Source organism: Microcoleus sp. B9-D4, assembly GCF_036705105.1.
GTDB lineage: Bacteria > Cyanobacteriota > Cyanobacteriia > Cyanobacteriales > Microcoleaceae > Microcoleus.
On sequence record NZ_JAUBTS010000040.1, the window covers coordinates 1 to 57,671 of the forward strand.

Genomic DNA, 57,671 nt, shown 5'->3' on the forward strand with positions numbered 1-57,671 from the left:
TAATAATTTATAACTCTGCAATTATACATTGTTGGGCTAATTTTAGCAATCTTTTCCTATCATTCAACACTTCTGCCCAATTACCAATGAAAAAGATAGACAAACTTATTTTGGCGTCCTCAATTATCAAAGCAAATAATTCCATATTCAGAGCCATCCATCTGGTGATGGAAAATCACCACTTAAATTCATAAAAGACTTACAAAATAAATATAAAAATCGCAAGATTATCTTGATTTGGGAGGGAGCTAGTTATCATAAATAGGGAGATTTTAGAGACTTTTTATTAGAACTAAATGGTGACAAATAACCTGAGAATTGGTCAATTACTTGTATTTTATTTGCTCCCCATGCTCCCCAACAGAATCCCGTTGAAGATATTTGGTTACAAGCTAAAAAATTTTTAAGAAAGTATTGGTATTTATGTAGGTCTTTTAAGATTGTCAAATTTTTATTTGACTTTTTTACTAAGGAACATAAATTTGATTTCCCCAAAATACGTCAATATACTTACACAAAGAAAATTATTTAGGATTGCTCTAGATATAGAAATTCATTTAGGATTGCTATAGCATTTGACGGTTCTCCTAATTTCAGGCTGCAAGCGGGTTATTTCAATGATAGGGGATCGACTTTGGTTGCGGGCGATCGACCTATGCTGAAATCATCACATCAAAACTTCGATCGTCACATCAAAAGTCGATCGCTACAACCTTGAATTTAGGCAAAACGTTCAACTATTTTTCGAGGATTACCACGAAATCCTCAATCATCACATCAAAAGTTCGAGCCAGCTTGTGAACTGCTGCAAAGTCAACCATTGCCATCCCCTGAGAACGGGCATAATTGCTAATCGTACTGTAGCCCACGCCCGATCGCTCCGCAACTTCCTTGAGCGTCCATCCCTTCTCGGCAGCCAACTCTCGAACCCGCAACCTTACTAAGCCTTTGCTCATATTCACTATTTACAAAATTTTGGATTTAGTATAATATATCAAAAAGCGATCGCCCCGGTCATTGGATTTTAGATTTTAGATTTTAGATTGACTCTAAAGATGAATCTGGGAGCTTGAACGTTGGTCGAAAATTTTGCGCCTCTCATGGCAGAAGTCGGGGCTTGTCTCCGTTTTGCGGGGGAGTCAACGAAACTAAAGACGATCGCCCGTTATAATTAATCCCGACCGATAATTTCTGTCGATCGCACTTAGCAGAGATAGATTTAGCTACCACCACCAGATGCAACTACAATGAGATCAGAGAATCAGTTAAGATCGTCAGAGATCGGCGAATCAAAAATTATTCACAAATCGTCGATCGTCAATCCGCGATCGAGATTTGTCACCGAAGAAACAGTGGCACTCCTGTTCAACATATCACCCGAACAGATATACCGGATCGATTGCTGCCACAACGTGGTGTATGTTCATGCCAAAGGCCTCAGTCGATTTGTCAGCTACGCCGATTTTCCGCCAATCCTAGAAGTAAAACCGCCCTGTGTTCAAGATTTTGTCGCATGGTACAAACGCTGGAAACGGACACAAGCACCTGAATTTTGGACTAAATTCTATACGTACAACTTCAAAGCGGCTGTTTCAGTGGACAGCTTGCTTGAGTGGGGTAAATTAGTCGCTACAGTGAAATCGGTAATTTCTGCCTCAGCGCTGCAACAGCTACGAGATGTTTACGCTCAAGAAAAAGCATTGATGGAGAATTTTTAAAGCAGGCGGGGCGGGTAAACCCGCAATTGTTGGCCACCAGCAAGATAAATGTAAGGTGCGCCGAAGCGCACCCTACGGGATAGAGGTTTTGATCAAAAATCTTCTTTACCTTCCAATCCCCACATATTGGAAACCAGCCTCTTCTAAAGCCTTCTTGTCTAAGAAATTGCGGCCATCAATCATCACCGGATGATTCATCAACTTCGCCATTTTATCGTAATCTAAATTGCGAAACTGTTCCCAGTCAGTCACCAATACCAAAGCATCGCAACCGTCTGCCAACCTTTCCGGGTCAGTTTCTACCAAAACCCCCGACAAACCGTGACGCATCCCAGTTTGAGAAACAATTGGATCGTAAGCTTTAACTTTCGCTCCCAACCGATTCAAATTCTCGATTAAATTCAGCGAAGGAGCATCTCGCAAATCGTCAGTATCCGGCTTGAATGTTAAACCCAAAAGTCCGACTGTTTTACCTTTGAGAATCTTCAAAACGTGCTGCAACTTTTCAATAGCAATCAACCGCTGGCGTTCGTTAACTTCCACCGCCGCTTTCAGCAAATGCGCCTCGTAGCCGTAATCGTCAGCAGTGTGAACTAAAGCTGAGACATCTTTGGGGAAACAAGAACCGCCCCAACCAATGCCAGCTTGCAGAAACTTGTTGCCAATCCGTGAATCTAAACCGATACCTCGGGCAACTTGAGTAACATCTGCGCCGACACGATCGCAAATGTTAGCAACTTCATTAATAAAGCTAATCTTCGTAGCCAAAAAAGCATTAGCTGCGTACTTAATCATCTCCGCTGAACTGATATCAGTCATCACCACAGGAACTTCCGGCAAAGACTGATTTTCTGCAAACTTGCGATCGACAATCGGCCGATATAACTGTAGCATCATATCCATAGCCCGCCGAGAGTTGCTACCGAGAACAATGCGATCGGGATTAAAAGTATCGAAAACAGCACAGCCCTCCCGCAAAAACTCCGGGTTGCTAACCACATCAAATTGAACACCTGTTTTTGCTGCTACTTCCTCACCAGTAGCGCCATCACCGCTGTGAGGTTTTTGACGTTCCGCCAAACCGTCTAGTACAATTCTTCGCACCCAATCTCCCGAACCGATGGGCACTGTCGATTTGTTTACGATTACTTTGTAATCGCCGTCGAGGTGAGCTCCAATTCCACGAGCAACCGCTTCCACGTAGCGAGTATCGCTTTCCCCTGTAGGCAAAGGAGGCGTCCCCACGGCAATAAACAAAATATCCCCGTGAGACACTCCTGCTGCTAAATCCGAAGTAAATTCTAGATTGCCAGATGCAGATGCAGAGGACATTAATTCAGACAGTCCGGGTTCAAAAATAGGCGACTGTCCCGACTTCATTAATTTAACTTTTTCTTCGTTGTTGTCTACGCAAATCACGTGGTGGCCGATGTGGGCCAAACAAGTGCCTGTGACTAAGCCAACATATCCTGTACCGATGACACAAACCTGCATAGAAATCTCCTCAAAGCTAGTAAAAAAATCAGATGGGATGTTGAAAGAAGAAGGAAGAAGGGAGAAGGCTTTAGTTATCTAGGAGAGAAGGAAAAAACAGCTTGTAGGGGTAGTGTCCCCCGTGCCTACCCCTAGAGGGCAACCACGGGGGGTTTGCCCCTACCAATCTCTGGGCCAACCACGGGGGGTTTGCCCCTACCAATCCCCAGTTTCTACTTTTGGTTTCCCTCAATGCGATCGCGAAAATCCTTTATAGTCAACTCTAAACCTTGATCCAGCGGCACAGTTGGCTCCCACCCCAACCAAGTTTTAGCACGAGTAATATCCGGTTGTCGCTGTTTTGGATCGTCTTCCGGCAGCGGTTTAAAGATAATTTCTGCCCCTGGATTAATCGTGTTTTGAATTTTTTGTGCCAGTTCCAATATAGTGTATTCGCCGGGATTCCCCAAATTCATCGGCCCGATTTGGTCGCTATTCATCAAACCAATAAATCCTTCCACCAAATCAGAAACGTAGCAAAAACTCCGTGTTTGGGAACCGTCGCCGTATACAGTCAGCGGTTCGTTTCGCAAAGCTTGAGCAATAAAATTGCTCACTACTCTGCCGTCATTTTCCAACATCCGCGGGCCATAGGTATTGAAGATTCGCACAACTCGAATGTCTACACCATTTTGACGGTGGTAATCAAAAGATAAGGTTTCAGCTACTCGCTTGCCTTCGTCGTAACAGCTCCGAATTCCTATACAATTAACGTTGCCGCGATAATCTTCTGTTTGCGGATGTACGTCAGGATCTCCGTACACTTCGGAAGTGGAAGCGAGAAAGAATCTTGCTTTTACCCGTTTGGCCAATCCCAACATATTCATCGTGCCGATGACGTTTGTTTTAATGGTCTTGACAGGGTTGTACTGATAGTGTATGGGGGAAGCGGGACAAGCTAGATGGTAAATCTGATCTACCTCTAACCGAATCGGTTCCGTGATGTCGTGGCGGATCAGCTCAAAATACGGGTTGTCCAGCCATTTGAGGATATTGCGTTTAGTCCCGGTGTAAAAATTATCCAGGCAGACTACCTCATGTCCTTGGGCCATTAAGCGATCGATTAGGTGGGAACCGAGGAAACCTGCACCGCCTGTGACTAAAATTCTCATTGTGGAAACTGCCGTTCTGTTTAGGGGTAGGACTGGAGTACAAAAATTCAGTCGCTAGAATGAAACTTACTAATAGAATAACAAAATTGCGATCGACAATGTAAAGACTTATGCGTCACCTTTATTAAATCTTTAATTAACTTAGCATTTGCCAATACTTTGAACAAAGTGCTATAATTCGCAAATGTCAGCTAGCAATTTTTAGTGAAGCTTCAATATTTTCGCAAAAATACTGTTGACAATAATTCACTTTTGAGTTAATAGGTATTAATTGTTTGTTTGTTGTGATTGGTGAGGCGATCGCTTCTGTCTTGAGTTATCTAAGAAAAGGCTGATTCCCTAGGTATGGCTACGCTTCACGGGCTTGTTTGAGAATAGGTTAATCCAGTTTATGTAAACAGGGCTGACGCGCGTCAATCGATTTTAGATTTTAGATTTTAGATTAAAGAATTGACTTGCGCGAGATAAATGCGGGGGCTCTTCTGATTTTAGATTTTAGATTTTGGATTGATTCCACGGATAAATCACGTGGCGGGTACCACCTTTGAAATTCGCTTGTCAGAGGCTAGAAACCTGGTTTATTCGTAGATAAAGTTGAGCAAGCAAATATTTTTCCGAGAAACCCGGTTTATTTGGCCTTAGTCGCGATCGACTAACTGCGACGACGGGAATTAGAATTATACAGTATCGCTATCCGATCGCGGTGGAATCTCAGCAGCAGTTAAAGTCACGATTATTTTTAAGAAGACTTTGGGTATTCCTGAAGTATAAATGTCTGTTGACTACCTTTAAGATTCTGTTTCATCACCCGAAGCAGACGATTATCCATTGGCTGTGTATCTTGGGTGAAAAATTCATGAAGTACCTGCACTTTGCCTGCATAGTCTCGATCGGCTTTACAAATTACAATTCCTGCATGATTTGAGGTTGTAGAATGGAGATTGATGAAATCTTGACGATTTTCTGTAATGACTACTCGCCCTGCATTTGTCGCGTACATCAAGACTTCATCATCGGGAATTTTTTGATTGGCTTGTCCAGCTTCATAGGATGTCAAAACATCATAGCCACGCGCTCGCAGTAAATCAACCATTGCGATCGGAAAGTTTTCATTCGAGTAAAACTTTAGCATTTTTAGTTACTCATTTTCAGCAAGCCACAGCTCGATTTCTTCTCGGTTGTGTTGGTAATAGTTCGCAACCGCTTGCAAATCTTGAAGGGTGAGTCCTGGATAATTATAGAGAAGTTCGGATTCAGTTGCGCCCTGTTGTTGGTAGGCGATAATCGTCCAGACGGGAATGCGGGTATCGCGAATTCGCGCTGCACCGCCACAAATTCCTGGAGTTTTGTGAATGGGATTCTGAAGGGTTTGGATGAATTGTAGGGTTTGTGCTAGCAAGTCATCAGGCAGTGTTTCAATGGTTTGGAGAAGTTGTTCTTTGATGGTCATAATCGATCGCCAAAATCTCAAAGAGTTGCGGGCTTTTTAGTGAGTTCTAGAAGTTGCCAAAGCAGTTCGGGCAAGCGATTTTGCAGAGGTTCTAGACGTTGAGCCAGTTCGTCTGGAATTTGAAGGGTAATTGTTGCCATGTTTTTTAGTGACTGACGCTCTCATTGAATCCTAGCACAAGAGAAGTGCGATCGCCCCGCGCGATCGGGTAAAGGTGCGATCGCCCTTCCTGATTTTAGTCGCTACACCCTACCAATCTGTTGATTTGTGGCAAAATTTTAGTTACCGTTGTTATCGTTGATGTCTAGATTTTGTATTGGCAGTTCTGAATCTAGTGATGTAGGTATTTGGAGCTTGACAACAATTACTATTTGATTTTTTTCAATACTTATATTACTTATATTAACTATGCTCTTTTCTGGTAACAAATTACTGACTGGCAAGTTAGCAGACGACGGAGTTTTATATCCAGCATCCTCCAGCCATTCTGTAATATTTCTCCAATTTTCTATTTTTTCAATGCCTTTACCCACAAAGGCTTTAACGTATTTATAAATAGAGGCACACAGGTCAGTTTCAACACCCTTGGGATTCTTTTTCAGCTTTTCGGCGATTTCAGCGGGACTGAAGCCACAAAGCAACCCCCGCAGATGCAGCTTTTCTACGGGGGTGAGAGGCTTTCCCTTAACGGCGGCCAAGTCCGAGTACAGAGTTTTTAAGTCCCAGCGGCTTTCTGCCTCGACGAAGCGATCGTTTGTGGATGCCATAGATGGGTGTCTCTAAATTTCCTGATGGAATTCTAACATAACTCCTGATGAGTGTCAGGTTATTACCAGACTCAGCTAGCGTATGATAAGTGTAGGCTAAAGCGCAAAGGGTGCAAGTTACAAGTCAAAAACTTGGTGGGAGGGCTTTTGAGCTATTACTGACTACAGTTAGCGATCGGACAGGGGAGTAGGGCTGAACTTTGGTAAATTTCTCGCTTTGACTCTGGTTTCGGCCACTGCCGGTAATTTTTTTAATTTATTTTCTGGGTTTTGCATAATTTTATGGATTAGCCCCTGATATATAAACAGGAGGCTGCAACAGGCCTTGTTGGAAAGAAGTTCGTGTTTGTGAGTGCGATCGGCGAAAGCTTTGCTATGCAAGACTTTTGCTTGTGTAATCCCTACCTGATTTTTGCATAAAAGTTAGGGCGATCGTCCGATAGACAAATACAGGCTAGCAAGTCATTTTTTCAGATACATCTAGATCCAACAAAAGGAAAAACAATGCGCTTAATATTCTTAGGCCCTCCAGGGGCAGGAAAAGGAACACAAGCCAGTATTTTGGGGAAGAATCTAGGAACACTCCACATATCAACCGGCGAGTTATTGAGGCAAGAACGCAAAGATAAAACGAAACGCGGTGTCGAGGCGCAGTCATACATAGATCGAGGTGCATTAGTTCCCGATCGGGTAGTCATGGAAATAGTACATGAACAACTGACTAAGCCAGAAGCTAAGAAGGGGTGGATTTTAGATGGGTTTCCTCGAAACGTTTCTCAAGCCGATGCGCTAGATGAATTATTAATCGGAGTATCTCAACAATCTTATGACTGTGTGATTAGTTTTGAGGTGCCGGAGTCGGTTTTAGTCGAACGACTCAAAGAACGGGCTATCAAGGAGGGACGCACGGACGATACGCCAGAAGTGTTGCGTAACCGTTTACAAAGTTATCACGAAGAAACAGCCCCTTTGATTAAGTTCTATGGCGATCGAAAAAAGTTAGAAATAATCAATGGTTTTATGTCGATGGAAGCAGTCACAGGTGCGCTGAAAGAAGTTGTAGATGATCTGAAAAAAAACATTTAGAACTTCCGCAATAGCTTGCTTTCCGTTTCCCCCTTTTCAAGGGGGGCAATGAAGGAGGTAAGCTTGAGATTTTAAACGCAGATTCCTGACAGTTAACCTTACTTTTGTACGAATAACAATTAAAAAAATATGTCCCATAACTACAATGATAAACCCAACGAAGAGCCTAGTCTCAATTTTGAGCTTTATGCACAAGAGCTAGGTAAAATAGCTGTAAAAGCAACAACCGGTAATGAAGGAGCATTTACAGTAGGAATCTTTGGCTCATGGGGAAGTGGAAAAACCACTCTCATGCGTTGTATCGAAAGAAAATTTGAAAACCATACTGAAAATTTCGGAGTAGAAGAGTTTGAGTCTCACTTGCATAATTTTGATAAAAATAACTTTAAAACTATTTGGTTTAATCCTTGGAAGTATGATGATACACACGGCATCAGAAACGCCCTCATTCAAACAATATTGCGGGAAATGGCCGAAGATTCTCAAAGAGCTATAGTTAAAGAAAAATGTAATAATTTAGCGAGTCGTTATAACGCTAGTCAGTGTATTTTGCAAGTAGGAGAACACTTACTAGGAGCAGCCCTTCAATCACAGATGTACGGTGTCAATCCACTTGAAATTTTCAAGGCTCTGAGAAATTTAGGTGGAAGAGCCAAGGAAAATCAAGAACAAAATCAGGTAAATGATTTAGAGTTAGATACTGACCCCTATTTATTCATTAACAGTTTTGAAGCCCAGTTTCGAGAGGTAGTTAAGGAATATGTCGGAGAAAATGGCCGGTTGGTAATCTTTATCGATGACCTAGATCGGTGCTTGCCAGAAAATGCCCTGACTGTTTTAGAATCTCTGAAACTTTACCTTGACAATGCTAATTGTGTTTTCTTTATAGGGCTGGACAAGAGAGTTATTGAACAAGCAGTTAAACAACGATACAAAGATTTGAATGTAACTGGCAAAGAGTACATAGAAAAAATGATTCAGCTTAATTTCTTTTTGCCCGAAAAGAATTCAAAGCAAGTGACGCAAGTTTTGCAGAATGAACTAAACGAGTTAGTGGCTGGCAAGCCCTATCCCATAGATGCTACAATGTGGACAATGACTTTGGCAGCAACGAAAGGAAATTTTCGCAAGACTAAACAGTTTGTTATTGCCTGGGCGCTAATTAGAAGTCTAGCTATCTCACTTAATGTAGCAGATGAAAAAATGATTCCTAAACTTGCCAAGGTTCTTTTAATTCAAATGAATTTTCCCGAACTTTATGATGCCTTGCTCAACAAAAGTTATCATTTAATTGGGCATCTAAAAGAAATAATAGATGCTCGGAGGCAGAGCACTGAAGCTGCAAAAGAAGCGCTGAGTAAATATCCAGAATGTAAAAGGTTTGTAGCAGACAGTCATTTGATCGGCTTTCTGAAAGGGAACGAGCAAGACATTGCTGATTATGCAGATATCAGCGACCCCCAAGATTTAAAAAAACTTTTAGAGATTTTGTCTGAAACAGGAAGGAATGCTTAACACAATTAAATCTTTAATACAAGAGTTTTTGGAAAAATTAGAAAGTTTTCTAAAGACTCCTAGCGATATCAAACAGTGCTCGGAAGAAACAATTACCTTAGAATATCCTACAAATCGGTCACCTATTTTTGAAAGGCTAAACAGGCTAAAAATGTTGCACAATCCTGATTTATTAACCACTAGCTTTGAAGACGCCAAAGTTATCAGTGATGACTTTTGTAGCATTAAGATTTCGGAGACATTGGCACAGGCAATCTCTTTGGTAACATTACTGAATCCAAGCGATATTATCGTTACGGATGATGAGGAGAAATTTTTAGGAATTGTGAGTAGTTTATCAGTTTCCCTTGAATTTACGCCTCAATTACAAAATGTGCCTTTTAAATACAGACATAAAACGACCAAAATAGGTCAAGCCACTGAGTTGATTTTGAGTCAAGGAAAAAAAACAATCGGTGAAGTCTTTAGCCTAGATAAGAATTACTGTTTTTTTCAAAAAAAGAAACAAATTGATTATGTTTTTGATGAGTTTGGCAAACTTTATAGAACACCAGATGACCAGACTTTTATACCTATTTTGAATGAAGATAAAACCATTGTAGGTGTAGTTACTTGGCAAGGAGTTTTAGAGTATCTTAGAAATGACCGCTTGTTGGAGGAATCAACAGTAGAAAATCTTTTCGAGAAGATGTCCTCAACAAAAACCTCTCTGGATCAGCTATATACATTGCTGCCAGAGGATACGTTAGAATCGGCGCTCTATGCAATCAACTATTTGCCCATAGAACAAATCCTAATATGTGATGTGGATAAAAAATTTTTAGGATTGCTGAATAGAGAGCAAATTAGTATTTTAGCGCATCCGATGTACTACCACTTAATGAATACACCTTTAGGAGACATTATGCAGCCACTAAGTAGCTTACATCTCGTTCAACCTACCGATAATCTCAAGGACGTTATTAGGAATTTTCTGGAATCAGACACAGAAGTTTCTGTTCTTATGGATAGTTCCGATAGCCAAATTCCCAAAATGGTTATAACGCCAAGAACTATCCTACAGTTTATCAAATAACTGTTCTTAAAGTATCTAACTAAAAAATCACAGGAGATTAAAACAATGCCCGAAATACCCTTTACTCAACTTTTGCAAACACCGCTCAATCAAATCTTAAAAGGTCTTGGAGATTCCAAAAAAGTAAAAACTGTAAAAACCACTGATACGATTGCTCATCTAACTGGTAAGATGGAGTGCTTTAAAATCAGAACGATGCCAGTTTTGGATGCGAAGACTGGAAAGCTGGTAGGAGTAGTGAGTCTGGTTGATGTTGCCAAAGTTCTAACACCTCGAAACACTAAATTACCGATAGAGTATCTGATTGAGAAAGGCTTCGACATGACTCAGCTTCATGATGCTAATAAAGAAATGGGTAAAAAAACTGTCGGAGAAGTTTTTGACTTTGATCTTAAACCTGCGTTTATTGTATGGACTGAAGTTTTAGAAGAAGCCATTAAACAATTGATTCGTAGGGATGAAAATTCTAGACGCAATAGAACGTTGGTTATTTTGGATGCTGGGGATCGAGTTGTAGGAACTTTTTCCTATGTGGATGCTCTCAGAATCATACGCGATGGGATAGGGATCAACGCATTTTTGCTCAACTATACAGCCCATGATGTATTGACTGCAAAAGTAATCACCCTGACTCAAATTGAGTGCCTACAAGATGCAATGTTTACTTTCGGCGGTTTGTTTACACACATACCTATCACCACAGTAAAAGATGGAAACATAGTAACAGGTATTGTAGATGATATTGCTGTTGCCACGCTAGAACATCACCTTCTTTATGAGGATTTGTGTGATTATCCTCTGGGTCAAATGATGACCAAAGTATCCGATAAAAACACAGTGGAGCCAAATTGCCCAATAAAAACCTTAATAGGTAAATTTGTAGATGGGCATGAAAGGCCAACCGCCATTTTAGTTGGAGACCATCAAGGCGAACAATTTACAATGGCAGGTATCATCAGCTATGTGGATATATTCAGAAAACTGTTAGAGTTCGTAGAGGAAATGATCGCTCAACAACCGGGAAATAATTAAGTAGAGTAAAGTACGATCGCCCTTAATGCCCAAAAGCGCGATCGCTCTTAATCTCACTTCCCTTAATTACAAAACAAACTCGGCTCTACATGAAAAAAACTCCCCAGAATCAATGCCAACTCTTTACCAATATCTCGATCGCCATTAACCACTTCATACACTCTTTTTTCAGAGCCAATGACTCCTACCAAATCAGCAGGTTGTAACTCTCTTTGTTCCATCAAAAACAGCAGTATTGAATGAGGCGTTGCTGTGGTTCCTGGTGCGTAATATTCCTGCTCAAATTTTTCAATCAATGCAATCAGCAATTCATATAACTCATTTTCTTCAGGAGTGCGATCGCGCTGGTGCATCAACTCTTCCACAATAGCGAGAGCTTTCTCATTATCCGCTTCATTTCTAATTATTTCCGGCTGGTACTGAGACAATAACTCTTTGTACTTATCTGGATTAAAAGTAAGGGTCATTTTTCCATTTCTCTTTATCCTACTCAGCATGGGTGAGAATATATTTGATATAAATTAATTTGGTTTTATAATCAATACTAACTATTAATCGATAATTATTACCCAGGTGGAACAGGCATCTTGCCTGTTCCCAACAAAATCCCTACATACAGATTACGAATCTCGATCGAGCTTCAGCACAGCCATAAAAGCCTCCTGCGGCACATCCACAGTACCCACAGACTTCATCCGCTTCTTACCCTTCGCCTGCTTTTGCAGCAACTTTTTCTTCCGCGAAATATCACCGCCGTAACACTTCGCCAACACATCCTTCCGCAAAGCCGGAATGTGTTCCGAAGCAATCACCTTCGCGCCAATTGTCGCTTGAATAGGAACCTTAAATTGATGGCGAGGAATCAACTCCTTGAGTTTTTCTGTCAACCCGCGGCCCACATTATAAGCCTTATCGCGGTGTACGATCATCGCCAAAGCATCAACCGGATCGCCATTAATTAAAATGTCCATTTTCACCAACGGATTTTCGCGATAACCGATGAGGTGATACTCCATGCTCGCATAACCGCGCGATCGCGATTTCATCTGGTCAAAAAAGTCCGTCACCACCTCCGCCAAAGGCAACTCGTAAACCAGCGTAGTTCGGCCTTGACTCAGATACTTCATATCCATAAAAATGCCCCGCCGACTTTGAGACAGTTCCATCAGCGCGCCCACATAAGTTTCTGGCGACAGCATTTCTACCCGCACATAAGGTTCCTCAATTTTCTCCCGATACTGAGGATCGGGCAAGTGGCTGGGATTGTCAATTGTTAACACTTCTCCTTTAATTGTTGTGATTTGATAAACCACAGAAGGAGCCGTAACAATCAAATCCAAATTGTATTCTCTCTCCAGTCTTTCTTGCACAATTTCCATGTGCAGCAAACCCAAGAAACCGCAGCGGAAACCAAATCCCATCGCACTCGAAGTTTCTGGTTCGTAAGAAAGCGCCGCATCGTTGAGTTCGAGTTTTTCTAAAGCTTCCCGCAAATCGGGAAATTGGTCAGCATCGATCGGGAACAAGCCGCAAAAAACCATCGGCTTTGCCTCTGTATAACCCGGCCAAGGCTCCGGTGCCGGCTTTTTGACCAAAGTAATCGTATCGCCAACGCGAGCATCAGCTACGGCTTTAATTGCCGCGCCCAGATAACCAACTTCCCCCGCGTGCAGTTCGTCTACTTGAACTTGAGTCGGTGAAAGGATGCCTAATTCATCGATGACATATTCCTTACCCGAAACCATCAACAAAACTCGATCGCCCTTTTTGACACTTCCGTCCATCACCCGGAAATACACAATTACCCCGCGATAAGGATCGTAATAACTATCAAAAATTAGCGCCCGCAGCGGTTTGTCAACAGTATCCTGCGGCGGCGGCACCAATTCGACGATCGACTCCAAAATCTCATCTATACCAATTCCTTCCTTAGCCGAAGCCTCAATCGCCCCGCTACAGTCCAGACCGATAATTTCTTCAATTTCCCCTTTTACCCGTTCCGGTTCTGCCCCCGGCAGGTCAATTTTATTTAAAACTGGAATAATTTCCAGATTGTGTCCCAAGGCAAGGTAGACATTTGCGAGGGTTTGTGCTTCTACGCCTTGAGATGCGTCTACCACCAGCAGCGCCCCTTCGCAAGCAGCGAGCGATCGCGACACCTCGTAAGAAAAGTCCACGTGTCCGGGAGTGTCGATCAGATTCAGCACGTACTCCTGACCGTCCTTGGCAGTATAATTCATCCGAGCCGCTTGCAGCTTGATCGTAATGCCGCGTTCGCGTTCGAGATCCATATTGTCTAAAAACTGCTCCTTCATCTCCCGTGCCTGCACAGTCCCAGTCGCCTGCAACAGGCGATCGGCCAAGGTCGATTTTCCGTGGTCGATGTGAGCAATAATCGAAAAATTACGAATGCGAGATACAGGGACGTTAGTCATGTTTTTTATCGAAGAGCTAATCGGCAAAGGATACTTTTTGTTGTATGATTACACAAGCAAGAGTAGAGTGCTTACTTCAACCTCTTACTGGGATTGAGATGAAACCACAACTGAGGCAAACCTCAAGAGTATCAGTTATTAGCCTTTCAAGTGTCCGATCGAGCCCGGACACCCAAAAGGAACAAACTTTTCTCTCTCTCATTGTACAGAAAGCGGTTAAGCGGTTGAGGAAAGGTTGGGTGCAAATCAGGGACTGCCAATATCTAGTCCAGTCGGTTGTCATCAAAAGAATTGAAACTTAAGAATTAAAACTAGGATTTTTTAACTATGAGCGAATCAAGAATACCATCCCACAGTTCGTCAGAAAAAGTCGAACTGTCCATCCATATCGATCCTGAACTGCTAGACCAAATTAAGCACTTGACGAATGACCCCAGCAAAGTCATTGAAACAGCAATCAAGCAGTGGCTCAGAGGCGAGCGCCGCGAAGACGAGCTGGCTCTGAGTTTACGCCGCAACCCCCCAGTCCCGCCCCGTGGTGAGTGGAACGACTGAGGTACTCTCGCCCCAGACGGCGCGCGCAAATCTGCAGGCTGTAAAGTTTCTGGCAATGAAATTTCGATCGCGCGGGCGATATCCTGCAGATTTCGCGGCGAAAGCTACAAGTGGTGGGCGAGTGAACTCGGCTAAATCACAACCTCGGAACTATTCGAGGTGGTGGTTCGCAGCCTCATATTTTGGCGTAATTTTCACATTTGATAGTTAATCGGTGCAGATTCCTAATTTCTCAATCTTAATTTTTATCTTTAAATTACCCAAAACGGCTGAGAACGAATAGTTTTTAGTTTTGAGTTGAGTTCAGAATTAAATAATAAATGTTTTCTGAGTTCATTAATCACTCAATACTCAATAATAGAAGCCTAAAATTTGTGCTAATTGTGAGTTTTGAGCGATTAATGTTTTAATTAAAAAGCCAACAACTTTTTAATTGATTAATAACTCAAAAATTAACAGTAGAAGCATCAAACAATGGGGAGTATTGAGATATTTATTCAAAACTCAAGACTCCAAAATCCGAACTACTTTCATCCCCTACTCTGATGGACTCTAACACAGATTTTCGGCGATCGAGCCTCGCCTCTACAGTTTTTTTTCAAGAGTTAGGGGCAGAATTAGTATTTACCCAAGACGCAAGGGGTAGATATCTATCTTTTTACTGGCAAAAAGCCGAACAGTACAACCTTACAGCAGAACAAATTGTCGTTAGCGAAGCCCTCGAAGAGGATCGCCCCCTCAGCGAAACCCTGCAACCCATCCCCCCCGCGCCTTATCTCGATATCCTGCGGCGGGCGCTCGAAACCCTCGTACCGCAACGGTTCAGCTATCCATTTTCCCACGCCGGACAATATTTTCTCTTCGATTTGACACTCACTCCGGCGATCGACTCAAACGGCAAAGCTACAAAAGTCTTAGTTATGGGAAGGCTGCTGTCTGACAAACCCACAGACAGACGGCCAGACTCCCCAGAATTCATGCTCTATCGAGCTTTGCCATCCCCCTTGGACGGCCGTCAACAAATGTCGCTTCCAGCGAGCCGCATCCCCGGTCGCTCGCTCCCTCCCTACTCGGAAATCGACCGTAAAATCATCTCCCAAATCGCTCAAAACCTGCACAAAACCCTCGATTTAGCCACCATTTGGCAGCAAACTGTTAACAGTTTGGGTCAAGTTTTAAACGCGAGTCGCTGCATCATCTGTTCCTACAAAAAAGACAGCGAAAATCTCGAAAAATCCCCCTTCCTTGCCTCCGAAAATCAGCAAAATTCGACCGCCGCAGCAGCCGAATTACAACAGTCAATAGCTAGCTACCCCTCGCCCCCGCTTTCCCCAACTCAAATCGAAAATCTCCAATCGAAAACTTTTAAAGTAGTAGCTGAATACCGCCAAGAAGCTTACTCTTCTATGCTGGGAGTAGAACTGCGCGCAGCCGAACAGCCAGGGTGGATTCAAACTTTAGCCACCTTAAAACCAGTAGCAGTCGATTACGCCTCCCCCGCCACCGATCCCTTCCACCGCCATTCCGTGCTCGTAGCAGCTACCTCCTATGAAGACCAACCCAATGCACTGATATGTTTGCACCGCTGCGGCAGTTCCCCGAAATGGAGTCCTGTCGAACTCGAATTCGCCCGCGAGTTAGTCGCTCAAGTCGGCAGTGCGATCGCCCACGCTACACTTTACCAAGAATTAGAACAGGCTCGCGCCGAAGCCGTGGCTCTTTCCCAACTTAAAAGTCAATTTCTTGCTAATACTTCTCATGAACTCCGCACCCCCCTCAACGGCATCCTAGGCTTCCTAAAACTGCTTATGGACGGCATGGCAGATGACCCCGAAGAAGCGCACCAATTTATCGAAGAAGCTTACCGATCAGCAGTACATTTGTTCAATGTGATTAACGATATTTTGGATGTCGCTAAAATCGAAGCTGGCAAAATGGAGTTAGACCTCGCTCCCGTCAAACTCGGTGAACTGTTGCAACAAGTTGAGGATTTTACACGGGTTCAAGTCGAGCAAAAGCGATTGCAATTTCAAATCCAAAAACCCCCTGTGGAGGACGAGATTATTTTGTATGGCAACTACCAACGCCTGCTTCAAGTAATCTTGAACCTCACGGGCAATGCCATTAAATTTACCGGGGAAGGGGGAATTCGCATCAGTGCCGAGGTTATTAAGAAAAAGGTGACTGTTCACAACCAGCAGTTCCCCGGAATGGTAAAAATTCGAGTTGCTGATACTGGCATTGGGGTTTCTCTCGACAAGCAAGATAAATTATTTGAGTCGTTTTTTCAGGTGGACGGCGATCGTACCAGGCAATACGGCGGCACCGGTTTGGGATTGGCTATTTCTCAAAAACTGGTAGAAGCAATGGGGGGTACAGTAAATTTTTACAGTATGGGGGAAGGACTCGGCTCGACGGTTACTTTTACTGTGCCGCTTTATCAAGAACCACTATTTAAAAATTAATCATCCGTAATTGATCATTAGTCCTTTGTCATCGGGACGTTGAAAGAATCAGGAATCAGGAATCAGCACAAATTAAGAAGCAAGAGGGAATCAGGAAGCCGAAAAAAAAACTGTTATAGCGGTTCTCAAATTTCGTGAGGTACTCGCCAGCTTTCTTACCAATTACTAATTACCAAACTGTAACTTACCCACTTAAAAATTGCTATATTCCTGTATCCGTGACTTTCGTTTCGTGAATAAAAGTCATCGATAATTGGTAATTATCCTACAAACACAGTTCGATCGCCCACCAGCGTATCAATTTTGACAATCAAGCATCCAGGATACCCGCCACGTGATTCATCCGTCCAGAAATAAAAAACCTGTATCCGATGAAACTTGCCGAACGTATTTATCTCGCGCAAGTCAATGCTTCAATTCTAAAATCTAAAATCTAAAATCTAAAATCTAAAATCGATTGACTTTTATCCGTCGCCAAGCTCCCTTTTTGGGAGTTTTGGGATCATATTGATCACCCACGCTACTTCTGATCCCCACCCAGAATTGGCATAAATCAAATCCGGGGGATACGGATAACAGCTCATCTTTAATCTGTCGGCTGGAAGCTCACACCTCCGAGTAAACCCCCATAAACCGCCAACTTTACAAGAACTTCATGCCTACTTTTAGCACTGATTCAGCTTTTCAATCCCCTACTGTCAAGGATTTTTAAGAAAACAGGATGCTCTCTCTTCTATGTGAAAATCATAAAGATCTTGTAAAGACACCGCAAATACTTAGTAATGTTTGACGGTCTGTGGCAATATTTAAGTAGAATTACGTAATCCATAAGTCTGACAGAGGCTGGCTGGCAAATTCAGTAACTCCCAGCCCTGTTGCCGGAGTGGTAAACTTTTGCCAGTCTAGTAGAAAAAGGGTTGCTATGAATCAGCAAATATCAGCTCAATCGCAAAAGCTTTTACTCCAAATTGGCAGAAATATTCGTCGCACCTTGGATCTCAATACCATCTGGCAGCAAACAGTTAACAGTCTGGGAGAAACACTAGGCGTCAGCCGCTGTATCCTTTGTCCCTATGAAAGTTCTAGCCTGCAAGTTAAAGTAGCTGCTGAATACTGCCAAGAACCATTTTTACCGATGCTGGGAATGGAAATCTCGCTCACAGCAGCACCTCATTTCCTTCAAGCTCTAGCCACCCTCGAACCGGTGGTAGTAGAGTCCTTTGCAGCCAATGACTCTTTTGGGCCGCAGTCGCTGCTAGTGGTGGCTACCGCTTACCAAGAGCAACCTAACGGCATAATTAGCTTGCATCAGTGCAAAGGTCGATCGTCCGGGAAGGGTAATACCGATCAACCTTGGACTCAATGCCAGATCGAATTCGCACAAGAACTTGCCGAGCAAGTAGGAAGTGCGATCGCCCTTGCCACCCTCTACCAAGAGCGCACCAAGCGAGTACAAGGACTATCCCAGCTCAAAAAGCAATTTTTGTTGAAAGCGTCCCACGAACTCCGCACTCCCCTAAATCACATCATCGGCTATCTACAACTAACCATAGACGACCAAGCTGACGATCCCATAGAGGAGAGAGATTTTATCCAAGAAGCTCACCGTTCGGCTATCCATCTTTCTCAGGTAATTTCCAATATCTTAGATTACATTGAGTTAAGTGAAGCTTGCCAAACTCACGCAGAGTTAGCCACTTTCAGGAGTCAGGAAAAATCTGGGCATCAGTAAACCTTCTAGTGGCGTATTTAACAAGTCTAATATTTACCGTGCTAACAATTTTTACCCAGGAAAAAGCTGACACTTTATCGATAGATTCCCTCAATAAATTCCATAGCTGGTTCATCAATTATTTTTAGGGAATTATAGTTTTACCCAGTACAACATATAGCGGTTCTCAAGCGTGGTGAAGTATGGGAGCGATCCCTATGCCCTATGCCCTATGCCCTATGCCCTATGCCCTATGCCCTATGCCCTATGACCACCTCATGTTACTGAGAAAAGCTATAGCAACTACTACCCGTAGTAGCTCGGTGTATTCATCATATTATGTCCGCTCGAACGACTCCCATTAAATAGGTTATTTGACCGGAAAGGATATTGCAAGCATAAGATTACACTTTTGCACTTTTAATGCTCTTAACTTGTGCTTGATAGAATTACCCGCCGCCCTTCTTTTTCATAGTTTTTGGAGGGCTGACATAGCGCGCCCAAAAAGGTTCCTCCATATCTTTCATCGCTGCTAGTTTTTGGCGCTCTTCCTCTATGCGCTTGCGTTCTGAAAGATTAGAAAATATGTTGATACTGCCGACAGTCTGGCCACCCGCATCTCGCACCCGTGCGGCCCAAAGCCAAACATCGATCGAACTACCGTCTTTTTTCAACAAAGATATTTCCAAACCGTTTTGCGGTTTGCCATTAGACGCAGACTTTAGCAGCCCGTAAAAATCTTGCTTTTGGCCTTCAGGAATATTCGGTAAAGGTTTCCCTAAAACCTCAGCCGCAGTCCAGCCAAAAAGTTGTTCGGCGGCGCGGTTCCAAACAACGGTATTGCCGTCATTGCTGGTACAGTTAATCGCCAGCGGCGCCGATGCTATCTGGGCTTGCAAAACTTGGTTAACGAGTTGCAGTTTCAATTCTACTTGCTTGCGATCGGTAATTTCCTGACAAGCGCCCCACAAACGGACAACCCGTTCAGCAGTTTTGTCCCACACCACTTGCCAGTAGTCCCGCACCCAGCGCACCTCGCCTTTTTGATTAATAATGCGATACTCATTAGCTCCAGTGCGGCTGAAAGTACAGCCTTCTAACTGTTTAATTAACATTTCCCTGTCGTCGGGATGAACGAGTTCCGAGTTCCACCAACCAAACGATTCTAATTCTTCAGGAACGCAACCGGTGCAGCGCTCAAAAGCTTCTGTCGCCCACTCGCAGGCGAACTTGCCGTCGGGCAGTCCCTTAAAAGAATAGGCAAAATCCGAAGTAATTTGCGACATAACTCTGTAGTGCAGTTCCGACTCTCTGACTGCGATTTCGGCTTGCTTGCGTTCCCCTATTTCCCGCGAATAAATTATAATTCCCTGCACACTAGAATCGTAAAGCAAACTGTTACCTACCGACTCCATGTAGATCCAAGAACCGTCAGCGTGGCGTTTCCGATATTCGATTGCCCCCCCAATTCCTGGAGATTCTAACAACTTACCAAAATACGTCTGCCAAGCCAGCAAATCGTCTGGATGGATTAACTCGCCGTGAAATTTGCCAATTCTTTCTTCTGGGTTGTAACCCAAAAGCCGCTGTAGGGATCCGCTGTGGTATCGAACTCGCCCGTCCGAGCCAACAATGCTAATTAGATCGGGAGAATTACGAAGCATAGCTTGCAGTTTGGCTTCACTTTTAGTTAATGCTTGATTGTCCCTGCGATGCTGGCTGATTTGTTTTTCCAACTGCTCCCGTAGCTGTCTGATTTGCCCTACTTGCTGGGCTACAGTCCGTTCCAAGAGGCGATTATTTTTTTCAATTTCAACCAGCTTTGCCGCGTTATTTGTGGCGCTTTCAAACAAGCGGCTGCCTGCCATTTCCTGTAGAGAATTTGATAAATCTTCCAAAGTCTTTGTGAAAATTGCCTGTTGCGAGTGTGGCAATTCCCTAGCTTGTTCCTGCAAGGTTTCTAAGTGTTTGTAGACAGTTTCTAGCATTTTATTAAGGGGGGAATCTAATAGTTGCCTGCGGGTGCAACCCCTAAAAAGCGGACACAAGTTTTTTCAACATAACCCATAACTAAGACTGGTGTGTGGCGATCGACCCATCGCGCTCTCAATAACCAGGCATTTTGGGACTTTCTCTTCAAATCATAGCAACCGATAGAGAAATTGACACTCCCTTGCCTAAAGGCGCAGGGATTCTTGGATCATCCAGTCGAACTTATCTCTGTTTGGCTACCATCAGCGAGTAGAGATCGGTCTGTCCCCCAGCGTAAATTTCGGTGTGCCCCACCGTATTTAAATTGATTCCTGCCTGCTTCAATCCCTTTGCCAAAATGTTTTTTCCGGCATTATGGTCGCGATCTAACACCACACCACAACCACAAATATGGGTTCGAGTTGACAGAGTTTTTTTAACCAGGTTGCCACAGTGTGAACATTCCTGAGATGTGTACTGAGGAGCAACAGCAATAACTGTTTTGCCGTACACTTTTCCAAAGTATTCCAACCATTGAGCAAACTGTGACCACGCAGCATCGCTAATTGATTTAGCGAGTTTATGGTTCTTAACCATGTTCCGCACCTGAAGGTCTTCGTAGGCTACAAAATCGTTATATTTCACCGCGCACAACGCCGTCTTAATGGCGAAGTCTTTACGCTGTCTACTGACCTTCAGGTGTTTTCTTCCTAACTTGTTGATCGCTTTTTTTCGATTTTTAGAACCTTTCTTTTTCCGAGAAACTCGCTTCTGCGATCTCTTCAGAGCTTTTTCGCTTTTGCGGAGATACCGAGGATTAGGAACTGTTTCGCCATCGCTATCAGTATAAAAATGGTTTAATCCGACATCTATTCCAATGGCTTTACCAGTGGAAATAGCTTCCTCTTTCCGTTCCACATTGATACAAAATTGAGCGTAGTATCCGTCTGCACGACGCACGACTCTGATTCGTTTAATCTCGTTTGGCGCGTAGAAATACAAATCCCGACTACCAACCAACTTGAACTTCCCAGCAGCGAAGCCGTCTTTAAATGTTAAACATCTTTTGTCGGCAGAAAGTGACCAACCCGATTGTTTGTACTCAACGGAACGAGTGTGCTTTTTGAACTGCGGGAATCCCTTTTTCCCTGGTTTCTTTGCTTTGCAATTAGCAAAAAAACGCCCTATAGCAAAAATGGCACGCTCCGCCGAAGCTTGACGTGCCGTCGAGTTAAGCTGGCCTGCCCATTCAAACTCTTTCGCCATAATGGCACACTGTTTGTATAGGTCTACCAGCTTAATTCCTTGATTGTCTATCCAATGTCTAAGAGTTTTGTTTCGGACAAATTGAGCCGTCCGAATCATTTCGTCCATGATCCGATATTGCTCCGCTTTGCCTTTCAACTTAAACTCTAATACTATCATGGGAATAGTTTATCATTATTTTTACTGCAACTTTTACCCACAAAATCTACCTATTTAACAATTATTTACAAATTGTAGAAATTAAAGCCGTCCTAGAAGGACGGGGCTTTATACCCACTTTTGCGGTAAATTCTTGTTGCGCCCTAATTGCCAGCCCAGCCGCACCCCCAAGAAGTGCTCGCCAAAAGTGCGGGTAACTCCCCTATCCAGTGAATGTGGGGCTTATCGGGGTTAAGCTAAACTAGATGGGTGTCAAGAGAAAGAGGGATTTATGACAGAGCAAGCCAACGCTCGCGATTTGTTTCGCGCTGCTTACGAACACCGCTATACCTGGGATGCCAATTTTCCCGGTTACAGTGCCGATATTGAACTCAAACAGGGCGACGAAGTATATACGGGTCATGTTTGGATCAAACCCGACATGAGCGTGGAAGTCACCGGCATTGAAGACGAGGAAGTGCAGCAAAGCGTTTACACCCAAATGCGCGATATTGTTACCCACCGCAAGCGCTCGACATTTGAAAAATCTCACGGCAAAAATAGCTTCACCCTGGGCGAGAAGGACAGCACCGACGCTGTGGACATCTTGGTACAAGGCGACTCAATGGGATCGAATTATAAAATCCGAGGTCTCTCAATTTGTCAAGTCAGCCGGGTGATGGGCCGCATGGCTTTCGTAATTGACACGCACAAAAGCTTAGAGACACCCGAAGGTTCTTTGGCTACCCACTACGATGCCGTTTTCCGCAACCCCCAAACAGACGAAATTATCAAAGAACTCGAATTTGAAGATACCTTTGAGAAGATAGGCGACTATTATGTCATGACAAAGCAAGTAGTTCGATCGAAAGAAAAAGGTCAATTGACAACAACCGAGTTCAACTACTCCAACGTCAAACTGCTAGAACCAGCAGTAGTGTAGCGCGATCAAAAACCCGATTTCTTAAATAAAACGGGTTTTTTTGGATAACGTATCAGAATCAACTTGATTTGGCGGCAAGTAACGCTACGATCGAACGAGAGAGCTAATTGGGAGCGAGCATCAGCGTGACAGAAACCGGGTTTCCTGGCGCGGGCTCACCTGAGTGCCTAAGTCTTTTATCAAAAAACCCGGTTTCTTAAATCCCGCGCGGGTTGAGAATGCTGTCCTTGAGTCAAATCGAACTTTCATCAACTGCAAGAAATCATCACAGAGGCGAAATATGACACTAGCACTAACCAGAGATAACGTCGAAACAGTTCTCGATGAAATGCGCCCCTACTTGATATCCGACGGTGGCAACGTCGAACTTGTAGAAATTGAGGGCCCAGTGGTACACCTGAGACTACAAGGAGCTTGTGGCTCTTGCCCGAGTTCCACAATGACTCTGAGAATGGGCATTGAACGTCGCCTGCGCGAGGCTATCCCAGAAATTGCCGAAGTCGAACAGGTAATGTAATTAGTCCGTTGGCAGTTGGTAGTTGGCAGTTGACAGTTGACAGTTGACAGTTGACGGTTGACGGTTGACGGTTGACTGTTGCCAATTACCAGTTGACGGTTGACAGTTGACAGTTGACGGTTGACTGTTGCCAATTACCAGTTGACGGTTGACAGTTGACGGTTGACGGTTGACGGTTGACGGTTGACGGTTGACGGTTGACTGTTACCAATTACCAGTTGACGGTTGACGGTTGACGGTTGCAAATTACCCAATTTAATTGCTAATTACCAATTACCAAATTTAATTACCAATTACCAATTACCAATTACCAATTACTAAATTCAATGTCTCACCCCCTTTATGTAGCCTTCATTTGGCACCAACACCAACCGCTCTATAAATCCAGAGTATCAGCTAGCGCAGGAGCAGCTCATTACCGACTGCCTTGGGTGCGCTTGCACGGAGTCAAAGACTATTTGGATTTAGTGCTCCTCCTGGCAAAATATCCCAACCTGCATCAAACCGTAAACTTGGTTCCCTCCTTGATTTTGCAGATAGAAGACTGCATCGCAGACAGAGCATTAGACCCTTACTTGGCGGTGACATTAAAGCCAGCAGAAACTTTAAATATCGAAGAACAAGAGTTCATTTTAGAACACTTCTTTGACGCCAATTACCACACCCTGATTCAGCCACACCCCCGCTACGCTCAACTCTACACTCAGCGGCAGGAAAAAGGCATTCAGTGGTGTTTGGCAAACTGGAAATTGCAGGATTTTAGCGACTTGCTGGCCTGGCATAATTTAGCTTGGATTGACCCGCTGTTTTGGGATGATCCCGAGATTGCAGGGTGGCTCAAACAAGGACAAAATTTTAGTTTGGTAGACCGAAAAAACATCTACTCAAAACAAAAAGAAATCCTCGCTCGCATCATTCCCCAGCACCGTAAAATGCAAGCTGAGGGACAGTTGGAAGTTTCCACAACCCCCTACACACACCCGATTTTACCGTTGCTTGCCGACACTAATGGCGGCCGCATAGCTATTCCAAACATGACGCTGCCACAACACCGGTTTCAGTGGGAAGAAGATATTCCCCGACACCTGAGAAAAGCCTGGGAAATGTATCAAGACCGGTTTGAGTGCCAACCGCGCGGTTTGTGGCCGTCGGAACAAGCAGTCAGCCCGGAAATTTTGCCCTACATTGCCAAACAAGGCTTTAAATGGATAGTCTCGGACGAAGCAGTATTGGGGTGGACAATTAAACACTTTTTCAACCGCGACGCGACAGGGAATGTCTACGAACCAGAATTCTTATATCGCCCTTACCGTTTAGAAACTCCTGACGGCGATTTAGCCATAGTATTTAGAGACCACAGATTGTCCGACTTGATCGGGTTTACCTACGGCTCGATGGAACCGGAAAAAGCAGCATCAGATTTAGTGGGACACTTAGAAGCGATCGGCAGAACGCTCAAAAACCGACAGTCCGATGGTCAAACAGCTTTAGAAAATCCCTGGTTAGTGACGATCGCCCTAGACGGCGAAAATTGCTGGGAATTCTATCCCCAAGACGGCAAACCGTTCTTAGAATCCCTCTATCAAACTCTCAGCAATAATCCAGATATAAAATTAGTCACAGTCTCAGAATTTCTTGACAAATTCCCAGCAACCGAAACAATTCCCGCAGCCCAACTGCACACCGGTTCTTGGGTGGACGGTTCTCTAACAACTTGGATCGGCGATCCCGCGAAAAATCGCGCTTGGGACTTGTTAGGGCCCGCCAGACAAATGCTGGCCAACCATCCAGAGGCCACAGAAGAAAGCAACCCAGAAGCTTGGGAAGCGCTTTATGCGGCTGAAGGTTCCGACTGGTTCTGGTGGTTTGGCGAAGGCCACACGTCGAACCAAGATGCCATGTTCGACCAGCTATTTCGCGAACACGTAGCGGGAATTTACGAAGCTCTCGGCGAGCCCGTACCCCCGGAAGTGCGGCGGCAAGTAGAGGTGCACTCTGTTCAAGGCGACCACCTGCCGCTGAGCTTTATTCACCCGGTGATTGACGGTATCGGCAACGAACAGGATTGGGACAAAGCCGGTCGGATTGAAGTTGGGGGAGCAAGGGGTACCATGCACCGGAGTTCGGCAATTCAGCGGCTTTGGTACGGGGTTGACCACTTGAATTTTTACATTCGCGCCGACTTCAAGGTAGGGGTGCGGCCGGGAATTGATTGCCCGCAGCAGTTAAATTTGTTCTGGTTTTATCCCGATCGCACGATGCACAACAGTCTGATTCCGCTGTCGGGTTTGCCTGACGAAGCACCCCTAAACTATCGATACCACCATCAGTTAGAGATTAATTTGCTGACGAAATCGATTTGGTTTCAGGAAGCAGAAGAGGGCGATCGGTGGCAGCCCCGCATTAGCCGCGCTCAAGTGGGAGTGGATAAATGTTTGGAGGTAGCAGTACCCTGGGCGGATTTGCAAATTATGCCCGACTGGCAGGTGAGGCTGATTGCGGTTTTATCGGATGGGAGTCGTTACTCTAGCTGTATGCCGTTCGATTCTTTGATTCCGATCGGAATGCCGTAAAAAGTCATTAGTCATTAGTCATTAGTCATTAGTCATTAGGCTGTAGGGGCGGGTTTCACCAGCTTTCATAGAACTGACAACCCAAATAAATATAAACCCGCCCCCTGAATTAGTAATTAGTCATTAGTCATTTCTTGAACCAACAAACAATTAAATAATTATCAAATTATATTAAATTGGGGCTTCAACTCTGGCTACTTAATGCCTTGATAATTTCGCTCGCGTCCGGTCGATAGAGGGCTATAAAATTTGTTTGTAGTGAGGGCTTCATTCCTCATAAAAAAAGGACTTCAGTCCTCACTACAAAACATATAATGGTTAATTTACCGGACATCATATCATTAGTCATGGGGAAATTAACACACTAATGAGCCGCATTTTACTCTTGGTCGATCGCCACCAACAACTTAATTTGCCGATCGCCCACCTCAACACCGAGCATGAGGTGATCGTACTCGATCGCGCTTTAGAACCCAACTCGGAATTTCCCATTCCCCAAATCGCTTTTGACTTGTGCATTCTCGACGAGGCCTCTTTCGAGCGCATCGGGCCGCTGGTAGAATCATTAAAAGCTGCCGCCGAGCCGATATTTTTACCGTTTTTGCTTGTTAGTAAATCCCAAACGCCTGCTGTTTTTGAGCCGCCATTTTCGCTGAAGGCAAAACAACTCGAAGGCAGAATAGACGAATTGATAGTAACTTCCGCCGAACCTGCCCAACTGCATTTGCGGGTAGAGAATTTGTTGGCTCGCAGGCGGCAGTCGCTAGAACTCCACAGACTTCAGGAAATAATTAAAGAACAGACTTTTACAGAAAGTTTGTTAAAGGACTCGCTGCAAACGGCAAACGAAAACCTGCAACGGGAAATCGCCAAGCGGGCCGAGGTAGAAGCTGCACCGCGAGAAAACTCGTATCTCGACTTGCTGATGAATGCCATGCCAGATATTGTCTGCTTTAAAGATGGCGAGGGCAGGTGGCAGGAGGCAAATCAAGCGATATTGGAAGTGTTCGAGCTAGAAAAAATAGACTACCGCGGCCTGAAAGATTTTCAGCTAGGAGAACTCAGCATTTTTTACCGCGAGGCGCTACAGGCTTGCGAGCTCAGCGATCGAGAAGCGTGGGAAAAAGGTAAGCTTTCTAGGGGGGAAGAAATGATTCCCCGATCGGACGGTACTGTGAAAATCTACGACGTGATTAAAGTACCCGTATTTCACCCCGACGGCAGACGCAAAAGTATCGTGATTTTGGGCCGCGACATCACGGAATACAAGCAAACTAGAGACGAACTCGTGCGCTTGGCGTCTATTGTCGAGTCTTCCGACGACGGCATCGTCGGCAAAACCCTCACCGGGACAATTCAGAGCTGGAACGCAGGAGCCCAAAAGATTTACGGCTACTGCGCGGCGGAAATCAAGGGGCAGTCGATCGAGATTTTAGCAATACCCGAACGCCCCAAGGAAATGCCTCAAATATTGGAAAATATTAGAGCTGGAGCCACCATCGACCATTACGAAACCGTGCACTTGCGGAAAGATGGCCAACAGATAGATGTCTCCCTGACGATTTCTCCGATTAAAGACGCGACTGGAGCGGTAACGGGCGTTTCGACAATCTCTCGCGACATCAGCGACAGCAAGCGAGTCGAAAAAGCCTTTGAACAACTCCGCCACCAAACAGAAATGATTTTGTTCTCCGCAGGAGAAGGAATTTGCGGGTTGAACAAACAGGGAAAAGTAACTTTTGTCAATCCTGCGGCGGTGAGAATGGCTGGGTGCGAATCGAAGCAATTGATCGATCGACCACTCTATGAAAGTTTACACCGTGCACAGCAAGAATGCTCAAGGGCGATCGAGCAACTGTCACCTGCAACAGAGATCTATTCAGGTTCTGAACTTGTCCCACACTGCGCCGCACAGCAGGCGGGCAAACTGCTGCCGAACCGGGTAAGTTCTCAAATTTTAGCCACCTTGGAAGACGGAGAGGCGCGGCGCGTCACCGATGAGATTTTTTGGCGGCGAGACGGCAGCAGTTTTCCGGTTGAGTACGTTGTCGCTCCGATGCGAGAACAAGGCGAAATTATTGGAGCTGTGGTGACTTTTAAAGATATCACGGAGCAGCTTGCCGTCGAGCGCATGAAAGATGAATTCATCTCTGTTGTCAGCCACGAACTGCGGACGCCGATGACCTCGATTCACGGCGCCCTCGGCCTCCTCAACAGCGGCCTGCTGGACGCTTACCCCCAGAAAGCTAAGCGGATGCTGGAGATTGCTGTCAGTAACACTGACCGTTTGGTGCGCTTGGTCAACGACATCCTAGATTTAGAGCGGATGGAGTCGAGTTACAGCACTGCCATCAAACAAACTTGCAATGTGGCTGAGCTGATGTTGCAGGCGGCTGACGAGATGCAGGGAATGGCTCAGCAGGCGGGAGTTACTCTGTCGGTGAAGCCTGTAGGGGCGCAATTGCAAGCTGTTCCCGATCGGCTAATTCAAGCCTTGACAAATTTACTCAGTAATGCTATAAAATTTTCTCCCTCCGGCGCTACGGTTTGGCTGAGCGGGGAGTTGACCCACAATCCGGATTTGGCAGAAAAAGCAGCGCACAAGTCGGTGTCGTCTCCGTCTTTGTTGTCTCATGAGCCGGCCGCCGCGCCTCCGCAGTTGCCAGTTCCGAGATCGTGGTACATCGTGATTGCTGTGAAAGACCAAGGGCGGGGTATTCCGCCAGACAAGCTGGAGATGGTCTTTGAACGCTTTCAACAAGTTGATGCTTCTGATTCTCGCCAGAAGGGAGGTACTGGTTTGGGGCTGGCTATTTGTCGCAGTATCGTGCAGCAGCACGGGGGGCGGATGTGGGTGGAGAGCGTATTGGGGGAGGGCAGCACTTTTTTCTTAAGTCTGCCACTTCTGAGGGAGGGGCTGGCAACTGAAAGTTAATTTCTACCCAGGTGTACCCAAAGTTACTGATTTTGTGCAGATTGTTCGATCGACTCATAGATAAACAATCTCAGCCTTGTCAGCAGTGTGGGGACTGCGGGCAAAAAGCACAATTTGAGGTCGAAAAGCGGCTTTTTTTGGGTGGGATATTTTACACCAACCCCGCCAGAGGCTTAGGACGTTCTTAGTTGAAACCCTGCCTGTCGATGGCAACTTCGGTCTTCCTTGTTCCTTCTTCCTTCAACATTTGCTATACAGTTTTGAAATTTTACTGTAAAGTCCGATCGGCTAAGATAATTTGCTTTACAAAATATTCACATTTCACCTCTAATCTATGATCAGTTCTCATTCATAAAAAAATGTTAATTTTGACTGCCAAGCGCATCTTGGTTATTGACGATGCGGAAGATATTCGGGAAGTAGCTCAAGTCAGTCTTGAACTGGTGGGGGGCTGGGAAGTCCTGACAGCGAGTTCTGGCCGCGAGGGCGTTGCTAAGGCTCTTGCCGAACAGCCTGATGCTATTCTATTGGACGTGATGATGCCCGACCAAGACGGGCCTACTACTTTTATACAGTTACAAGCTAATAAGGCTACGCAGCACATTCCGGTAATTTTATTGACAGCTAAGGCTCTGGCTGGCGACAGGCGGATGTTCGCGGATTTGGGGGTGGTGAGCGTGATTGCTAAGCCTTTTGAACCGATGTTTTTGGCGGCTCAGGTCGCTGAGGCTTTGGGCTGGGAGCAAGAATAGATCGATCGCCCGCCTTGAATTGTGCCGCTTTTCAAGCAGTAGTTTGGCAGGCAAAGAGAGTTAAAAAAACTTGGTTTCTTTGGTATGGTTCCTTAGATCGAATCAGGGCGATCGGACAGGATATATGTAGCGATTTATGCCCCGTACCTTTTGTCCTGTCAGCTTAAGACTCAAAACATCAGTCCGGTATCAGTTTCAACCCTGTCGGTCTTGGGATGAAATTGATACCAATTAGGGATGCCTAAATCCCTATGGGTAGTGCGTTCATTTAACCGAATTCGGCCTCAGCCATGAGATCAGTATTCCTAAAGATTTATCGGGAAAATATAAGCTGGCAGGATTATTTTACTTTTTGTAACAACTCACTCGTCTTCATAAGTTCTTCAGGTTTTAGTTTTATGTTTAAGCAGAACGTCAGGGATCGCTCCTGACTGTTGGCAGACACATTGGGAGAAGACGACTATGCCCTCAGCTTACATTTTGCTACTAATAGTTTCTCTGGCAGCAGTCTGGGTTTACTGGCAAACCTCTCAAGATATTTTTGTGCTTGTGGCTTGGGCCGGGCTGGGTTGTTTTATTTGGGGTTTCTCTTGGGCTCCTTGGAGCGTTCAGCTTTTGATTGTGGTGTTACTGTTGGGCCTCCAAAAGTGCTACTTGCGTGGCGCTCAAAGCTGTGAGTGAAAGAGATTTTTTATTTTTGTGCCTGGAATTGAGATGTGCAGGCCTTCGTGAATCTCTCTAATGATTGGGTTATCGCTCCATATCTTCAAAAAAGGCTTAAAATATCATGAATAGTTGCCCTTGTTGCTCCTCTAAATTGCTCCGCCACGCTCGCCACAATCGCGTTTATTGGTTCTGCTCGCACTGCTGGCAGGAAATGCCCGATCTGTCGGAGATGATTTTACGTAACAGCGTGCGGAATCACAAACGCGATGGTTTGGTGAAGGTGGCGACTTTGACTCCTAAATTGAGGATTTTTGATTCTGTAGAAATTGCTTAGTTTGCTGGAGTTAGTCTCGCGATAAATATTGAGACGGAAAAGATTTTTGATTGTGCCATCTGTGGGATTTTTTGAGATAAAATGCACTCATCCCCTTCCGTGTGAATTGAAGGGGACTTATTAGCGGGGGATGAGTGCATTTGTGAAGGGGTCGATCGCCCCACTGAATTTCAGCTATTGTATGCAGTTAAGCTGATTACATCAAACCGATTTGAGAGAGAATGCCTTGACCAGTGATGTATTCGGTAGCTAAGCCGATAACGAAGCCCAACATTGCCAAACGGCCGTTCCAGGTTTCAGCAAACTCAGTGAAGCCAACTTTTGCGTCTTTGTTTTCCATGACCATAAACCTCGTTTAATTTCAACCTTATGTAACTAAACTTAACACAGCAGTACAAAGTTTGCAACATATTTTTACATTTACTGTTTAAATGCCGGAGATAAGCGGTAAGGGCACACGGGGAGAGGGGCTGGCGGGCGAGAGGAAGAAGGTTTTTTATGTGGGGACGGTCGATCGGGTAAAGTGTATCAGGGCGATCGGTGTCAAATTGGCGAAAACCTTGGTGAGATGTCTAAGGATGTAAGAAAATTATTTTGAGTGAATACTTGACATCCAATAATTAGAACGCTAGCCTAAAAGCACAGCTAAAACTAAATATCGCATTCAAAATTAAGGAATGTTGATTGAGTCGTCTTAGCTACACGGTTTATACAACTGGGGCAAGTTTCTAGCACCCCGTTGAGCGGAATGTGAGTCTAATGTCGTTTTAACAAGTTGATATAAGTTTGAGAAAATCGAAACATTATTGAGTTCTATTTCCCTTCGCGGAATGTGAGTCTAATGTCGTTTTAACAAGTTGATATCAAGCTTTAGAAAATCGAAACATTATTCAGTTTCCTTTCCCTTCAACCGGCTGCTACTAAGCTCGTTCCAGTTCTGTAAACCCTGTAGCTAAGACGCTAATCAAATCCCTACAAAATCAAAGTGTTTGGTGGTAACAGATTGTCTTGCGCGGAGATGTTCATTTTTGAGCAAACCCATAGATAAAACTCCATTAATGCTAGATGCGCGATAGATCGAGGCTGTCCAGTCAACCTCTTTGTAGGACATAATCAAATGAAGGAGCAGTTGCAGGCTTTAGTTTCTATTTACATCGATCTTCAGAACGCAAACTCAATTAAACATCTAGGTAGTCAATTGCTAGAATTTGCCAAAGTTGAGGGGAGCTTGATTGACGCAAAAATCTACTACAATTCACTCTGTCCCGATCAAGTCTCTGCAAAAAACAAGCTGCAAAGCCTTGGTTTTAAATGTATTGATGTTCCCTGTCCTCTAAAAAATAGTGCAGATAACCAATTGATGGCTGACTTTGTTAATGATCTTTACAGAAATCGGCCTCCCGATACAGCTATCCTTGTATCAGGAGATGGGGACTTTGTAAACTCGGTTCGCAATTTAAAAGATCGTGGCAAAAAAGTTATAGTCTTTGCTCAGCGAGGTAATGTTAAACAAAAGCTGAAAGAACTTGTAGGTAGTGATTTTCACTTTCTTGATGAATTGCCTAGCTTGATAGCAGCTAAGACTCAGCAGCAAATAGAAAATGTTCAGTGTCATCTCACTTACAATGAGGCTGTTGAGTATTTGATCGAAGCTATCAAAACAGCATTAAGCAAAGGGAAGGGTACAGGATTAGGTTTTATTAACAACCTAATGTTGCAGCTTTTTCCCAAGTATCAGGGAGTAACTTTTGTCTGCCAACATCAGGGAAAAACATTTTCACGCTTTAGCGAGTTGGTTAAGGCTGCCGTGAAAGATGGAAAAATCCTATTGCAGGATCAGCAATTGTTTGTAATAGAAGCAGACAGATTATCTGCATAAAGTTGCACAGTCCGCCAGGGAATGAATTCCCTGTCTCATAGCTAAAGTCGGTTAAAACCGACTGACATACAGTTAAAAAAACACAATTCTCAGTCCTCTTTAGAGGACTTTAGCTATGAGCCAGGGGTTTTAACCCCTGGCGGACTGACGGACTGGCGGACTAACGGACTAATAGTATAACCGCCAAATATCTGTTAAAATTTACCCGCCGCAGATAGCAAAAATCCAGTTTATTTGATAAACTAGATTCTCCAAACCAACCGCTATCTGCGGCTATTTCATGTCCACCTAATAACACCCAACTCCAAAAACAATAACCATTACAAAATTCCCATGCCATTAACTAATCCAACACAAGAACTCCAAATAACCCTTCCCGAATTCAATAATGAAAAACTGCTGCGCCAAGCGCTCACTCACCGTTCCTACGTCAACGAAAACCCCACATTCCGCGAAGAAGACAACGAACGCTTAGAATTTCTCGGCGATGCTTTGCTGACTTTTCTCAGCGGCGAATATCTCTATCAGCGTCATCCAGAAATGGGAGAAGACCAACTGACTCGCCGGCGTTCTGCATTAGTAGATGAAAAACAATTAGCCAGATTTGCTACTGAAATAGGTTTAGACTTAAAAATGCGGCTCGGAAAAGGAGCTTATCGAGAAGGTGGGATTACTAATCCAAATTTGCTCAGCAGCACTTTTGAAGCATTTATTGGCGCCTACTATCTCGACACGCAAGACATGGACAAAGTTCGCAACTTTGTGCAACAAATGTTTGATTCTGTTCCCGAAAATGTTGTGGAAACTCGATCGACTGTAGACTCGAAAAATCGCTTTCAGGAATGGGTACAGGCCAACGGTGACACGACTCCGCCCAAATACGTGACCGTCCAAGAAGGAGGCACACCCCACAAGCCGGAATTTCTCGCTAAAGTTTATGTTGCAGAGAAACTCTATGGAGAAGGTAAAGGCAAAAGCAAAAAAGATGCTGAGAAAAATGCGGCCGAAGATGCGCTAGCAAAGCTGAAAAAACGCGGATTGATCTAAATTTGAAAACATCGGTAAAAACTACTAGCTTTTTTGTGCGCTTCCGGCGTTGGCGTTAGCGAAGGAAAGCCAACGAAGACGATCGCCCGAATTGATGGCCAGAGCACACAATGGGCTATAATCAGGAATTGTGCAAGTGTTACCGCCGTCGATCGAGGGTTGCAATGGCAGAAATTCGTTGACGAGTACCCCAGTGTCGATCGTAATTTTGGGAAATATCAGAGCAATTCATGTCTACTCACAACCCGACTACCCTAACTGTTGAAGAAGCACAGCAAATCCTCAAAGATTTTACTTGTCTGGATATGCAATCTCTAGCATCGCCGCAGGAAAAACAGGCGCTGCGTCAAGCGATTTTGCTGGTAGCAAGTTTGTCGGATTATCAAATGTTGGGAGTGTGCGCTTCTTCGACGGATGAGGGGTTTTTAGCTTTAGAAGGTTATTTGAAAGCTTTGGGATATCAAGCTGTTTTAGATCCCAATGCTGTCTCTTCATTTACTGGTTCGGTTTATATTAAGTTCAATACTTTGAAGGGTTCGTATTATGTTGACGGTTATCCCGGAACTTACCGGGGCGTTTTGATTTCTTGTCAATCTTCCTCGGAAGGTGGAGTTAGTGGCACTTACGGTCATTTACCTCTCGATTTATTTGTTGATTAATTTGTCAGTAGTCAGTAGTCAGTAGTCATTAGTCCGTAGTCCGTAGTCAGTAGTCCGTAGTCAGTCGATCGATTAAATTGAATCAAAAACCGACTGAAAGCATCCAGGATACAAGCCCCCGGACTCATCCGTGAGGTCAATGCTTCAATTCTTTAATCTAAAATCTAAAATCGATTGACTGATGCACCTTACTAAGCTTTAGGGTGCGTCAGCCCGCCCTTCGATTCAGTTGAATCAAACACCGACTGACGCACCTGACTAAGATTAACCTTTACCAACGATCAATTCTGCCTCTGATGCCGGTGTGGTTTCTTCGGGCGGCAATCCCAAAATATCGCTGTACAAGTTGACGTATTTCCTGGCCGAAATATCCCAGCTAAAATCTTCTCTCATGCCACGCTGTTGCAGTTCTCTCCACTTATCTTTGTAGCGGAAACCTTCCCAAGTTCTGATCATGCAGGTGAACAAGTCGAGGGGCTCGTAGCGATCGAAACAGTAACCGGTACCGGTATTGTCGATCGGGTTGTTGTGGGAAACGGTATCGACTAAACCGCCGGTGCGGCGAACCATTGGCACACACCCGTAGCGGAGGGCGAGCATTTGGCTAATGCCGCAGGGCTCGAAACGGCTGGGCATCAGGAAGCTGTCGCAGCCTGCGTAAACGCGCCGGGAGAGGGCCTCGTTGTAGAGTAGTTGGGTGGACATCCGACCGGGATAGCGGGCTGTCATTTGCCAGAGTTGGGTTTCGTAGTAGCGATCGCCCGTTCCCAGTACAATAAATTGAGCGTCGGTATAGGCCATGAACAGATCGAGCATTTGAATTATCAAATCCAATCCCTTCTGTTCTACCAGCCGCGTCACCATGCCGATCAAAAAGGCATTTTTATTTACTTCCAAACCGACTTCTTCTTGCAGCGCAATTTTATTAGCGGGGCGCTTTTCAATAGTATCAGCACTAAATTGTTGATGGAGGTACTTGTCAGTTGCTGGATTGTAAGATTCTGTATCAATTCCATTCAAGATGCCCGATACTTTACCGCCGAGGTAAGACAGCAAACCTTCCAAAGTTTCCCCATAAGCTGGGGTTTTGATTTGCTCGGCGTAAGTCGGTGAAACTGTATTTACTCGATCGGCAAACTGTACTGCGGCAGCCATTGTATTGTGACCTTGCATATACCAAGGACACCAAGTCATCTGCTCCAAACGCCAGCGCCACGGCCCTTGATAAGCTAAATTGTGAATAGTAAAAACCGTGCTGATATCGGGATCTTGGCTCATCCAAACCGGTATCATCCCCGTATGCCAGTCGTGACAGTGGATAATTTGGGGCTTCCAATGATTCCAGGCAAATTCAGCCGCAGCATTGGCAAAGAAAGTGAACCTCCAATCTTCATCTACACCGCCGTAAACGCGGCGCGGCAAGAAAGATGGATGTTGTAATAAGTATAAAGGTACATCGGTTCCCGGCAAAACAGTTTCAAACACCGAGAAGCTTTGGAACATGGCAGACCCATCCCAAACAGGTTTTTTGGGAACGTCCATTTTGTCGGGGACGAAACCGTAGTAGGGCATGAAGATACGGACATCGTGGCCCATGCGCCGCAGAAATTTCGGCAAAGCGCCGACGACATCGCCCATACCGCCCACTTTGGCGAGGGGTGATGCTTCGGCGGATACAAATAAAATACGCATTATTTTTTTGTGTTCCTTGAGATTGTTACTCTAGATTAAGTTTAAATGGCGAGTGGCACAATATTAACGCGCCTTCCAAAAACAAGTATAAATCTGAGTTGCTGTAGCGATCGCACTTTACTCAAGAATGCGATCGCCCTTTTTCCATCCGCGTCGCTGTGCGGTGAAAAAAATAGCGATCGCCCCACCTTTTACTAGCCAAAAACTTATTTCTGATTGAGGCGTTGACAGGCTGTTGAAAAGGATTTACAATAATGATTAACAATAGAGAAAAAAACTCAAGTGTATCTATTAGTGTATCTATTGTAGCTGTACGGTTGTGAATATCGACAGCATTTGACCTTAAAAACTACTGAATATCAAGTCACTGCGCCTAGTCTGTGACGAATGTGAGTTTCGCGGGGCTGGGGGAAGTGGCAAAGAACTTTGTATCTTTTTGCCACTTCCCCCAGCCTGTTGTTTTAGGAAACAAATTGTAATGTGAGGTAAAGTTGATGAAAAGTGAGATTAAACGACAATTTCTAACTGTCTTAGCGGGGGCGATCGCGATCGGCAGCCTAGCTTTGAGCGCTAAACCCAGCCAAAGCCAATCAGCGTCAGGCTTTATGTGTGACACATCCTCCGGTTCACCATCGACGGTTTACCAAAACCGCCAAGGGGTACGGGAGGTTTGGATTAACTGGGTTTCCGACTACTTCCGCGACTCTGGCTACGATCCCATGACGCGCTGCCGCGAAGTTAGCGGGCGCTTGGAAACCTTCCGCCAGAACAAACAGCTAAAGTTTGTGACAGTTGGCTACATGAACGGACAGCGAGTGATTTGCACCGCTAGTCAAGTCAACTCACGCTGCGACGGCTTAATTTATACACTCAAACCAGGTCAAGACGCGGTTCGCACATTGTATCAATTCATGGGGTTGCGCGAGGGGCAAGCGGGTGCGCCGGCCCTGTCTGAAAGCGATGCGATGCCTTACATTGACGCGCGCCCGCGGTTAGGGGACGAAGGCGGCAACTCTGTAGCGCCTCCTGCGCCGGCTAACAATCAGCCAGCACCGGCTAACAATCAGCCGGCACCTCAACAGCCCACTGGTGGTGGAATGCGGGAGCTTTAAGGTGAGCAATTTGCTACGCATCGTGGCAATTTGTGCGATCGCGGCGAGTCTTTTTCCAATAAGAATCGCCGCTCAACCGGTGATGACGAATTATGGGGTTGCTGATAGTCAAAGTGCCAATATTGAGCGCTTGGCGAGGTTGATGACGGTGCGAATTTTAACACCGAATGCTTCTGGTTCCGGGGCGATCGTCCGGCGACAGGGGCAAGTTTATACGGTGCTGACGAGTTGGCACGTTGTGGCTTTCAGCCAGCAGCATACCATTATTGCGCCCGACGGCCAGAGGTATCGGCTTTTGAGAGCGCCGTTGCAGTTGGGAAATGCGGATCTGGCGATCGTCCAATTTCGCAGTTCCATTCAGTATCAAGTAACCAGAATTAGCACTGATTTATTAACAGTAGGAGAACCTGTATTTGCCGCAGGATTTCCGATGTATCGGGGAGGTAGTTCAACTACTACATTCGACCAAGGAATTCGGGCATTTCGGTTTACTCAAGGTGTTGTATCAGTGCTGCCGCCAAAATCACTCGCTCAAGGCTATCGTTTGGGTTACACAAATGATATTGCTGTCGGGATGAGTGGCGGGCCAATTTTTAACAGTCAGGGGTTATTAATTGGCATTAATGGGCGGGTAAAAAATCGCGATCCAGATTTTGGAGTGTATGCGTTTGAAGATGGAACAGAACCGTCAGGGACAATGTTAGAGCAAATGGTTAATTCTAGTTGGGGAATTCCAATTAGTACCTATTTGCGATTTATTTCGTCTTACAGTCGATCGGCGAATTACCCACTATCCGCCAGGGATTAAAATCCACGGGGCTTTTAGCTAAAGTCCTCTAAAGAGGACTGAATTTTTCAGTCACTCGGCGATTGAAATCGCTTCTACAAAAACGAAGTCCGCCTACGCGGACTAAGAAATAAGCGGGATATTTAGTCCACTTAAGTGGACTTCAGCTTTGAGACAGGGATTTCAATCCCTGTCGGATCGGCGAGAAAGTGCAAGATATTTAGTTTCAGATTATCAACGGAGTTAGTTTATGAATTTAGGTTTTAATCGGTCTAATTACATTCCTGGAATTATAGCAGGAACGGTAGCGGTAGCAACAATTGTAATCAGTCAGCCCGCGATGGCAAAAACGGCGAGAGAAGTAGCTCGAATTGCAGTTCCTACTACAGTACAAATTAATAATACTCTAGCTACTGATAAAGGCGGTTCTGGGGTAATCATTGCTAAGAAAGGCAAGATTTACACGGTGTTGACGGCGAATCATGTGGTGATAAATCCTAATTCCGAGTACGTGATTGTTACTTCTAAGAAGAAAGAGCATAAAGTGACGGAAGTTAAGGGTTTTCAGAATAATGACAGCGGGCCGGATTTAGCAGTTGTGATGTTTGAGAGTGACGAGGAATATTCAGTTGCACCGATTAGTAATTCCGATGAAGCCGAAATCGGTTCAGGGGTTTATATTTCGGGGTATCCTTTGCCTGCGGGTGTGGGGAGTCAAGAACGGGAATATCAGTTTACGAATGGGCAAGTTACTAATGTGCGATCGAGTAACGATCAAGGATATACGATGCGTTACGACGCAGTGACGCGGCGGGGAATGAGTGGTGGGCCAGTATTTGATGTTAGCGGCCGAGTGATTGGAATTCACGGACAGGGAGATACAGTTGGTCGAGTGCAAAATGAGGCTGGGGGAAGGCAAGAAGAAGTAAAAACGGGGTTTAATTCAGCGATTCCGATTAATACTTTTGTGGGGATGATGTCGCAGGTAGGGATGGAGAAATCTGCTTTGAAGGTGGATGAGAAACCTGCGGAAAATGCGGATGCGGAAGAGGTAAAACCTGGGGAGGCGCAGGGTTGGTTTGGAGATTTTGCTCAAGAGGTATTTAAGGATGTGATTCAAAGGGGAATTCGGAGGATTTTGCCGTTTTAAATTTGTAGGGGCGGGCGATGCCCTGAGCGTAGCCGAAGGGTTCACCGATCAATTTTGCCACCCACCGATAATCTTAATAAACCCGCCCCCACCCAACCAATAACTCCCGAATAACTATTCCCGCCTCACCGTTAAATTCAATTAATTCTTGATTTTTGCGTGGGATGGGGGCGGGTTTAAATATTTTTTTGATGGGTGGCAAATATCCGGGCGAACCCGCCCCTACGAGGTTAATGAGAAGATTATTTAGTCATTTAGTTGAGGTAAATTATGCGTCGTATTCGTCTTTTTGCTCTGGGTATTGTCAGTTTTATTACTGTTTTAATGGGTGCTTTGCTGGCTCCTGGTACGTTTGTCAATCGGGCTTTATCGGCTGCACTTTGTAGTGTTTTTAGTTTTAATTCTACTATTTGCACGGTGAATTTAGTTAATTCGTCCGATCGGGTGGTGGCGGCGACTCCGCCTGCTGTGGAAAGGAATATTGCGGATTGGTTGGTGCAGCGAGCTCCGGGGGAGTTTGATGATGCACCGAGTGCGCCTCCTGGGAGTAATCCACAAGCGCCGCCTTTTCCTCAAGATCCGGGGCCAAATATTATCAGACCAGAGTTTAATGATCCGGGTTCACGAATCGATCCTTCTCTCATGCGGCCTTTGCCTCCACCTGATGTTACGGGAAAATGTGATTTTTCGATTGTTGGTACAAGTCGAGAGGATCAGAAATGTTTTGGGGCGGTTGGAAATCAATGCGAAGGAGGTGTCCCTATCTATCCGCCCCGGTATAACAATGATACGTGTATGGTTGAAATGTATGCCACACCAGGAAGTGCGAGACATGACGACTGCTGCGTGAACAACCCAAGGGGTTATGCGTGCGGTGGATTCGGAAATCGACACCATACAGAAGATCCTAATACTTCGGTGTGTAAGAATGATTGGGATGAAGCAGTACATAATGTAACATCTGATTATAACCTTGATCAAGGTATATATAAAGATTCAGGTAGACTTCAATCTAATGGCATACAAAATCCTCATAGAAATTTACTTGAGCGGAGCAGACTACCAGTCCAAAGATACGGTCATTGGCAGGAGTATGGCCCATACTACAGCTTAACTGGAACTTGGACTGCGAAGAGAGACCCTTTTTATACCGCTGATCGAGAACCAGGATGCCATCCTGGTTCAATAGGCGCACCTTCTTTTGGAGCGAATGAATTTATTATGGTTCAGTCAAGACAGAGTATCAGCATACCCGGTAATTTTGGTGGATGGTCAAGCACTACGGGTAGCAAGGGATATGGATCTGCGGCAGGTGGCACAGTATCAGGCAAGGTATTTACTCTCAGCTCAACAGAAGGAGGTTTCACAAGTGAACATACAGGAACTATTAGCAGTGTTAAAGATGGTCGTAATACAATAACTGGTCGAGTGGTTTGCAGCCATAGTTCTGGATCAGCTAAGGCTGAAGGTTCTTTTACATTCACAAGGAAGAAATCCTGATGAATTAGTAGAATCTGTAGCGGCGGGTTTTTATCATTGGTCGATGGTGTCAAATATCTAGGCGAACCCTTCGGCTACGCGGTTCCTGAGCGGAGTCGAAGGGCAGGGCATCGCCCGCCCCTAAAGGCTTTTCCAAAAAACAGGCGATCGCTGTGTCAATAGTAAAATTTACTTGGCTCGATCGTTCGTGCTATAATCTAAAAATAATCTTTGTAATTACCAATTCAGGTCTTGCTAAAAATAATATATAATTTTTATTCGTTCGCGATCGCTCTTTTCATGCCTTTTCAAAAAAAGAGCGATCGCCCCTAAAGATATTATGAGGCGATCGCTCTTTTGTGTGGAAGGGCGACCCCTTATAACCACCTATTAGTGAGATTGCTTAGGTGCAATTTCAAATCCTAGTTCAGATACATAAAAACAAACATCAAACTCTGCCAAAAAATTTAACCTTCCTAAAATGAGCGGCATATTTCTTTGTCTAGTCCAAGCAAAAGCCAAGTTAACTGGTGCAAACCTGCTGACTGTCCCTGACAACAACAAAGCCCTAGCCTCGATATTTGCCAGATTTCCAGATAAAGAAATAACAAAGGTTTGTTCGTCCCAAACAGCCCCTAATTGTAAACCAATTTCATAAGGCAAAACATTCATGCTTGCCCCAGTATCCAGCAACCCCATCATTTCAATTGACTGGTTTCGATAGCTTAATATTATCGGTAAATAAGGCGCATAAGATACCTCGCCAAAGCGATCGAATTTAGAGGCAAAAGAGTATTTTTCACCATTAAGCATTTTGCATTTGCTTTTGTTCCTCTAGAAACTGTGCCAATTGACGTGCTCCTTCATCGGAATTATGCAACATCTCAAAATAATTATCTTTAGACTCTAAGTTAGCCAAATCTTCTTCTTTTGCTAACTCAGAAACCAAAAATTCTATTACTCTTAATTTATCCACACGGGATAAATGACCAAGCAGAGGAAATAATTGTGCAATTGGCATAATTAAAATTTCCATTTATATTCATCTTATTCAGATTACCACCTGTTTTACGCTTTTGTCAAGCTCATCGCTTTTTTGGGGAAGTGCGATCGCTATTATCAAGCGTAAAATTTATTTTACTCGCTCGCTCGTGCTATATTCTAAAAATAATAGATAATTTTAAATTAATCGTACTAATTTTACCACATTAAGTAAGTGAAACTACCAAATGATACCATTATTGCTGAAGTAAAAATAACTCAGTATTTGCTCAAGTTCTTAGTAGAAGATGATAAATCTTTGTTTCTTGCACGAGCCAATTACACCCTAGACAACTGGCAACAACTAGAACAAGACTTAAAAGAACAAATTTTGCCTCTGGATGCAACACCAACCGAACAAACGCGCTATGGTAATAAGTATGAAATTCGCGGCACGTTAACTGGCCCTAACGGAAGAGGTCTGCCAGTAGTAACTATTTGGATGACTGAGTTTCCCTCGCAAAAAACCAAGTTTATCACCCTATATCCCAATAAGGAGGTATAAAATGAAATTTCCTTTGTTTAAAAGAGTAGCATTACGAACCGATGTACCCAAGTACAAACTCTGTCGAGGAGATATTGCCACTATTGTTGAGCATCATCCCCACCCCGATGAGGATGGCTACAGTCTCGAAGTTTTTAATGCTTTAGGTGAAACTATAGCTGTAATTACCTTAGCTGAGTCGGAAATTGAACCGTTGATGTCTAATGAAGTTTTGCGTGTCAGGACTTTGACTGAGGCTGCATAAACAGTCCTGGACGCACGGGCGGTCAGAAACCGGGTTTGTTACCAAATCTGCGATGTTCCAACGAAGTATTTTGATAAAAAAACCCGGTTTTTTGGCTCTGACTTCCAAGTAATAGAAGTAGCACTGAAGTTATTGCGGAGTCTGGAACTAGAGTCTGCCTACCGAGAAGCATCTCTAGAAAATGACCCGGATTGGGACGCGACAGTTGCAGATGGACTGACAGATGAAACGTGGTGAAATTTACTATATATCTGCGATCTAAAATAGCGAGAACTCTTTCGCAAAAAACAGGCAATCTTTCTTATCCCATCTGCGTTTATTTGCGGTAAAAAAAGAACGATCGCCCTTATTTCGATCGAGGGCGATCGCCCGAATGACATATTACAGAAACTCCCGACTAATTCTGAGAATTGTCCTCAATAGTCTCCTCAAATCCCGCTAGAAAATCATCCAAAGCTTCAGAGGCGATCGCCAAATTAATACTGTCGGCATCTTCCAATCCCCAGGTATTCACACCAACCACTTGACCAGCCATATTAATCAACGGGCCGCCCGAATTTCCCGGATTAATCGCCGCATCAGTTTGCAACACCTTCACCTCAGCAACATCTTCTTCATCGTCGCCTTCTTCATATTCCTCTGGTTCGCGAATTGCACTCACAATACCTTGAGTTACAGTTGAAGCAAACTGCCCCAAAGGATTGCCCACAGCAATTACTCTATCTCCCACTTTCACATCCAAAGACAACTCTAGGGGAGGATATTCTTGGGGAGAGTCCACTTGTTCCCCTGTGTTCGGGTCGAAGGTAAAATCGCTAATTAAGAGTAATGCTAAATCTTCTTCAGCATTACCAGTAAACACCACTTCGGCTAATCTCAATTTTCCGTCGTGAGTTTCCACTAAAACCTGTTCGATTTCATCTTCTTCATAGAAGTAATCTTCATCGGCAATATCTTCTACAACGTGATAGTTCGTGACAATTATGTCCGGCGATACAAAGAACCCGCTTCCTGAAGAAATCTCTTCTTCTGTATCCCAATCCATGACGTAAATTGAAACTACGGACGGCAAGACTTGCTCGACTACATCCGAAAAACTTCCGGCTTGAGTTTTGAACTCTTTCAATTGCTTCTGCAAAGCTTGTTGGTCTGCCTGCATTTTGCTATAAAGTTGCTGAACCTTTTTCAATTCCAGCTTTAATTGAGTTTCTCTAGCGCTCATATTTGGCTTTTACCTGAAATAAATTGCTGATTAATTTTCGATGTTTGATTGTAGATTTTGGATGGGGATGTTAAGAATTATAGGACTTACGAAAAAAAATCGGTTTTTACCATAAATCTTGGGCTATACAGCGAGACTTACATCAGAAACCGGGTTGCTCAACACCCGTGCGGAGCGTCCTAAATTAGTCAGATATTTTTGAAATCTATCGCGCAAGTCCTACCTAAAATCCCATCAAAAATCTACAATCTGACTGCTACTCTACCTGTTTTGCCAAAGCAAACCGCCTGTTCTGTTTATTTTATTACAAAAGGCGATATATCGCGTCTAAAAGCATTGACAAAGAGATGCCGATCGGTTTTAGGAACCACGTTGAACTTCGACAAATATTTCCTCCAAAATTGCACTAGCACCCTGTTGGCGCAAGCGGTGAGCGAGGTCAATTCCGATCATTTCAGCAGTCTCGGCGGCGCCGGAAACACTATCTTTGACGAATCGCTGGCCGTCGAGACTCGATACCATTCCGGTTAAGGTTAATTGACCGTTTTCTATTTTGGTATTGACGCCGATCGGCACTTGACAGCCGCCTTCTAACTCCCGCAGGAATGCGCGTTCAGCATAACATCTTTGGGCGGTTTCCGAGTGTTCGAGAGCTTTAATCAGTGCCATGATTTCTGTGTCTCCGGCGCGGCATTCGATGCCCAAAGCACCTTGTCCTACGGCGTGAAGGGAGATTTCAGCAGGGATAATTTGGTGGATGCGATCGCCCATTCCCAATCTTTCCAATCCGGCAACTGCTAAAATAATCGCGTCGTAACCGCCCTCATCTAATTTAGCGAGTCTAGTATTGAGATTGCCGCGAATATCTTTAAATTCAAAATGAGGGAAATGGTGCCGCAGTTGAGCCAGCCGCCGCAGGGAAGAAGTGCCGATTACTGCACCTTCTGGGAGAGTGTCGAGTTGCTTGTCTTTGTGCTTGGAGTGAACTACCAGGGCGTCAGCGGGATTTTCCCGTTCGGTGACGCATCCTAAAATTAAACCTTCGGGCAAATTAGTAGGCAAATCTTTGAGGGAATGAACGGCAAAGTCCGTTTCATTGTTAATCATTCCCGTTTCTAATTCTTTGGTGAAAAGTCCTTTATCGCCAATTTTAGCGAGGGCGACATCAAGTATTATGTCCCCTTGGGTGGACATGGTGTGGACTTCAAAAGTGTGTTGCGGGAAGTGTTTCTGTAGCTGTTCTTGCACCCAGTGGGTTTGCACGAGAGCGAGTTGGCTTTTGCGGGAACCGATGCGAACGGTTCGGGAAGGGGCAGATGTGGTTGGGGACATAAGATCGATCGGAGGATAGCTTGAAATCAGCCAATATATTCACCTGATCTAGCGTACCGCAGGTGGGGACTTTAATTGCTGGTTGGGATAATTCGGGCGATAAAATAGAAATACCAAATTTTGACCGCCTGTTTGAAAAAAGGATGCAACGGTAGGCAAGCTCCAAACCTTTACATAATAAGCCATTGCCAATCTAAAATCTAAAATCTAAAATCTAAAATGGTATGACCGCCAGTAGCAGTGAGTCTTGATGATGTTTCCCATCCAGCATTGGGAGTCGCTGGCATGGGGGCGATCGACATTCCGAAGCAAAGCCTGCCGGCGATGTATGATTTACTGAGATGTTGCACCATTGTCAATAAGCGTTTTAGGAACGGGCAAGATGCCCGTTCCACAAGAAAATCTACTCTTTGTGGAACAGGCCGGAAAGCCTGTTAAGCGAGAATGGTGCAAGATGTGAGATTTACCTAGCGTCGAGCCGGATGAACCTGGTTGACATGAGGAGTTAGCTTAGCTGCAGCGAGAAAGAATTAGCTTAAAGATTGCGGGATTTGGGGAGAGAAATGTAGTGGCGAGGGGAAAAGGGCGATCGTATTTATTTGTAGCAGCTTCGTTGACCAAAGGGATCTCGAACTTTTAGCCCTCAGCTACGGCAATTAATAACTGAACTTTACTTTAATAATATCTATATAAATCAATACCGTGCTTCCTCCCTTAGCCTAATGACTGTTGCACTCATTGGCTCGCCCTTGACATTAAGGGAGTTTCGGAATGCTTTACGCCTAGCTAACCGCTGCTCCTTGGATAGCGGCGGGACTACGCGAGCTACTACTTGGCCTTCCTGTAGGATTGTCACTTCTTCTCCTTTTGCCACCTTTTCCAAGATAGCTTGCAGACTCTGCTTGGCTTCTTCAACGCTAATCGCAGGCATCTCATTAGTTTTTTAGGTACTTTTTAATTGTACAGCAACGGGATATTTAATGCGAAAAAGGTCGCGCGTACCTTTTCCATTTCCCACCACAATTTAACGTTGCCCTGCTTGAAGTGCAGAATTTGCTATCTGGACAACTTCTTGCTGCCGTGCGTTTTTCCTTGTGACTCGGTACAGCACCCCCAGCCTTTGCCACTCAACAAAAGCAGTGCAGTAAGCACCGCAATTATTGAAATAAATCCCCCTGAATCCGCCTGCCAATTCAACGCTTCTGTAAGTATCCTGCGGCAATTGCGAAGGAGGCGAAAACGGTTCATTTCTTTTAGCTTCGATTGTGCCGAAATAACAAGATCCCGCGCGGCATCCTTTGCCTAAATACATTCCCACAATGTAACCGTTGGCACCGGCTTGCACATCAAAATCCAGTTGCTGAATGTCAGATAAAGGAAGTCTACTAGGAAGAAAAACAGGCACTCGCGTTTTGCCTTTGATTTGTCTAAAGATGTTACTAGCAGGAAAACGACTGTTAGCTTGGTTTGCACCTGAGTTATCGGGGATTTGGGGAAACTTTTGCACAAAATTCCTCCACTGCACAACTCTATTTTTAGCAATGTTCAAAGTGGGAATAGAGTATTTTTCTAGCGCAAAAGAAGGGCGACCATTTTTCAGGTTGAAGCTGCGGCGAATCACTGTACTTTCTGGTTTCCCTAAGCCGTAAGCTGTGGCTATGGAACGGGCGAGATTGCAGCTAATTTTGAAGCGTCCCATCTCAATATTGCCATTTTCCGCTTGATAAGACCAATTGTAACCCTCAGAAGCACGATCGCGATCGCACAGAAAATGAGAAATCTCAAACATCTTGGCAATATGAACATCGTACAACCGCAACTTGCGGCTGCCGACAGATTTTGCAGTATTGCGATCGGGTACAATAAATTGTATCGGTTGCCAGCTATCTTCAGGGGAATAATTAAACCAGCGGATTTCTGTAATCGGGAGTTGAGTCCTTGCTAACGCTGAGTTTGGTGTCAAAGGTGCGATGGTAAAAGCAGTCACCACACAAGCAAAAATCGCCGCAAATAGCCATCTTCTCCTCATCCTGATTTCCCCCTAAGTAGGTCAGCGCAAAAAAACCATAGCATCTTGTAAGAGGCGAGTGCGAGTTAAGATATATCATACAATAACGGTCAGGTACGCACGGAGCACCCTACAGATAGAAGTTGTGCGTCCCCGACTACAAAACTTAACGCTTCCGAGCTAGAATAGCAGAATTTGCTATTAAAATTAAATCAGATTCTCGTCCGTTCTTAAGGGCTACGGTATACATAAAACCCTGACTTTTCCACTCAAGTGTTGCTGTGCAGTAAGCCCCGCAACCATTGTGAAAAACTCCTTTCACTCGGTCAGCCAGTTGAACATTTTTTAAAGTCTTAGTTACCCCTTCTACTTTAGTAGAAAACTCACCGCCTTTCTCACCTCGAATTTCCCCAAAAGTGCAAGCTCCCGCACCTCGGCAATCTGCTGTATACTCCATTGAAATAGTATAGCTGTCCGTTTTTGCTTGGCTTTGATAGTAAAGCTTCTGGGAAATAGGAAGCCGGCTGGGGAGGAAAATGGGTACTTGTGTTTTGCCTTTTAACTTTTGCAAAATTTGACTTACCGGAACAACAGTACCCGCTACAGCAACAGATTGGGTTTCCGGCGGCCGCTGCGACAATTCGCACGCACCAAAAACTCGCGATACAGGTACTAAAACAGTCAATACACACGTAGAAGTCGCCAAAAGTAATAATTTATTGTTCATTATTTTTTTCCTTACTGTCGAAATAGTCCGGTTTTTCGGTGAAGCGCATTCACCTATTTACAACCCTACTCCAAAATACCAAACTCACAATAGGCATTCCGCAAAAGAGCAACTTTAATTTTTTTTACAAACTCCCTAAAATATGCAGTTACCGATAAAATAGAAAAGGCGACAAATTTAGGAAGAGAACGTGGAACTGCAAGATTATTTACGCCAGCACGGATTGGAAACCTTGTCCGAAACTTATCATATCAAAGTTACCCGCCACCGCCAATATCCCGATTTAGTCTGTCTGAAATACTCGCAGATAGAATCTCCCCTAGGCGAAAAAATAGTCCAGCAGTGCCGAGGCATTATTTTAGATTCATCTCAAGATTGGCAGATAGTTTCTTATCCCTACGACAAATTTTTTAATTACGGAGAAATTCACGCCGCTGCAATTGATTGGAGTCATGCCAAAGTTTATGAAAAACTAGACGGTTCTCTGACTGTACTGTATTTTTACAAGGGAGAATGGAGAGTGCAATCTAGCGGCACTCCCGACGCCGCCGGCGAAGTTAATGGTTTTGGGTTCAGCTTTGCCGAACTTTTTTGGAAAGTCTGGCAAGAATTGGAATATCAATTGCCACAAGAAACCGACCAGTGTTTTATCTTTGAGTTGATGACGCCTTACAATAGAATAGTTGTCCAGCAACAAAACAATCAAATCGTGCTGCACGGGGTTCGCAACACTCAAACGCTGCTAGAAACAGACCCGAGTATTTGGGCAAATAAATACGGATGGGAATTGGTCGCATCCTATCCTTTAACTAGCTGGAAAGAAGTTATCGAAGCCGCTCAACATTTAGACCCGATGGATTCTGAAGGGTATATTATCTGCGACGCTAACTTCAACCGAGTTAAAGTTAAGTCTCCGCAATATGTCGCGATTTCCCATCTGCGTGAAGGGTTTTCGACGCGCAGGATGATCGAGATTGTTTTAACTAATGAAGGAGAAGAGTTTTTAGCTTATTTTCCTGAGTGGAGTGAGTTGTATCAACAAGTTAAGGACAAATATCAATCTTTGGTTGAAGAAATCGAGGAAGCTTACCGACAGCACGAACATATCGAAGTTCAGAAAGATTTTGCATTAGCTGTGAAACATTTGCCGTATTCCGGGATTTTGTTTTCTTTGCGGGCCCGAAGAGTTGCGGGAGTGAAAGAAGCTCTCCGTGATGTTACTATTCATAAAATAGAAGAGTTGCTGGGTTTAGATTACATCCATTTAGGTTTGTGAAGAAGAAGGCACGACACGGATTTTGACACGGATACACGGATTAATTATCGAGCGTGAGGCAGATGTTTAAGGAAGAGGGAAGTTCGGCAACGGATTATGTAACGGATGTAACGGATGTAACGGATGGAATGAAGAGGTAAGTATTTAAACAATGCCCAATGCCCAATGCCCAATGCCCAATTACCAATTACCAATTGCCAATTGCCATGAAAAGAGTTATTGTACTTGTCGGCTTACCTGCTTCGGGAAAATCTCAATTTGCTAGGGAATTGCTGCTGTCGGAACCTGCAAAGTGGGTGCGTAGCAATAAAGATTTGCTCAGAGAAATGGCTCACGCTTCTCATTGGTCGCCTGCGAATGAAAAGTTTATTGTGCAGTTGAGAGATACGATTATTTTGATGGCTTTGGAAAGTGGCAAGCACGTCATTGTTGATGATACTAATTTTGGGCCTCACATCGAGCATATCAAGGAGTTGGTTAAAGGTAAAGCTGTTGTCGAAGTTAATGATTCTTTCCTACAAGTTCCGGTTGAGGAATGTATTAAACGGGATTTGAAAAGGCTGAATTCGGTGGGCAAAGATGTGATCGTGAAGATGTACAATAAGTACGTGCGGGTTCCCGTTGTGCCGCCGGAATATAACCCGGATTTGCCGGATGCAATTATTGTGGATATGGACGGCACATTAGCGCTTCTCAATGGCAGAAATCCTTTTGATGCTTCTACGTGCGATCGCGATTTACCAAATCAGCCGGTTTTAGATACCGTTCGCAAGTGGCAATCCAGCGCCCATATTATTGTAGTGTCGGGCCGAACAGATGATTGTCAGCCTCAAACTGAAAAATGGTTGCAGCAGTATGAGGTTAATTATGCCGCTCTTTATCTGCGGAAAACTGGAGATATGAGGAAGGATGCAATTATGAAGGAAGAGTTGTATCGGCAGCATATTGCAGGGAAATATAATGTTAAGTTTGTTTTGGACGATCGCCAGCAAGTTGTTGATATGTGGAGAGGCTTGGGATTGACGGTATTCCAAGTAGATGAAGGGGATTTTTAAGGCAGGGTTTGTTTGACAATTGTCCCATGCCTAATGCTATAATCAAAGTAACAGTACAAAAAATTTTGTTATGATAGCCATTCCCCAAGCACCCCAAAAAATGACGGTTGAGGAATACCTAGAATGGGAAGCTCAACAAGAGATTCGCCACGAATATGTCAACGGCGAAGTTTTTGCCATGACGGGCAGTACAATTCCCCATAACGATCTTGCACTTAACTTTTACAGGAACTTGTACCCGCATCTGCGTTCCAGAGGCTGTCGGATGAACGTGTCAGATGTGAAATTGCAAGTCAGTTTTCAAAGCCGTTACTACTACCCTGATGTGATAGTCAGTTGCGACCCTCAAGACCTGGATTCCCGCAAATTCATTCATAATCCTAAAATCATTGTGGAAGTTCTTTCTCCCAGTACAAGTGCTAAAGATCGGGATGAAAAATTCACTTGTTATCTAAAAATTCCGACTTTACAAGAGTATATCTTGATTGATTCACAAAAGATTTTTGTTGAGCGTTACTGTCGGGGAGAGGGGAAAATGTGGCTGTACTATTCTTACACTGCTGGGGAGATAATCACTTTATCAAGCATTGAGTTTGATTTGCCGATCGCACTTTTGTATGAAGGTGTTGGATTTGAAACAGAAACAGAAACGTAAATGGGAATATTGAAAACCGCAATCTCTGTAGGGGCGGGTTCACCGAAATATGTAACACAAATCAAACAATCTGATAAACCCGCCCCGCCACCGCCCAATTTTACATCAACATTTGATTCAATAAATTAATGGTAAATTTGTATTTTCTATCGGGTGGGGGCGGGTTTAGGAGATTATTAATTTTTTCCAGAGATGGTTGGTGAACCCGCCCCTACGGTTCAATTGTACCTGGTGTTGATTCAATACAGTTCAAACTATCGCGTCCAAGCCAGCCAGCGATTAAACAAATTTTTCACAAACGGCGTCAAACGAGTGCGATTGTAAGCATCTCCGGCTTTCCGAATTGCATCAGCTTGTGTTGGATACGGGTGAATTGTGCTAGCAATCTTTCCCAAACCAATATTGTTAACCATTGCCAAAGTAATCTCGCTGATCATATCCCCAGCGTGTCGGGCTACAATAGTTGCACCTAATATTTTATCGCTGCCTTTTTTGACGTGAATTTTCACAAATCCTTCCTCTTCGCCGTCAATAATTGCCCGATCGACTTGACTGAAAGGAATTAAAAATGTATCGATATCAATGCCTTTTTCCTTAGCCTCGTGTTCCCCAATTCCGACGCGCGCAATTTCCGGGTTTGTGTAAGTACACCAAGGTATCGTCAAAGCGCTGAGCTTTTTGCGCCCGAAAAATAGAGTGTTTTGAATCACTATCCTCGCGGCAAAATCAGCAGCGTGAGTAAATTTATGTTTCATGCAAATATCGCCGGCGGCATAAATGCGGGGATTAGTAGTTTGCAAGTTGTCGTTGACAAATACGCCTGTTTGTGTATCGTATTCAACGCCGATCGCCTCCAGATTTAATCCTTCGACGTTGGGCGATCGCCCTGTACTCACAATAATTTCATCTACTGTTACCGATGCTTCCTTACCTTTAGATTGATAATAAATTACTTTGCCTGTATTTGTGTTTTCAACGCGCTCTATTGTGGATTCTAGTATTAGTTGAATTTCTTCGCGTAGAAAAGCCTGCTGCACAATTGTAGCAGCATCCGCATCTTCCTTGTCTAAAATCTGAGCATTTTTGTGCAGCAATACGACTTCCGAACCCAGCCGCCGAAAGGCTTGAGCCAATTCGCAGCCGATCGGCCCTGCGCCAATTACTGCCAAACGTTGAGGTCTTTCTGTCAGGTTAAAGACAGTTTCATTTGTCAAATATCCAGCTTCTAGTAAACCGGGAATTTGTGGTTGTAGCGCCCTTGCACCTGTGGCAATTACTGCTTTTTTAAAGCGAAGAGTTTGACCGCCTACTTCTACTGTATTATTGCTAGTAAAACGACCGGAACCTAAGAAAACATCGACTCCTAATTTGTCTTGGTAGCGTTGAACAGAATCAACATCGCTGATTCCCGCCCTGATGCGGCGCAGCCGTTCCATCACAGCGGCAAAATCCACTTCTACACTGTCAGAAACATTAACACCAAATTTATTTGCTTCCCAGATATCGCCAACAGTGCGAGACGATCGAATTAAAGCTTTTGACGGCACACAACCGACATTCAAACAGTCGCCGCCCATCAAATGTTTTTCAATCAAAGCAACTTTCGCGCCCAAACCGGCGGCACCGGCAGCCACAATTAATCCAGCGGGGCCTGCGCCAATTACTACTAAATTATAAGAACTAGCAGGCTGCGGATTTACCCAATCGGGCGGATGCAAATAGGAGACTAATTTCTGGTTGTGTTCGTCCATCGGGGGGACAGTTACGCGATCGACTTTTGACGGCAGCATGGGCAAATTCTCCTAATTAAATACTTTCTTCCAAAGCTTTGCTGGCTATGCGAGTGATAAAGACAGTAACAGCGACTGTAGCAAGAAAACTGATAATATTAATCAACCATTTTACTGCGGAATCTTGAGGACTTACATACACAGTTGCCGTACCTATCGCAGCAACCTCTCCCACCAAAGAACCAGAGTAAACGTACATAATTGTACCAGGTATCATGCCCAAGGAACCTAGCACGTAATCTTTCAAAGAAACTTGAGTAATTCCCAGAGCGTAATTCAATAAATTGAAAGGAAATAAAGGACAAAGACGAGTCAAAAAAACTATTTTTAATCCTTGTTGGGAAACTGCGCGATCGAGAGCTTTAAACTTGGGGTGAGATTCCATATATTTTACCACGCGATCGCGGCACAAATAGCGCCCGATCGCAAAAGCAAATACAGCACCTAAAATGGAAGCCGCAAATACGTAAACTGAACCCCACCACAAACCAAAAATCGCCCCCCCTCCCAGCGTCAGTACCGAACCAGGTACAAACAGCACAGTAGCCAAGTTATAAGTAGCTACAAAAGCCACCGGCCCCCACCACCCTAAATCCTCGATCCGCATTAACAGAGTTCTCAAAACATCTTGAACATAGGGAGATCTAGTTGCTACAATTAAGAGAGCGACCAAAAGTGCGATCAAAAAAAACAACACTATGCGTTTAAATTTTACCCTAGCATAATCTTGGATTCGTGCTTTTGTCATGATTAACCCGCAAATATTTATCAGCATTATACTGCAAACTTAAATTATTACTGTAAACTACCCTAAAAGCGATCGTCATGACACCACCAGCCCAACTTCCAATCCCCGAACATTTCGACCCCAAAAAATTAGGCGAAGTCTGGCGAGTACCCTACCAAGAACGCGCCACCCAAGCGAAAGATTGGGCAAAGCAGCACAGCATCCAGCCCGCCGCCAGCGACAAAAATCAGATTTGTTTGCTGATAATAGACGCCCAAAATACCTTTTGCTTGCCCGAATTTGAACTATTTGTGGGCGGGCGTTCCGGTAGCGGTGCAGTAGACGACAACCGACGACTGTGCGAATTTATTTACCGTAATTTAAACGCAATTACAACCATTGCGCCGACAATGGACACCCACACCGCCATGCAAATTTTTCATCCAATCTTTTGGATAAACGAAGCTGGCGAACACCCCCTACCAGCCGCAACTTCTCTTACACTCGAAGATGTCCAAAAAGGCATTTGGAAAGTCAATCCAGCCGTCGCCGATAGCATCAGCGGGGGCAATTTTTCAGCACTGGAAAAACAGGCTTGCCACTACGTCAAAAAACTCAGCGCCGATGGGAAATATCCCCTGACAATTTGGCCCTATCACTCGATGCTGGGTGGCATCGGACACGCGCTGGTTTCTGCGGTGGAAGAAGCAATATTTTTTCATACTATAGCCCGCAACAGCCAAGCACTTTTTGAAATCAAAGGTGGGAATCCACTGACAGAAAACTATTCGGTTTTGCGACCGGAAGTGTTAGATGGGTTCGACGGCAATCCGATTGCGGAAAAGAATGCTAAGTTTATTGATAAATTACTCGATTTTGATGCAGTAATTATTGCCGGACAAGCCAAAAGTCACTGCGTTGCTTGGACAATTGATGATTTGTTAACGGAAATTTTGGCGCGAGATCCGACTTTGGCAAAGAAGGTTTATTTGCTGGAAGATTGCACTTCGCCTGTGGTTGTTCCGGGTGTTGTTGATTTTACGGAACAAGCAGATGCAGCTTATCAAAAATTTGCGGCGGCGGGAATGAATATTGTTCAATCTACTGAGTTAATTCTGGGCGATTAAAGACGAGTGGTTTCTCTTGGGGTTTGCAGTGGAAAAAAGTATACAGGATTAGGCAGAGGCGGTAATTTTTGTTTGCTTGGCACTCTGGTGCGATCGAATTTAACTGATTACTTATGATATCATATCCGGTAAATCACTTACGACAGAAGCGTAGTTAAGGAGTTTCCCGATGGCTGAAAACAAAATTTATAGTGTTGTTCTGTTTCGGGATGCGAGTGTGCGAGCAATTTCAAAACTATCGGTGGCCATAGCCACGACTCTTCTGAGCACAGTTGTAAATGCAACCCAAGCCTACGCAGTTCCCGTCACCTACGATTTCACCATCACTGTTACCAAAGGCGGGTTAGCGGGCAATTCATTCAACGGTTCTTTCACCTACGATGATGCCAAATTGAAGGGAACGGGAGTGGAAGAATTGGGAATTACTGAGGGATTAACGACCTGCCTAAATTACCTTGGACGCACTTATCGCGAAACCGATGATACCAGTTATCCTAACTTTCCCACACTCATATTTGAGGATGGCAAGATCACGCAACTCAACTTTTGGATTCAGCCGAATCAGCGAGTTAATTGGTGGAATTTACCTGGATGGGAAGTCAAGCTTTCTGAGCCGAAAATGACCGATTCAACTGTTCCCAATTGTCAAAAACGGTGAGGGGTAGCCAAGGTGCGATCGACCGTAATAATAGAGGAGGAATTAGATGCTACTGCCTACGCTTACGGTAATTTCAGGCAGCCATGCTACCAAGGTGCGATCGTCGATTATCTGCCGGGGCGATCACATATTTGCGATCGCTAAGCTGTCGCGCATTTAAATTGTAGATTGAGGGCGGGCGGGACGCCCAACCCCTACTCCCCACAAGACTTTAAATTTTTTTGACATACCATTTAAATGCAGAACAGCTTAGGAACGGATGACTCAAAGATTGTTGGAAAAAAACCGCATGATTCCTATTTTCTGTCGCTCAAGAGTGCCTCTGCGGTTGACGATTTTCAATAACTATTTCCCATCCAATCTGGGGACTTCGTGCAAAAAACTGCCGCTCAACATTAACTCTGTCATCCGGTCTAAGTTGCCGCTGACTTGCAATTTTTTATCTGTTTGAAAACGCTCAATATCTGCTTGCAAATTACCAGAATTATATCCTAATTTACTCAAATAGTCAATAGCTTGCTGATTGCTTAACCAGATATCCGCAGACCGAAAAATCGGCACGTATTGATCGCGCCAAACCTCGGCAAAAGTTGCCCTATCTAAATAGAAAATCCTGCCCCGCGCCGGGTCTCCAATGGCAGCTACAGTGTCATTCATTCCCAGCAAAGCGACCGCGTGGGGTAGCTTCCGAGGGCCGTCAAATAGCCAAACTGCTAGCACTCCGGGGCGATTAATTTGCTGAATTTGCTCCCAAGTTGGCGTTAGTTCGATCGCATTTACGCCCAAAGCTCTTGCTGCTATAATTAACTGCGGCATCGAAGTTCCCAAGCGACTCGTGCGGGCAAAACGCGCTACATTCGATTCCGTCGCCTCGATTCCCCAACGCCTTAACACTGTTGCTAGGGCGGCGGGGGCGCAACTGCTGTTAGATGTTTGCCGAAATACACCGTTTGGCTGCAAATTATCTATTAAATCAGCGTAAATTGGCGCCATGAAATAGTTTTCAGCGCTTGTAAATCCTCCCAATCCCAACAAGCAAATTAAAATTACTGCGATTACTTGAGGTCGCGCTGTCAACCAACTTATACTAAAGCCAATACCGCAGACTCCCATCAGCATCACTCTGAGCAAAGTCCAAGTAACTCGCATCCCGTGAAAGCGCCACTCGATAGGCAAAACAGGCATTTGAGGCATATTTAGAGCCAGTAGCAGCAAGGCAATATAAAAACCCAAAAACAGCAGGGCGATCGAATTTCTGCCCTTAAACAAATCATTAGCCGTCACTCCCGATCGAACTAACACTCGCCCGAACCGCATTCCCCAGACAAACAGCACCGAACCCAGCACCAACGTCACTACTATTTCCATGAACTCAAAATTTTGTTGCTTAACTAGGTTGTAACATTTATGCGATCGACTTGAACCCCAATCAATAGTGGGAGAGAGGAAAAGTGGGGGAGAGAATTTGACGATTTTTCGGTTTGGTTCCTGAATTTCCAGCTACAATCGAATAAACAGGATTTATGCAAAATCAAAGCAGGCAAAACAACCCTTAATCCTAAAGACTTTGACCTGCATCGCTTGCTCGACGTTAAGTTTTGCCAGATTTTTCTTGATGAGTCTGAGTCAATGGTTGAGTTGGTAAAGCCAAGAAAGCAAAAAGAAGCGCTGGAAGTTTTTCCACGAAAAAAGGGGCATTAATTATGAATTAGTATTAGGGATTAAATAACTACTTGGGTGAAAAACATCAGGAAATTATTGACGCTGCAACTTCCCCCACAAAAGTCAACAACGAATCAAGGAGTAGAAAGTGCAATGTGGCACAATATTATTCGGCTTAGTAAAGTAGTTCCGTTGGGCTTCGGCTCCATTTTTTTCTTAATGATTAGCATCGGATTTGCCACTAAATTGAGTATGGATAATTTAGCAGAAGCTATTGAGTTGCAAACGCACACTTATGTAGTCAAGACCAATTTGCAAGCCCTAGAAAAAGATTTATTGGATGCTGAAACAGGACAGCGGGGGTTTATCTTCGCTGGTAAGGAGGAATTTTTAGAACCTTATAACAATGGTCAACTAGCCTTTTATAAAACAGTAAATGAGACCAAAAAGTTAATAAAAGATAATCATGAGCAAGTGAAAAAGTTGGAGCAAGTTGAAAAGTTGGGTCAGCAAAAACTAGATGAATTAGCGGAAACTATATCCCTGAAAAGGGCTGGGAAAGAACCAGAGCTAAGAGCCTTGGTGATTTCAGGTAAAGGCAAGATACTTATGGATGAAATCAGGGCTAAGCTGGCAGAAATGCTTAAAGTAGAAGATAATCTACTGGTTCAAAGAACAAAATTAGCAAAACATTCCGAGCAATTAGCGGCGACTGTTTCTATAGGAGGTACGGTTGTTGCTGTAGTATTGGGTTCATTTATTGTATTATTTATTTTTGCTAAAATTATCCGACCAATCAATCAGGTAGCAAATACGATCGCCAGTTCTTCCACAGAGATTGCGGCCACAGTTGAACAGCAGGAACGCACAGCCGCACAGCAATCGAGCTCTGTAAATCAAACGACAATCACAATGGATGAGTTGGGCGCTGCTTCCCAACAATCAGCCCAACAAGCCCAAGCTGGTGCGGAATCTGCACGGCAAGCTTTAAAGAGCACTGAAAAGGGAACCCTAGCAGTGGAGCAAACCCTGGAATCGATGACAATATTGAAAGAAAATGTCGGGGCAATCGCGGCACAAATTCTGAAATTGAGCGAACAAACCCATCAGATTGGCAATATCTCTACTGATGTCACAGATTTAGCCAATCAAACAAATATGCTGGCACTGAATGCCTCAGTAGAAGCAGTCCGGGCGGGCGAAAACGCCAAAGGTTTTACTGTCATAGCCACAGAAATTCGCAAACTAGCAGATAAAAGTAAGAAATCAGCCCAGAAAATTAACCGCC

General features: G+C 44.4%; 56 protein-coding genes (1 of these 56 running past the window's edge). 30 read left to right on the forward strand and 26 right to left on the reverse strand.

Annotated features, from left to right (window positions below; translation table 11 throughout):
• Nucleotides 1-737 precede the first annotated feature (737 nt).
• Complete coding sequence (locus tag QUB24_RS21545; RefSeq protein WP_006632503.1) at nt 738-956, reverse strand: helix-turn-helix domain-containing protein; 219 nt, start codon at nt 954-956, stop codon at nt 738-740.
• Nucleotides 957-1,247: 291 nt separating this feature from the next.
• On the opposite strand from QUB24_RS21545, the gene QUB24_RS21550 reads away from it, so the two are divergent.
• On the forward strand, nt 1,248-1,718 hold the full coding sequence (locus QUB24_RS21550) for a hypothetical protein (RefSeq protein ID WP_333155304.1): 471 nt from the start codon (nt 1,248-1,250) through the stop codon (nt 1,716-1,718).
• Between the two features lie 105 nt (nt 1,719-1,823).
• Here the strand turns inward: QUB24_RS21550 and QUB24_RS21555 are convergent, their stop codons facing one another.
• From QUB24_RS21555 to QUB24_RS21580, 6 genes are all read right to left on the reverse strand, one after another.
• Nucleotides 1,824-3,212: a UDP-glucose/GDP-mannose dehydrogenase family protein gene (locus tag QUB24_RS21555; RefSeq protein ID WP_333155306.1), complete on the reverse strand. Its 1,389-nt coding sequence runs from the start codon at nt 3,210-3,212 to the stop codon at nt 1,824-1,826.
• Nucleotides 3,213-3,424: 212 nt separating this feature from the next.
• Complete coding sequence (locus QUB24_RS21560) at nt 3,425-4,363, reverse strand: UDP-glucuronic acid decarboxylase family protein (protein WP_333155307.1); 939 nt, start codon at nt 4,361-4,363, stop codon at nt 3,425-3,427.
• 739 nt (nt 4,364-5,102) lie between these two features.
• Nucleotides 5,103-5,495, reverse strand: a complete 393-nt coding sequence (locus QUB24_RS21565; protein ID WP_333155309.1) for a DUF5615 family PIN-like protein — start codon at nt 5,493-5,495, stop codon at nt 5,103-5,105.
• 6 nt (nt 5,496-5,501) lie between these two features.
• Nucleotides 5,502-5,813, reverse strand: coding sequence for a DUF433 domain-containing protein (locus tag QUB24_RS21570; RefSeq protein ID WP_333155311.1), 312 nt, complete (start codon nt 5,811-5,813; stop codon nt 5,502-5,504).
• Between the two features lie 17 nt (nt 5,814-5,830).
• Nucleotides 5,831-5,953 (reverse strand): hypothetical protein, encoded by a 123-nt coding sequence (locus QUB24_RS21575; protein WP_333142100.1) that lies wholly within the window; start codon nt 5,951-5,953, stop codon nt 5,831-5,833.
• A 138-nt stretch (nt 5,954-6,091) separates the two neighbouring features.
• Nucleotides 6,092-6,580: a helix-turn-helix domain-containing protein gene (locus QUB24_RS21580; RefSeq protein WP_333155312.1), complete on the reverse strand. Its 489-nt coding sequence runs from the start codon at nt 6,578-6,580 to the stop codon at nt 6,092-6,094.
• A 504-nt stretch (nt 6,581-7,084) separates the two neighbouring features.
• On the opposite strand from QUB24_RS21580, the gene QUB24_RS21585 reads away from it, so the two are divergent.
• The 4 genes from QUB24_RS21585 to QUB24_RS21600 all read left to right on the forward strand — a co-directional run bounded on the left by QUB24_RS21585 (nt 7,085) and on the right by QUB24_RS21600 (nt 11,288).
• Entirely contained in the window at nt 7,085-7,666 is a 582-nt protein-coding gene (locus QUB24_RS21585) for an adenylate kinase (RefSeq protein WP_333155313.1), read from the forward strand.
• A 129-nt stretch (nt 7,667-7,795) separates the two neighbouring features.
• A complete protein-coding gene (locus tag QUB24_RS21590) occupies nt 7,796-9,181 on the forward strand; it encodes a P-loop NTPase fold protein (protein WP_333155314.1) in 1,386 nt (461 codons plus the stop codon).
• Nucleotides 9,174-10,256 carry a hypothetical protein gene (locus QUB24_RS21595; RefSeq protein WP_333155315.1) on the forward strand — a complete coding sequence of 361 codons (1,083 nt, stop codon included), beginning with the start codon at nt 9,174-9,176 and terminating at the stop codon, nt 10,254-10,256. The genes QUB24_RS21590 and QUB24_RS21595 overlap by 8 nt, the downstream gene beginning before the upstream one ends.
• A 45-nt stretch (nt 10,257-10,301) precedes the next feature.
• Complete coding sequence (locus tag QUB24_RS21600; protein ID WP_333155316.1) at nt 10,302-11,288, forward strand: CBS domain-containing protein; 987 nt, start codon at nt 10,302-10,304, stop codon at nt 11,286-11,288.
• Between the two features lie 62 nt (nt 11,289-11,350).
• Here the strand turns inward: QUB24_RS21600 and QUB24_RS21605 are convergent, their stop codons facing one another.
• From QUB24_RS21605 to lepA, 3 genes are read right to left on the reverse strand one after another with little or no spacing between them, the layout of a single operon-like run.
• Nucleotides 11,351-11,755: a transcriptional regulator gene (locus tag QUB24_RS21605; protein ID WP_333155318.1), complete on the reverse strand. Its 405-nt coding sequence runs from the start codon at nt 11,753-11,755 to the stop codon at nt 11,351-11,353.
• Nucleotides 11,756-11,774: 19 nt separating this feature from the next.
• A complete protein-coding gene (locus tag QUB24_RS21610; protein ID WP_333155393.1) occupies nt 11,775-11,870 on the reverse strand; it encodes a type II toxin-antitoxin system HigB family toxin in 96 nt (31 codons plus the stop codon).
• 38 nt (nt 11,871-11,908) lie between these two features.
• The gene (lepA, locus tag QUB24_RS21615) at nt 11,909-13,723 is read right to left on the reverse strand and encodes a translation elongation factor 4 (protein ID WP_333051855.1); all 1,815 of its coding nucleotides are present in this window, start codon (nt 13,721-13,723) and stop codon (nt 11,909-11,911) included.
• Between the two features lie 327 nt (nt 13,724-14,050).
• Between lepA and QUB24_RS21620 the strand changes: the two genes are divergently transcribed.
• The 3 genes from QUB24_RS21620 to QUB24_RS21630 all read left to right on the forward strand — a co-directional run bounded on the left by QUB24_RS21620 (nt 14,051) and on the right by QUB24_RS21630 (nt 18,475).
• A complete protein-coding gene (locus QUB24_RS21620) occupies nt 14,051-14,278 on the forward strand; it encodes a hypothetical protein (protein ID WP_333051858.1) in 228 nt (75 codons plus the stop codon).
• A gap of 545 nt (nt 14,279-14,823) precedes the next feature.
• On the forward strand, nt 14,824-16,743 hold the full coding sequence (locus tag QUB24_RS21625; RefSeq protein WP_333155320.1) for an ATP-binding protein: 1,920 nt from the start codon (nt 14,824-14,826) through the stop codon (nt 16,741-16,743).
• Nucleotides 16,744-17,665: 922 nt separating this feature from the next.
• Nucleotides 17,666-18,475 (forward strand): GAF domain-containing protein, encoded by an 810-nt coding sequence (locus QUB24_RS21630; protein WP_333155322.1) that lies wholly within the window; start codon nt 17,666-17,668, stop codon nt 18,473-18,475.
• A 428-nt stretch (nt 18,476-18,903) separates the two neighbouring features.
• On the opposite strand, the gene QUB24_RS21635 is transcribed toward QUB24_RS21630, so the two are convergent.
• Both QUB24_RS21635 and QUB24_RS21640 read right to left on the reverse strand, forming a co-directional pair.
• Nucleotides 18,904-20,442 (reverse strand): PAS domain S-box protein, encoded by a 1,539-nt coding sequence (locus QUB24_RS21635; RefSeq protein ID WP_333155323.1) that lies wholly within the window; start codon nt 20,440-20,442, stop codon nt 18,904-18,906.
• 226 nt (nt 20,443-20,668) lie between these two features.
• A complete protein-coding gene (locus QUB24_RS21640) occupies nt 20,669-21,850 on the reverse strand; it encodes a transposase (protein WP_333155325.1) in 1,182 nt (393 codons plus the stop codon).
• Between the two features lie 271 nt (nt 21,851-22,121).
• Between QUB24_RS21640 and QUB24_RS21645 the strand changes: the two genes are divergently transcribed.
• From QUB24_RS21645 to QUB24_RS21675, 7 genes are all read left to right on the forward strand, one after another.
• Nucleotides 22,122-22,772 (forward strand): DUF3386 domain-containing protein, encoded by a 651-nt coding sequence (locus tag QUB24_RS21645; RefSeq protein ID WP_333155326.1) that lies wholly within the window; start codon nt 22,122-22,124, stop codon nt 22,770-22,772.
• Between the two features lie 280 nt (nt 22,773-23,052).
• Nucleotides 23,053-23,289, forward strand: a complete 237-nt coding sequence (locus QUB24_RS21650) for a NifU family protein (protein ID WP_333032298.1) — start codon at nt 23,053-23,055, stop codon at nt 23,287-23,289.
• A gap of 326 nt (nt 23,290-23,615) precedes the next feature.
• Nucleotides 23,616-25,862, forward strand: coding sequence for a glycoside hydrolase (locus QUB24_RS21655; RefSeq protein ID WP_333155327.1), 2,247 nt, complete (start codon nt 23,616-23,618; stop codon nt 25,860-25,862).
• A 367-nt stretch (nt 25,863-26,229) separates the two neighbouring features.
• Nucleotides 26,230-28,797: a PAS domain S-box protein gene (locus QUB24_RS21660; RefSeq protein WP_333155329.1), complete on the forward strand. Its 2,568-nt coding sequence runs from the start codon at nt 26,230-26,232 to the stop codon at nt 28,795-28,797.
• A gap of 359 nt (nt 28,798-29,156) precedes the next feature.
• Nucleotides 29,157-29,549, forward strand: coding sequence for a response regulator (locus QUB24_RS21665; protein WP_333104178.1), 393 nt, complete (start codon nt 29,157-29,159; stop codon nt 29,547-29,549).
• 462 nt (nt 29,550-30,011) lie between these two features.
• Nucleotides 30,012-30,230 carry a hypothetical protein gene (locus QUB24_RS21670; RefSeq protein WP_333155331.1) on the forward strand — a complete coding sequence of 73 codons (219 nt, stop codon included), beginning with the start codon at nt 30,012-30,014 and terminating at the stop codon, nt 30,228-30,230.
• Between the two features lie 106 nt (nt 30,231-30,336).
• Nucleotides 30,337-30,549, forward strand: coding sequence for a hypothetical protein (locus tag QUB24_RS21675; protein WP_333155333.1), 213 nt, complete (start codon nt 30,337-30,339; stop codon nt 30,547-30,549).
• A 196-nt stretch (nt 30,550-30,745) separates the two neighbouring features.
• Here QUB24_RS21675 and QUB24_RS21680 read toward each other — a convergent pair whose 3' ends face one another.
• Nucleotides 30,746-30,889 carry a chlorophyll a/b-binding protein gene (locus tag QUB24_RS21680; RefSeq protein WP_096831166.1) on the reverse strand — a complete coding sequence of 48 codons (144 nt, stop codon included), beginning with the start codon at nt 30,887-30,889 and terminating at the stop codon, nt 30,746-30,748.
• A 777-nt stretch (nt 30,890-31,666) separates the two neighbouring features.
• On the opposite strand from QUB24_RS21680, the gene QUB24_RS21685 reads away from it, so the two are divergent.
• From QUB24_RS21685 to QUB24_RS21695, 3 genes are all read left to right on the forward strand, one after another.
• Nucleotides 31,667-32,428, forward strand: coding sequence for an NYN domain-containing protein (locus QUB24_RS21685; protein ID WP_333155336.1), 762 nt, complete (start codon nt 31,667-31,669; stop codon nt 32,426-32,428).
• A gap of 333 nt (nt 32,429-32,761) precedes the next feature.
• Nucleotides 32,762-33,475, forward strand: coding sequence for a ribonuclease III (gene rnc, locus QUB24_RS21690; RefSeq protein ID WP_333155337.1), 714 nt, complete (start codon nt 32,762-32,764; stop codon nt 33,473-33,475).
• A gap of 230 nt (nt 33,476-33,705) precedes the next feature.
• The gene (locus QUB24_RS21695; protein WP_333155338.1) at nt 33,706-34,134 is read left to right on the forward strand and encodes a DUF1824 family protein; all 429 of its coding nucleotides are present in this window, start codon (nt 33,706-33,708) and stop codon (nt 34,132-34,134) included.
• 264 nt (nt 34,135-34,398) lie between these two features.
• Here the strand turns inward: QUB24_RS21695 and glgA are convergent, their stop codons facing one another.
• Together glgA and QUB24_RS21705 are read right to left on the reverse strand one after the other, a co-directional pair.
• The gene (gene glgA, locus QUB24_RS21700; RefSeq protein WP_333155339.1) at nt 34,399-35,826 is read right to left on the reverse strand and encodes a glycogen synthase GlgA; all 1,428 of its coding nucleotides are present in this window, start codon (nt 35,824-35,826) and stop codon (nt 34,399-34,401) included.
• 121 nt (nt 35,827-35,947) lie between these two features.
• A complete protein-coding gene (locus QUB24_RS21705) occupies nt 35,948-36,091 on the reverse strand; it encodes a hypothetical protein (RefSeq protein ID WP_333155340.1) in 144 nt (47 codons plus the stop codon).
• 229 nt (nt 36,092-36,320) lie between these two features.
• On the opposite strand from QUB24_RS21705, the gene QUB24_RS21710 reads away from it, so the two are divergent.
• From QUB24_RS21710 to QUB24_RS21725, 4 genes are all read left to right on the forward strand, one after another.
• Nucleotides 36,321-36,938, forward strand: a complete 618-nt coding sequence (locus QUB24_RS21710; RefSeq protein ID WP_015176452.1) for a COP23 domain-containing protein — start codon at nt 36,321-36,323, stop codon at nt 36,936-36,938.
• 1 nt (nt 36,939) lies between these two features.
• Entirely contained in the window at nt 36,940-37,746 is an 807-nt protein-coding gene (locus QUB24_RS21715) for a serine protease (protein ID WP_333155342.1), read from the forward strand.
• Between the two features lie 229 nt (nt 37,747-37,975).
• Nucleotides 37,976-38,875, forward strand: coding sequence for a serine protease (locus QUB24_RS21720; RefSeq protein ID WP_333155343.1), 900 nt, complete (start codon nt 37,976-37,978; stop codon nt 38,873-38,875).
• A 270-nt stretch (nt 38,876-39,145) separates the two neighbouring features.
• Nucleotides 39,146-40,375, forward strand: coding sequence for a hypothetical protein (locus QUB24_RS21725; protein WP_333155346.1), 1,230 nt, complete (start codon nt 39,146-39,148; stop codon nt 40,373-40,375).
• A gap of 369 nt (nt 40,376-40,744) precedes the next feature.
• Here QUB24_RS21725 and QUB24_RS21730 read toward each other — a convergent pair whose 3' ends face one another.
• Both QUB24_RS21730 and QUB24_RS21735 read right to left on the reverse strand, forming a co-directional pair.
• Entirely contained in the window at nt 40,745-41,167 is a 423-nt protein-coding gene (locus tag QUB24_RS21730) for a retroviral-like aspartic protease (RefSeq protein WP_293274773.1), read from the reverse strand.
• Nucleotides 41,160-41,390 (reverse strand): hypothetical protein, encoded by a 231-nt coding sequence (locus QUB24_RS21735; protein WP_333155350.1) that lies wholly within the window; start codon nt 41,388-41,390, stop codon nt 41,160-41,162. Before QUB24_RS21735 ends, QUB24_RS21730 begins: the two co-directional genes overlap by 8 nt.
• Nucleotides 41,391-41,570: 180 nt before the next feature.
• On the opposite strand from QUB24_RS21735, the gene QUB24_RS21740 reads away from it, so the two are divergent.
• Nucleotides 41,571-41,900 (forward strand): DUF6883 domain-containing protein, encoded by a 330-nt coding sequence (locus tag QUB24_RS21740; protein ID WP_333155353.1) that lies wholly within the window; start codon nt 41,571-41,573, stop codon nt 41,898-41,900.
• A 1-nt stretch (nt 41,901) separates the two neighbouring features.
• The gene (locus QUB24_RS21745; protein WP_015176446.1) at nt 41,902-42,144 is read left to right on the forward strand and encodes a DUF4926 domain-containing protein; all 243 of its coding nucleotides are present in this window, start codon (nt 41,902-41,904) and stop codon (nt 42,142-42,144) included.
• Between the two features lie 397 nt (nt 42,145-42,541).
• Here the strand turns inward: QUB24_RS21745 and QUB24_RS21750 are convergent, their stop codons facing one another.
• The 6 genes from QUB24_RS21750 to QUB24_RS21775 form a co-directional block, all read right to left on the reverse strand.
• Nucleotides 42,542-43,366, reverse strand: coding sequence for a S1C family serine protease (locus QUB24_RS21750; RefSeq protein WP_333155354.1), 825 nt, complete (start codon nt 43,364-43,366; stop codon nt 42,542-42,544).
• A 360-nt stretch (nt 43,367-43,726) separates the two neighbouring features.
• On the reverse strand, nt 43,727-44,698 hold the full coding sequence (hemC, locus tag QUB24_RS21755) for a hydroxymethylbilane synthase (RefSeq protein WP_333155356.1): 972 nt from the start codon (nt 44,696-44,698) through the stop codon (nt 43,727-43,729).
• A 200-nt stretch (nt 44,699-44,898) separates the two neighbouring features.
• A complete protein-coding gene (locus tag QUB24_RS21760) occupies nt 44,899-45,051 on the reverse strand; it encodes a hypothetical protein (protein ID WP_333155359.1) in 153 nt (50 codons plus the stop codon).
• Nucleotides 45,052-45,392: 341 nt separating this feature from the next.
• A complete protein-coding gene (locus QUB24_RS21765; protein WP_333155360.1) occupies nt 45,393-45,629 on the reverse strand; it encodes a type II toxin-antitoxin system Phd/YefM family antitoxin in 237 nt (78 codons plus the stop codon).
• Between the two features lie 93 nt (nt 45,630-45,722).
• Entirely contained in the window at nt 45,723-46,727 is a 1,005-nt protein-coding gene (locus QUB24_RS21770) for a hypothetical protein (protein ID WP_333155363.1), read from the reverse strand.
• A gap of 145 nt (nt 46,728-46,872) precedes the next feature.
• Nucleotides 46,873-47,433 carry a hypothetical protein gene (locus QUB24_RS21775; RefSeq protein ID WP_333155365.1) on the reverse strand — a complete coding sequence of 187 codons (561 nt, stop codon included), beginning with the start codon at nt 47,431-47,433 and terminating at the stop codon, nt 46,873-46,875.
• A 190-nt stretch (nt 47,434-47,623) separates the two neighbouring features.
• On the opposite strand from QUB24_RS21775, the gene QUB24_RS21780 reads away from it, so the two are divergent.
• The 3 genes from QUB24_RS21780 (at nt 47,624) to QUB24_RS21790 (ending at nt 50,419) form a co-directional block, all read left to right on the forward strand.
• A complete protein-coding gene (locus QUB24_RS21780; RefSeq protein ID WP_333155367.1) occupies nt 47,624-48,709 on the forward strand; it encodes a T4 RnlA family RNA ligase in 1,086 nt (361 codons plus the stop codon).
• A gap of 206 nt (nt 48,710-48,915) precedes the next feature.
• Nucleotides 48,916-49,764, forward strand: a complete 849-nt coding sequence (locus tag QUB24_RS21785) for a phosphatase domain-containing protein (RefSeq protein WP_333155371.1) — start codon at nt 48,916-48,918, stop codon at nt 49,762-49,764.
• Between the two features lie 70 nt (nt 49,765-49,834).
• The gene (locus QUB24_RS21790; protein WP_333155373.1) at nt 49,835-50,419 is read left to right on the forward strand and encodes a Uma2 family endonuclease; all 585 of its coding nucleotides are present in this window, start codon (nt 49,835-49,837) and stop codon (nt 50,417-50,419) included.
• Between the two features lie 254 nt (nt 50,420-50,673).
• On the opposite strand, the gene QUB24_RS21795 is transcribed toward QUB24_RS21790, so the two are convergent.
• A complete protein-coding gene (locus tag QUB24_RS21795) occupies nt 50,674-52,209 on the reverse strand; it encodes a mercuric reductase (protein WP_333155375.1) in 1,536 nt (511 codons plus the stop codon).
• A 16-nt stretch (nt 52,210-52,225) separates the two neighbouring features.
• Nucleotides 52,226-52,957, reverse strand: coding sequence for a TVP38/TMEM64 family protein (locus tag QUB24_RS21800; protein ID WP_333155376.1), 732 nt, complete (start codon nt 52,955-52,957; stop codon nt 52,226-52,228).
• A 77-nt stretch (nt 52,958-53,034) separates the two neighbouring features.
• Here QUB24_RS21800 and QUB24_RS21805 point away from each other — a divergent pair, with 77 nt between their 5' ends.
• Nucleotides 53,035-54,063 carry an isochorismatase gene (locus QUB24_RS21805; protein WP_333155377.1) on the forward strand — a complete coding sequence of 343 codons (1,029 nt, stop codon included), beginning with the start codon at nt 53,035-53,037 and terminating at the stop codon, nt 54,061-54,063.
• Between the two features lie 169 nt (nt 54,064-54,232).
• Nucleotides 54,233-54,721 (forward strand): hypothetical protein, encoded by a 489-nt coding sequence (locus tag QUB24_RS21810; protein ID WP_333155381.1) that lies wholly within the window; start codon nt 54,233-54,235, stop codon nt 54,719-54,721.
• Nucleotides 54,722-55,066: 345 nt separating this feature from the next.
• Here the strand turns inward: QUB24_RS21810 and QUB24_RS21815 are convergent, their stop codons facing one another.
• A complete protein-coding gene (locus QUB24_RS21815; RefSeq protein WP_333155383.1) occupies nt 55,067-56,089 on the reverse strand; it encodes a cysteine peptidase family C39 domain-containing protein in 1,023 nt (340 codons plus the stop codon).
• Nucleotides 56,090-56,536: 447 nt separating this feature from the next.
• On the opposite strand from QUB24_RS21815, the gene QUB24_RS21820 reads away from it, so the two are divergent.
• On the forward strand, nt 56,537-57,671 hold the 5' portion of the coding sequence (locus tag QUB24_RS21820; protein ID WP_445300426.1) for a CHASE3 domain-containing protein. It continues 323 nt past the right edge of the window; only the first 1,135 of its 1,458 coding nucleotides appear in the window; the start codon lies at nt 56,537-56,539; its stop codon lies beyond the right edge, outside the window.

Coding starts and splice junctions, on each gene's coding strand:
- QUB24_RS21570 (WP_333155311.1), bottom strand. CDS start 5,813: ATGACCATCAAAGAACAACTTCTCCAAACCATTGAAACACTGCCTGAT.
- QUB24_RS21795 (WP_333155375.1), bottom strand. CDS start 52,209: ATGCTGCCGTCAAAAGTCGATCGCGTAACTGTCCCCCCGATGGACGAA.
- QUB24_RS21770 (WP_333155363.1), bottom strand. CDS start 46,727: ATGAGGAGAAGATGGCTATTTGCGGCGATTTTTGCTTGTGTGGTGACT.
- QUB24_RS21645 (WP_333155326.1), top strand. CDS start 22,122: ATGACAGAGCAAGCCAACGCTCGCGATTTGTTTCGCGCTGCTTACGAA.
- QUB24_RS21680 (WP_096831166.1), bottom strand. CDS start 30,889: ATGGAAAACAAAGACGCAAAAGTTGGCTTCACTGAGTTTGCTGAAACC.
- QUB24_RS21675 (WP_333155333.1), top strand. CDS start 30,337: ATGAATAGTTGCCCTTGTTGCTCCTCTAAATTGCTCCGCCACGCTCGC.
- QUB24_RS21580 (WP_333155312.1), bottom strand. CDS start 6,580: ATGGCATCCACAAACGATCGCTTCGTCGAGGCAGAAAGCCGCTGGGAC.
- QUB24_RS21765 (WP_333155360.1), bottom strand. CDS start 45,629: ATGCCTGCGATTAGCGTTGAAGAAGCCAAGCAGAGTCTGCAAGCTATC.
- QUB24_RS21605 (WP_333155318.1), bottom strand. CDS start 11,755: ATGACCCTTACTTTTAATCCAGATAAGTACAAAGAGTTATTGTCTCAG.
- QUB24_RS21745 (WP_015176446.1), top strand. CDS start 41,902: ATGAAATTTCCTTTGTTTAAAAGAGTAGCATTACGAACCGATGTACCC.
- QUB24_RS21810 (WP_333155381.1), top strand. CDS start 54,233: ATGGCTGAAAACAAAATTTATAGTGTTGTTCTGTTTCGGGATGCGAGT.
- QUB24_RS21550 (WP_333155304.1), top strand. CDS start 1,248: ATGAGATCAGAGAATCAGTTAAGATCGTCAGAGATCGGCGAATCAAAA.
- QUB24_RS21750 (WP_333155354.1), bottom strand. CDS start 43,366: ATGAGCGCTAGAGAAACTCAATTAAAGCTGGAATTGAAAAAGGTTCAG.
- QUB24_RS21790 (WP_333155373.1), top strand. CDS start 49,835: ATGATAGCCATTCCCCAAGCACCCCAAAAAATGACGGTTGAGGAATAC.
- QUB24_RS21760 (WP_333155359.1), bottom strand. CDS start 45,051: ATGGTGCAACATCTCAGTAAATCATACATCGCCGGCAGGCTTTGCTTC.
- QUB24_RS21640 (WP_333155325.1), bottom strand. CDS start 21,850: ATGATAGTATTAGAGTTTAAGTTGAAAGGCAAAGCGGAGCAATATCGG.
- QUB24_RS21775 (WP_333155365.1), bottom strand. CDS start 47,433: ATGAACAATAAATTATTACTTTTGGCGACTTCTACGTGTGTATTGACT.
- QUB24_RS21800 (WP_333155376.1), bottom strand. CDS start 52,957: ATGACAAAAGCACGAATCCAAGATTATGCTAGGGTAAAATTTAAACGC.
- QUB24_RS21815 (WP_333155383.1), bottom strand. CDS start 56,089: ATGGAAATAGTAGTGACGTTGGTGCTGGGTTCGGTGCTGTTTGTCTGG.
- QUB24_RS21730 (WP_293274773.1), bottom strand. CDS start 41,167: ATGCTTAATGGTGAAAAATACTCTTTTGCCTCTAAATTCGATCGCTTT.
- QUB24_RS21565 (WP_333155309.1), bottom strand. CDS start 5,495: ATGCTAAAGTTTTACTCGAATGAAAACTTTCCGATCGCAATGGTTGAT.
- QUB24_RS21685 (WP_333155336.1), top strand. CDS start 31,667: ATGAAGGAGCAGTTGCAGGCTTTAGTTTCTATTTACATCGATCTTCAG.
- QUB24_RS21735 (WP_333155350.1), bottom strand. CDS start 41,390: ATGGAAATTTTAATTATGCCAATTGCACAATTATTTCCTCTGCTTGGT.
- lepA (WP_333051855.1), bottom strand. CDS start 13,723: ATGACTAACGTCCCTGTATCTCGCATTCGTAATTTTTCGATTATTGCT.
- QUB24_RS21600 (WP_333155316.1), top strand. CDS start 10,302: ATGCCCGAAATACCCTTTACTCAACTTTTGCAAACACCGCTCAATCAA.
- QUB24_RS21635 (WP_333155323.1), bottom strand. CDS start 20,442: ATGCTAGAAACTGTCTACAAACACTTAGAAACCTTGCAGGAACAAGCT.
- glgA (WP_333155339.1), bottom strand. CDS start 35,826: ATGCGTATTTTATTTGTATCCGCCGAAGCATCACCCCTCGCCAAAGTG.
- QUB24_RS21590 (WP_333155314.1), top strand. CDS start 7,796: ATGTCCCATAACTACAATGATAAACCCAACGAAGAGCCTAGTCTCAAT.
- QUB24_RS21805 (WP_333155377.1), top strand. CDS start 53,035: ATGACACCACCAGCCCAACTTCCAATCCCCGAACATTTCGACCCCAAA.
- QUB24_RS21650 (WP_333032298.1), top strand. CDS start 23,053: ATGACACTAGCACTAACCAGAGATAACGTCGAAACAGTTCTCGATGAA.
- hemC (WP_333155356.1), bottom strand. CDS start 44,698: ATGTCCCCAACCACATCTGCCCCTTCCCGAACCGTTCGCATCGGTTCC.
- QUB24_RS21670 (WP_333155331.1), top strand. CDS start 30,012: ATGCCCTCAGCTTACATTTTGCTACTAATAGTTTCTCTGGCAGCAGTC.
- QUB24_RS21620 (WP_333051858.1), top strand. CDS start 14,051: ATGAGCGAATCAAGAATACCATCCCACAGTTCGTCAGAAAAAGTCGAA.
- QUB24_RS21585 (WP_333155313.1), top strand. CDS start 7,085: ATGCGCTTAATATTCTTAGGCCCTCCAGGGGCAGGAAAAGGAACACAA.
- QUB24_RS21630 (WP_333155322.1), top strand. CDS start 17,666: ATGAATCAGCAAATATCAGCTCAATCGCAAAAGCTTTTACTCCAAATT.
- QUB24_RS21695 (WP_333155338.1), top strand. CDS start 33,706: ATGTCTACTCACAACCCGACTACCCTAACTGTTGAAGAAGCACAGCAA.
- QUB24_RS21660 (WP_333155329.1), top strand. CDS start 26,230: ATGAGCCGCATTTTACTCTTGGTCGATCGCCACCAACAACTTAATTTG.
- QUB24_RS21725 (WP_333155346.1), top strand. CDS start 39,146: ATGCGTCGTATTCGTCTTTTTGCTCTGGGTATTGTCAGTTTTATTACT.
- QUB24_RS21720 (WP_333155343.1), top strand. CDS start 37,976: ATGAATTTAGGTTTTAATCGGTCTAATTACATTCCTGGAATTATAGCA.
- rnc (WP_333155337.1), top strand. CDS start 32,762: ATGCCATTAACTAATCCAACACAAGAACTCCAAATAACCCTTCCCGAA.
- QUB24_RS21575 (WP_333142100.1), bottom strand. CDS start 5,953: ATGGCAACAATTACCCTTCAAATTCCAGACGAACTGGCTCAACGTCTA.
- QUB24_RS21655 (WP_333155327.1), top strand. CDS start 23,616: ATGTCTCACCCCCTTTATGTAGCCTTCATTTGGCACCAACACCAACCG.
- QUB24_RS21625 (WP_333155320.1), top strand. CDS start 14,824: ATGGACTCTAACACAGATTTTCGGCGATCGAGCCTCGCCTCTACAGTT.
- QUB24_RS21785 (WP_333155371.1), top strand. CDS start 48,916: ATGAAAAGAGTTATTGTACTTGTCGGCTTACCTGCTTCGGGAAAATCT.
- QUB24_RS21545 (WP_006632503.1), bottom strand. CDS start 956: ATGAGCAAAGGCTTAGTAAGGTTGCGGGTTCGAGAGTTGGCTGCCGAG.
- QUB24_RS21555 (WP_333155306.1), bottom strand. CDS start 3,212: ATGCAGGTTTGTGTCATCGGTACAGGATATGTTGGCTTAGTCACAGGC.
- QUB24_RS21560 (WP_333155307.1), bottom strand. CDS start 4,363: ATGAGAATTTTAGTCACAGGCGGTGCAGGTTTCCTCGGTTCCCACCTA.
- QUB24_RS21710 (WP_015176452.1), top strand. CDS start 36,321: ATGAAAAGTGAGATTAAACGACAATTTCTAACTGTCTTAGCGGGGGCG.
- QUB24_RS21665 (WP_333104178.1), top strand. CDS start 29,157: ATGTTAATTTTGACTGCCAAGCGCATCTTGGTTATTGACGATGCGGAA.
- QUB24_RS21595 (WP_333155315.1), top strand. CDS start 9,174: ATGCTTAACACAATTAAATCTTTAATACAAGAGTTTTTGGAAAAATTA.